The following is a 45496-nucleotide window of genomic DNA, read 5'->3' on the forward strand; positions in this document are numbered from 1 at the left end:
TGATTGATGGGACCATGCCGGTATCAGCGGTGCGTGCGTTGATCCGGAACAGCTTTGACTGGGCTTTGAACCTTGATTGGGCCGCCGCCGAAAACTGCGCGCGGGCCTGGTACGTATCCGAAGAAAAGCTGGAACCCCGGCTGGGGGAGCGGTTCGAAGAGCCGATCTCGGATTATGAACAACCTCTTGCACCGGCGCGGGATGCAACCCTGGCTTTCGAAACATTGCAGAACTGGCCTGATGACACTCCGATAGCAGAGTTTCTGTTGCGCCATCCGGAACACCGCCACAGCGTGCGCCGCGCGCAAATCAGCCGTATCGCTCCGTACGGTGAAATTCGTGACAACACGATCAGCGCGCAGGTGATGCCCATTGATATGCTGCGCGCCAAACTGTCCTTCTTTGGGGCGACGCATTTCGACCCGCGTTCGGATCGGTGGGTGCGTATCTGCATGTATGCGGGCGCGCCCTACCCGGAAGAGCTGAACACCGCGAACGCCGATCTTTGGGTTTATCCAGAGGTTGCGCAATGACCTTCTCGTTGAACGAAGTGGAAGCCACCGCCAAACGCGCAACCCGTGGGGCTGGATATGCCTGGGGTGTGGCGGAAGAAGCCGCGAAAGCAACCCGATGGCTTTGCGTTCAGGGGTTTGACGGACCAGCGATCCTGGCCCAGTTGCTTGAGCAGGAATTTGCGCCGCACCTGGAACATCACGTCCCAGAGGCCCGGGACGGCATGTGGACCGGCGCCCGGGATCTGTGTCCTCTTATGACCGGATCGGCATTATCAGATTTCCCGGACGCCCTGTCGCAAGGCAAAGTTCTGATTTCCAATGTTGCCGCACCTCTTCTGTTGCTGCCCTTTGTCGCCACCATGGCGAAAAAGCGGAAATCGACTTTGGAAATCACATTGGACGGGGTTTCCGCGACCACTGATGGTGTTCATCTCAGCAGTGAAGATTTCGGAATGGAGAGGGCAAACCGCGTCGGGATAACCGAAACCGGCCGCATCAGACCCACACGTTCCTTGCACAGCCGCGCTGACCCGGATCCGGGGGCGTGGCAATTCCTCAACACTGTGGCGCATCGCACCTATGCCCCCGCAACTGAAGAATCCCGACTGCTTGGCGCTGGTTCAGGCTTGTCAGACAACGATTGAAGGACCACCCGATGACCGAAACCAGAACCCTCTCGCTTGCCGAAATCGAAGAGCTGTCATTCAATGCGCTGATTGCCGCCGGCACAAGCGAAGAAAACGCGCGCCCTTTGGCTGTTGCCACAGCCGCGACCGAAGCGGACGGCGTGGCCAGCCATGGGCTGGCGTATATCCCGATCTATTGCGAGCATGTTCAATGCGGCAAGGTGGACGGTCAGGCAAAACCGGCCCTTGAAACCCCGCGTCCGGGTCTCATCCGCGTCGATGCCAAAACCGGGTTTGCACATTCGGCCATTGATCTGGGTTTCGAGGCGCTGATCCCAGCGGCACGGGAACAGGGCATCGCCGCATTGGCGATTACAAACAGCTACAATTGCGGTGTGCTGGGCTATCACACGTATCGGCTGGCCCAGGCAGGGCTGGTCGGATTGGGGTTCACCAATGCGCCAGCATCCATCGCACCCTCGGGCGGATCGAAACCTGTTGTTGGGACCAATCCGTTCTCGATCGCTGCACCGGGAACGGATGGTCAACCCGCACTGCTGATAGATCAAAGCGCCAGCACCATCGCCAAAAGCGAAGTGATGAAGCACGCACGGGAAGGCAAGGCCATTCCCGTCGGATGGGCGCTGGACGCTGACGGCAACCCGACAACGGATCCTGACGTTGGACTGAAAGGCAGCATGGCGCCCTCGGGCGGCTACAAAGGCGTGGGTGTTGCTTTGCTGACCGAAGTCATGGCCGCTGCCCTTACCGGATCGACACTTGGGTTGAACGCATCGCCTTTTTCCGGAACAGCCGGTGGCCCCCCCAAGACGGGGCAGTTTTTCATTGCGATTGATCCCGTGGCGTCGTCCGCAGGTTTGTTTTCAAACGCCATGGCAACTCTGGTTGAGTCGATCAGAGCTCAGGACGGCGCGCATCTGCCCGGTGATGGCCGTCGCAAGAGCCGGCTTTCGTCAAGCAAAGCGGGTGTCGAAGTGAACTCCGCAACCCTGTCAAAGATTGAAGCGATTTTGGGCTCTGGCTAGACAATGATCTCACCTCCCAATTTTTGCTTGCAGTGACCAAGTGGCGGCAATCCCCAAAACTGCGCTGGACAATTCGGCCAATGGATTTGCCTGTCTCTGGTTTACAGGCACGTTGACAGGCAACGGGATATGCGCCTGTATCCCGGGGCGCAAACAGCGCAAGTCGCGTGTGAAATCCGATATGCGGCGATCCGTGCCGCGCGAAAAAGTTCGGCAGACCAAAAGACTGGCAGCGCGTTGAAACCCGACAAGACCGATGTCCCACGGTCTTTCCATCGGCTGTCGTGATGTGCTGGCGTTGAAACGCAACTGTGCCAGACCCAAACCCGCCATGTTTCACCGCACCGCATGGCCGCTCGGGGTTCCTGCCCCTCCTAAGGGTCCGCTCGTATATGGTGTGGATTCGTGGTGTAACTCCACCGTATTGCCACTCCACAGATTATTAGTCCTCAAAATGGGTATCTGGGAAAACTGGCGACCCCGGCAGGATTCGAACCTGCAACCTGCCCCTTAGGAGGGGGCTGCTCTATCCAGTTGAGCCACGGGGCCGCGCCCTGCCTTCTGTAACCGGGATTTTCCGGGTTGTCATCGCCTTTGCACAATTGTTGTACACACCGACCTGTTCGCGCTAGCATCGGACAAAACAACAACGCAGGTGCTTCCCGTGAACAGTGAAACCAAACGCCCGCTTACCCTTCGTGATGTGTCCGAGGCTTCCGGTGTCTCAGAGATGACGGTAAGCCGGGTTCTGCGTAACCGGGGGGATGTGTCTGACGCCACCCGCACCCGCGTTCTGGCCGCCGCCAAGGAACTGGGATACGTCCCCAACAAGATCGCGGGCGCGCTGGCATCCAGCCGGGTCAACCTGATCGCGGTGATCATCCCCTCACTTTCGAACATGGTATTTCCCGAGGTGATGACCGGCATCAATCAGGTGCTCGAAGATACCGAACTGCAACCCGTGGTTGGCGTGACGGATTATCTGCCCGAGAAAGAGGAAAAAGTGCTGTACGAGATGCTCTCGTGGCGACCCTCGGGCGTAATCATTGCAGGGCTGGAACACACCGACGCGGCTCGCGCCATGCTAGATTCGGCGGGCATTCCGGTGGTCGAGATCATGGATACCGACGGCAAACCTGTCGACGCGATGGTCGGCATCTCGCATCGCCGCGCCGGGCGCGAGATGGCGCAGGCAATTCTGAAGGCCGGGTATCAGCATATCGGCTTCATGGGCACCAAGATGCCCTTGGATCACCGCGCCCGAAAACGCTTTGAAGGGTTTACCGAAGTTCTGGGCAAACACGGGATCGAGATCGAAGATCGCGAGTTCTATTCCGGTGGTTCTGCCCTGGCCAAGGGGCGCGAGATGACACAGGCCATGCTTGACCGGTCGCCTGATCTGGATTTCCTGTATTATTCCAACGACATGATCGGCGCAGGCGGTCTGTTGTATCTGCTCGAGCAAGGCGTGGATATTCCGGGGCAGATCGGTCTGGCCGGGTTCAACAACGTGGAACTTTTGCAGGGTCTTCCGCGCAAATTGGCGACGATGGATGCCTGTCGTCTGGACATAGGACGTCAGGCCGCGCAGATCATCGCTGAACGCCTGAAGGACCCGGAGGCCGAGATCGAAACACGGGTCACGCTGACCCCCAAGATCAGCTATGGCGATACCTTGAAACGACGATGAACGCCTCCCTGAAGCGGCTCGACAATCGGACGGCCCGCGCCGTTTTCCTGGATCGCCATGCTTTGGCCGAACAGCCTGCGGGCGCGGCCAAGGGCGCCGGGCTTCTGGACCTTGTCCAGCGGTTGGGGTTCGTGCAGCTCGACAGCATCAACACGGTTGCCCGCGCTCATGACATGATTCTGTTTTCCCGACGGCCTGCGTATCGCAGCGCCAACCTGAAAAGGCTCTATGAAAGGGAAAAAGCGCTGTTCGAACACTGGACACATGATGCGGCCGTGATCCCGATGTCGTTCTATCCGCACTGGCATCTGCGCTTTCAGCGTGATGCGGATCTTTTGAAGGCGCGTTGGAAGAACTGGCGAAGGGATGGGTTCGAGCAACAGTTCGAGACTGTCTTGCAACACATCCGCGACCACGGGCCTGTGTGTTCGTCAGACGTTGGCAAGGACGAAAAGAAAGGCTCGGGCGGTTGGTGGGACTGGCACCCGTCAAAAACCGCATTGGAGTTTCTGTGGCGTTCCGGGGCCCTGACCGTTGTGGGCCGCGACGGGTTTCAGAAACGTTATGATCTGACTGAACGTGTGATCGAAACCCACCTGTGCCCCGGGAACATGGCCTGTGATGCGACGGCGACCGTGGATTGGTTGTGCAACGCGGCGCTGGACCGGTTGGGGTTTGCCACGTCCGGCGAGCTGACCGCGTTCTGGGGCACGGTCAGCGCCGCCGAAGCCAAAGACTGGTGTGCCACGGCGTTGGCTCAAGGAAATATCGAAGAGATCGAGATCACTTGCGCCGATGGGCGCCTGCGCAAAACCTTTGCCCGCCCTGATTTGATGGATCGGACAACCGACTTGCCGCAACCGCCCGGTCGGATCCGCGTGCTCAGCCCGTTTGATCCCATGCTTCGGGACAGAAACCGTGCCGAGCGGCTGTTTGGCTTTCACTATCGCATCGAAGTTTTCGTGCCCGAAGCCAAGCGCACATATGGGTATTACGTCTTCCCCTTGCTTGAAGGTGATCGATTGATCGGACGGATCGACATGAAGGCGCTTCGCGATCGCGACCTGCTGCATGTCAAGGCGCTCTGGCCCGAACGCGGGGTGCGCTGGTCTGACGCCCGCAGCCGACGCCTGAACGCCGAGCTGGACCGGGTGCGCCGGCTGGCAGGCGTTGCCCAAGTGGAATTTTCAAAGGGCTGGCTGAAAGACCCTAAATAGGGCCTATTCCGCGTCCGTCAGGACCAGTTTGATCGGTTCCAACCCGTCAATCTCTCCTGTTATGATGTCGCCGGCCACTACCGGGCCTACGCCGGCCGGTGTACCTGTCAGGATCAGATCGCCGGGGCGCAGATGGTAGAAACCAGACAGATGGCTGACGATTTCATCGATCTTCCAGATGAGCTCTTCCAGGGTAGCGTCCTGCCGCAGTTCGCCGTTCACGCTCAACCGGATGTGTTTGGCATCGTCCGGCGACCAGTCGGCGGCTGGGGTCAGCGGCGCGAAGACTGCTCCGTTTTCGACATCCTTACCCAGATCCCAAGGCCGCTGCTTGTTCCGCTCGCGGATTTGCAGATCGCGGCGCGTCATGTCGAGCGCACAGCCATAGGCAAAAACTGCATCCCAAGCCTGCGCGCCGGAGGCGCGAAACACCGGTTTTCCGATTGCCAGCGCCAGTTCCATTTCGTGATGGTAATTCTTCGTCCCCGCCGGGTACGGAACCGTCGCGCCAGACAGGATCGCGTTTGGCGCGGATTTGGTGAAATAGAAGGGCGCATCGCGATCCACCTCATTGCCCATCTCTGCTGCGTGCGCGGCATAGTTTCGCCCGACGCAGAAAATACGTCCGACAGGATACCCGGCCGTCTCGCCGACGACAGGGATGGTTATGGGATCGGGAAGGGAAAACAGGCTGCTTGACATCGTGGTTCCTGAATTTTTCATCACTGCCACCTTACGCCTGCCAGTGCTGCCAGCAAGCCGGGAATGCACGCTGGATTTCGCCAATATCCAAGAGTTGTTTCAGCGCGAACCTGCTCAATTCTGACCTGAACGCCCAGTGCCGTTCCAATGCTGTTTCACATCCGTCTTTATTGATTCACCGGAACTTGGGCAGATCGGAATTTTTCTTGGCTCAGGCGCAAGTCGGGCTAGGTCTTGAATTGGAAATGCGGGGCGCACCCATCTTGAGCGGTGCGATGACAGGAAAACACCGCGCATGCGGGAACACTCGGCCAGAATGACGCCAAGTCATCACTTGCGGGCCCGGTTTTCCTTCGGCAATTGCCCAAGACTGTTTCGGAGAGCATAGGTGCACGGCCTTTCCCCCAAAGGCCAAAAGGCCCTAATCAGAGCCACATTTCCGGCTCGCCATATACTCCGATGCGCAGGCCGGACCGTCAGGCAAGGCGTGACGCAACCGGCCTCAGGCCAGGCCTAACCCAAATCCAAGTCTGGCCACCCCGTCGGAGATCGCCCCTAAAATCTCCGGCGGGGTCCTTGCAGATGACGCCAATGTTCTGCGACCGGCATCAGGTATCCAGGTCGTTCAACTCGTTCAGAAGATCCAGCAACAATTCGTGTTTTTCTGGCCCCAGCAGGGAACGAATGCGTTCCGCCTGCGCCTTGCTGGCGGGCTGATTGGCGTGAATGATCTGAACGCCACGCTCGCCGATCTCGACAATCTGGCGACGCCGGTCCGCCGGATGGCATCGTCGGGAGATCAGGCCGCGATGCTCCAGTTTCTGCAATATCCGTGTCAGGCTTGGCAACAACAGACAGGCGCGTTCGGCAATATGCGTCGGTTCCTGCGGGCCTTCTTCGTTCAACACGCGCAACACGCGCCACTGCTGTTCGGTGACACCGGCGTCGGCCAGCATTGCTCGGATGGGTCCCATAACCTTTTCCCGCGCCCGCAAAAGCGCAATGGGCAAAGATCGCGACGTCAGTGGGAGGTCGTCGGTCATGCCAAAATTATCGCCGAAATCCGTGATTTACGCAAGGGAACCCTTGGTTTCGGATTGAAGTACAAGAACCGCCGGAACGCCGCCACCCGTGCGTGGCGCACCTTTGCCGCCGTCAATCCGGTGACGCCAAATTGCAATAAAACTGGACAATTTCGCGCCACGGAAGAAGATGTGGAAACGGCCACCTTCGCGACCACGTCGCGCCGAAGGTTTTTCAACAAAAGGAAACAGTATGGCTGCGCAGCAGAACGCGTTCAAACAGGCTCTGAAAAAGGGAGAAACGCAAATCGGGTGCTGGATGAGCTTTGCCGAGCCCGCAGCGGCCGAGATGATGGGAACCGCGGGTTTTGATTGGCTGGTAATCGATGGCGAGCATGCCCCCAACGATATCCGGTCGATCCGGGACCAGCTTGTGGCGCTTGCGGCAAGCCACTCTCATGCGGTTGTGCGGGTTCCCGTGGGTGAGACCTGGCTGATCAAGATGGTTCTGGATGCGGGTGCTCAGACCATTCTGGTGCCGATCGTGGAAAGTGCCGAGCAGGCGCAAGAGCTGGTTCGGGCCTGCCGTTATCCCCCTGCCGGTGTCCGTGGCGTGGGCGCGATGGCATCGCGGGCGACGATGTACGGATCGGTCGGAGATTATATTCAGACCGCTGATCATGAGATTTGCCTGTTGTTGCAGGTGGAAACCCGCGCTGGAATGGCTGCTCTGGACGAGATTCTGGAGGTTGAGGGCGTGGATGGCGTATTCATTGGGCCAGCCGATCTGTCGACCGATATGGGCCATCAGGGCAACAGCGCCGCACCCGAGGTGCGCGCGGTCATCCGCGATGCACTGGCCCGGATCAAGGCCGCAGGCAAAGCGCCGGGCATTCTGGCCACAAATGACGAGGCCCGTCAGGCATATCTGGATATGGGCGCACAGTTTTTGGCGGTTGGGATTGATGTGATGCTGTTGACGCAAACGGCACGTGATCTCGCCGCACGATGGAAAGCCGACTAACCGTTCACCGGTGCATGGCCGCTGCGGCTTGGGCGTATCCGCCCGAGGCACCGTCGACGAAATGCACATGATCGTCCCGTGTGGCTGACGGGACGAAACAGGTCATCATCGCCTCGTCCTGCACGTGCAGACCGTATCGGATTTTGCCGCGCCCGCGTGCTTCTTCCAGCAAGTGTTCGATCTGTCGCAAAGTGGCCGGGTCACAATCCAACGTCATCTTCAGGCCGTCATCGAACTTGCGGAAATCGGCATTGCTGCTGACCATCATCCTGTAATGTTCGGGTTCGAACTGTCCCAGCTTCTTGCTTGTTTTGAACAGTATCGCGATCAGCAGGTTCTGAACCAGAAGAACGAGCTTGTGCAGAAACAAATTCCGTCCGTTGCGTGAAACATGCGCGTCAATGTCGAGGCCGGGAGGCGGCCACGTCATGGGCGGACCATTCATCGGCACCGGATGACCTGCGCGCTCCAGCTCTTCTGACGCGGACAGAACCGATTGCGCAAGGTCGGCAAAGTCGCGTTCAGTTGCCGACGCAGTGGGTTCAACGACCAGTGACACGATCTGACCGTGCCGCGCCGGGCTGTTTGACCATCTGCATGACAGGCCTGTCAGGTCAGGCTGCGCACCCGGTTCGGCAGGCGCGATCATGTGATGGCCCGCTTTCATCTCTGCCTCGGCCCAGGCCAAGCCTCCGCCAGAGAACATGGCATAATCCACCCCGGAAGAGGGCGCAAAACGAGCGACGCGCAAGTCCCTGCCTGCTTTTCGGATATCCGCCACCGACACCAGCGCCGCACGCAACGGCATGGAAAACTCTTCTTCCGCCCAGCGTCGCATGGCTGACAGAGTATCCCGCGCTGCTTCAACTTCGCTGGGGGGGATCGCAAACGCCGCCCCGTCGCCGCCAAAGACATAGGGAAACAACTTGCCGTGCATCGCGTTTATCATCGCCGAGATAACAGCAGCCCCGACGGTGTTGACGGTTTTGTATCGTCCCCGCGCGATCTCGCCGGTTGAATCGACGATGTCGGCAACCCCCAGAAACCAGTCGTCGGGCACCGGCGAAAACTGCGCCGGGTCCGCCAGACGGGTGAAATCCCTCAACAGTGGCAGGTTTTCGTAAAATGCGGAATGGAGGTCTTTCATTTTCCCCCTCGAAATCAAACTTCTGGCAATGATAGCCGGAAAGCGGCCCGAGTCCTTGTTTTGAAACATAGTACACATGCTTGTGCGTTGCATCATTGCGTGCCAAGCATTCCTTTCGGATAAGCGGAAAAGAGGCGGGATATGCTGGCGGGTTTGGTGGTTTTGTGTCTGGGCTATGTGCTCAGCCAGTTTTTCCGTGCCTTTCTGGCTGTGCTCAGCCTGGATCTTGAACGCGATATCGGCGCTACACCCGAAGATCTGGCCTTTGCATCCGGCCTTTGGTTTCTGGTGTTCGCAGCAATGCAAATCCCGGTTGGATGGGCGCTGGACAAGGTTGGGCCCAGGCTGACCGCAGCCGCGCTTCTTCTGGTTGGCGGTGCGGGAGGATCCGCAATTTTTGCGGTCGCGACCTCACCGTTGCATATCAGCGTTGCCATGGGCCTGATCGGGGTTGGGTGTTCTCCGGTTCTGATGGCATCCTATTTCATCTTTGCCCGCGAATACCCGCCCGCGAAATTCGCGACACTAGCCGCCGTTATGCTGGGTGTTGGCTCGGTGGGCAATCTCGTGGCCTCCTATCCGACTGCGCTTGCGGTCGACTGGATGGGATGGCGCGCCACCATGGTTGGGCTGGCCGTGATATCTGCTGCGATTGCTTTGGGCATTTGGCTGAGCCTGCGTGACCCGGCGAAGGTTGATACGGAACACAAGGGTTCACTTCTGGACCTGTTGAAAGAGCCTGCACTGTGGCTGATCATGCCCTTGATGCTGGTGGCCTATGCGCCCTCTGCCGCGCTACGCGGGCTATGGGCTGGACCCTATCTGAACGATGTCTTCGGGCTCAGCACCACCCAGATCGGCACCGCGACACTGGTCATGGGGTCTGCGATGATCGTCGGTACCTTTGTCTACGGACCGCTGGATCGTGTCTTTGGCACCCGGAAATGGGTTATCTTCACGGGCAACGCGCTGGGTGTCGTGGCACTGACCCTGCTTTGCGTTTGGATCGACCATGCCACATGGCTGTCCGTTCTGCTGTTGGCCATCATTGGGTTCACCGGGGCCAGCTTTCCGGTCATCATGGCCCATGGTCGGGCATTCGTTCCCCCCCATCTGGTGGGCCGAGGCGTGACCCTGTTGAACCTTTTCGGAATCGGAGGGGTCGGCATCGCCCAATTTGTCACCGGGCGCATTCATGCCGCCACGGCCCAGGCCGGAACAACCGCGCCCTACACCGCGATTTTCGGGTTTTTTGCCGTAACTCTTGCCTTCGGTTGCGTGATATATCTATTCAGCCGGGATAATGTGGATTGAAGCAATTGCGGAGCAAGCCGTGCAGGATATCGAGGTTATAGCGCCGAACCTGAAACACAGCCTCTCCGGCGTCACCACAACCGTCATCCGCCTGCTGCCGATCCAGAAGCATATGATCGGGATCGTCGCCACGGGACCCGGCCTGCCGGATGATCTGCCCCATATCCGGTTGATCAAAATTCCGTTCCTTTCGAACAGGACATCGCGGGTGTGGCATGCCCGGCGCAACACCGAAATGCTGATGGGTTTGTTTCTGAAACATGTGCTGCGACGTAATCTGAAACTGCTGTTCACCTCGGCTGCGCAACGAAATCATTCGGGGTTCACCAAATGGCTGATTTCGAAGATGGATGCGCTGATCGCCACAACGCCGCAAGCGGCGTCGTTTCTGGAACATCCCGCAACCGTCATCATGCACGGTGTGAACACCGAACTGTTTCACCCGGCCGAGGACAAATCCGCCCTGCGGCAGAAGCTGGGGCTGCCAGAAGGGACCCTGATCGGGTGTTTCGGGCGTATTCGACCTCAGAAAGGTGTCGATCTGCTTGTGGATGCGGCGATCGAGGTTTTGCCGAACCATCCCGACGCCAGCATCGTGTTCACCGGGCGCGCCACCAAAGAATTTGAAGCCTTCCAACAGGAACAAGAGGCCAAACTCAAGGCTGCCGGACTGTCAAACCGAGTGCACTTTCTGGGCGAGCGTCCTTGGGAGGAAATCGTTGAAACCTACCGCGCCCTTGACTTGTTCGTGGCCCCGGCCCGACACGAAGGGTTCGGCCTCACACCACTTGAGGCGATGGCCTCGGGCGTGCCTGCAATCGCCTGCCACGGGGTTGGAGCGTTCAGCGCCCAGATCGAGGACGGGAAAACCGGCCGCTTGATCGAAAAGGACAACGCCGGGGCGCTGGCCGAAGCACTGGAACAGATGCTGTGCGATCCGGACAAGCTGGAGCAATCCGGCCAGGCCGCAAGACAGCGTGTAGAACAGCATTTTCGAATCGAAGGTGAGGCCGAGGCCATCGTGCGGGTCTATCGGTCTTTGCTGAACACGGGTGAAAAAGCGCATTCGGGATAAAATCGACGTCAATTCGGCCAAATCACCCGTGATAGCCCTTTTTTCTTTGCTGCAACGCGGCTATGAACGCGCGTCCTTAACTTTGGAGACATGAAATGGGCTATCGCGTCGTTGTCGCCGGCGCCACGGGTAACGTGGGCCGCGAAATGCTGAACATTCTGGCGGAACGCCAGTTCCCGGTCGATGAACTTGCCGTGCTGGCAAGCCGTCGTTCGCTGGGTACGGAAGTAAGCTTTGGCGACAAGACACTGACCACCCAGGACATCGACACCTTCGATTTCACCGGCTGGGACATGGCCCTGTTCGCCATCGGTTCGGACGCAACCAAAGTCTACGCCCCCAAGGCGGCGGCCGCTGGCTGCGTGGTGATCGATAACTCGTCGCTCTATCGTTATGACCCCGAGATTCCTCTGATTGTGCCGGAATGTAACCCGCAGGCGATCCACGACTACAAGAACAAGAACATCATCGCCAACCCCAACTGCTCGACCGCGCAGATGGTGGTTGCGCTGAAGCCGCTGCATGACCGCGCCAGGATCAAGCGCGTTGTCGTGTCGACCTATCAGTCGGTGTCGGGCGCGGGCAAGGAAGGCATGGATGAGCTTTGGGATCAGACCAAGGCCGTCTACAACCCTACAACCGAAGTCGCCCCGAAGAAGTTCCAGAAACAGATCGCCTTCAACGTCATTCCGCAGATCGACGTCTTCATGGAAGACGGCTCGACCAAGGAAGAGTGGAAGATGGTTGTCGAGACCAAGAAGATCGTCGACCCGTCGATCAAGGTCACCGCGACCTGCGTCCGCGTTCCCGTATTCGTCGGCCATTCCGAGGCCGTGAACATCGAATTCGAGGAATTCCTGGACGAAGACGAAGCCCGCGATATCCTGCGCGAAGCGCCGGGCATCATGGTGATCGACAAACGCGAAGCGGGTGGCTACGTCTCACCGATCGAATGCGCGGGCGATTTCGCCACGTTCATCAGCCGTATCCGCCAGGATTCGACCATTGAGAACGGTCTGAACCTGTGGTGCGTCAGCGACAACCTGCGCAAGGGCGCCGCCCTGAACGCGGTGCAGATCGCGGAACTTCTGGGCCGCGAGGTTCTGAAAAAGGGCTGACATCCCGATTTTCGTCAAAGCTTGAAAACCAGGAAACCCGCTGATTGTTCAGCGGGTTTTTTTGCGTTTCTCAATAGCTGGTTTACAGACGACGTGACGGTTCGGTCAGGTTGCTGATGCCAACGGAAATGCTGCATGGTAGGTGTCTAAAATGGGCCAATCAACATCAACCAAGCACGATCCAATACCCTATGCCCTTGCGGGGGCGGGAGTGTTCTTTGCATCCATCTGTTTTGGCTTTGTACCCTATTTCAGCCGTGGACTCACTGACCAGGGACTCGCGCCTTACGCAGTTGCGTTTTATCGGTACATCTTGACGGCGATCCTATTGTTGCCCGCCCTTTTGAAGCATCGCTCAAACCGGCGGGAAATAGCATGGGGTATGGCTGCGGGGGCGGTCATGGGGCTTGGGTGGGTCGGATATGTAACCGCACTTGAAACAGTGCCGGCATCAACGGTGGGTGTTCTTTACATGACCTACCCGGTGTTTACGATCATCATCGCCTGGGCGATATTCGCCGATCCGCCGACGCGGCGCAGCCTTGTCGCGGCCGGTTTGATTGTTCTTGCGGCAGTCATTGCAGGGTCTCCGGCATCCGTACCGATTGACCAAATTCCAACGCTGCTTGTCTCTTTGGCTGCACCTTTCGGATTTGGCTTCGGCATATGCGTGCTTGTACACCGTCTTTCGCGAATTGCTCCTTTGGCCAGGATAGCGTCGGTGTCGTTGGGGTCGGTCGTCGGGCTAACCCCTTTGATTATCTCGTCGGAAATTGGCGAAGTCCTGCCAGCAGGCGGCAGTGACTGGTTTCTGATCGTCGGGATCGGTCTTATGACGGCACTGGTTCCCCAGTTGATTTACACCGTCTGTTCCCCTGTCATCGGAGCATCGCGCACGGCCGTTATCGGCAGCATTGAACTGCCGACAATGTTTGCCGTGGGCGTTTTTGCCTTCGGTGAAACAATCACAGGTGCGCAAGCAGTGGCCTGTGCCTTGGTTTTGAGCGCCATTGCACTTGCACAAAGTCGCGCAACACGAACCGTTACGACCGTGATCAGCACTGAACGTCACAGGTGAGCCGCATCCGGAGCGGCCCTTTCGTGCGCTCAGCAGAACTGCCTCGGATCACCTCTTCCACCAAACCGGCACTTTCCGGTCCATCACCCACATCCGTCATGGCTGCGCTATGAACCTCGGTTGGGGTACAGTCTTGCGCACGGTGAAAGTCGCCGAACTGTTGACAAAACCGAACGCGCTTGCCACCTAAAACTGAACCTTGTTCGTGGCGGATGTCAGAAGTCCGAATAATAGTGTCTCGTGCAAGGTAGATGAGGCAGGGCATGCACATTTCGACCAGACGCAGGATTGCCAGAACCCTGACCATCGGATGCACATGCATTCTGATGATACTTGTCGTCATAGGCTTTACGGGGCAGGTCTTTGCCGTAGGAGATTCAATCGCTCTGCTCCGGCCTCAGGCTGGTGTTTTGCTTCTACCCTGCGCCATAATTCTTCTATTCATGCGCGCCAGATATCTTGCATTGACCACTTTGGTCTTTTCCGGGGTGGCCATCGGATCCATCGCGGCCAGCGTTGCCGCGCCCTCGGACGATTGCGACGATTCCTGCCTGACGCTGTACCAGAAAAACCTCATGAGCAAAGCCTGGCCCCGGTATTCGCTGGCCGATGATATCCTTGAATCAGGCGCTCAGATCGTGACCTTGCAGGAAGTCTCCAGCCACAATCGCAAGTACATGAGCAATCTGTTCGAACATTACCCCGAAAAGGCGATCTGTGAATTCCGTCCTGAACAAAACGTCGCCATCCTGACGACCTTGCCTATTGTCGAGAATTCAGAATTCTGTCTGCAAGGTTATGGGCTTGTGGGGTTACAGGTCCAAGCGCCCGGTGGTGATTTGGTTTGGGTCATATCGGTTCATCTGAACTGGCCATTTCCTTACGACCAGTCCAGGCAAAGCCAGGTGATTGCCGACCGCATCAGCCAGCTTGAAGGACCGGTTCTGATTGCCGGGGATTTCAATATGGTGCCCTGGGGCGGAAGCGTCAGACGGATCGGAGCGGCCGCAAACAACCAGAGCTTTGGTACCGTCCTGAACACCCACAACCTCGGCAGTTGGAAAATCCCATTGCCGATAGACAACCTTTTGTTCCCCAAAGGCACAACCGGAACGGTTGAGCTGCGCCCCTTCATGGGATCCGATCACCTGGGTAAGCTTGCCCGGTTTCGACTGGGCTAGAACTTCCGTCAAGCGCACTGCCGCATGCTTTCCCACAAACAAGCGGCCTAGCTTTGGGTTTCAACCAGTTCTTTCAGATTGGTCAGACCGCGTTCATAGTCCTCGCCCACCCACGTATCCATCATCAACCCCATCCAGCGGGACATGGGGTTCAGACCCAGATCCGAGTCAAACCCCCAGGTCACTCTGGTTCCCGCCCCGTCAGGCTCAAGGATGAAGGACGCCGTGGCAGTACCCATCGGGCCAAAATCCAGCGCCGTTTTGACCCGTTGGTTTTCCACGCTCTCGACGATTTCCTGTGACCCCTTGCCGACCTGCGGGTGATCCGACGCCCAGTTCAGAGTGTTCCCGACCCCGGTGGCAGGGCCGGAATAGATCAGTTTGGTTTCGGGGTCCCGGTGCAGCCACGGAGACCACTTTTCAGTTTCCTGCATCGAATTCACGTACGGAAAGATGGCGCTTGCCGGTGCGTCAATCGCGATGCTACGCGAAACTTCCGCCTTTCCCGGCAACAGATAGGAAGCCGCGACCAGAACCAGTAGGCAAACGACCAGACCTGCGAAGAAGCGCTTGATGACTTTCATGGAAGGCTCCGATCTTCAGGTGTAATGGGTGGAGTATACCAAAAACGGCCCTGAATCAGAGCCGCCATCGTTATTCTTTCGGATGCGCAGTTCTGTCGCTGTCAGACCGGGACGAACTTTTTTTGGTAGGGGTCATAGCTTTCAAGCCCGCCTGCGCCGATATCCGTCCACAAGCCGTGCAAGCTCAGCGCGCCTTGATCAACGGCTGACGAGACGAAGGGGAAGGTCATCAGGTTTTCCAGCGAAGCGACAACCGATTGACGTTCGAACTGCCGGGCCTGTTCGACACCGTCCTCGATATCCGCGACCAGTTCGAATTTCGGCTTCAGAATATCCATCCAGCGGCCAACAAAGCTGTCCTTGGCATCCAGCTGCGGCGCCTGCCCCTTGCACATGTCGATACAGCCCTGCACGCCGCCGCATTGCGAATGCCCCAGCACGATCAAATGAGCGACCTTGAGCGCCGTTACGGCGTATTCGATGGCGGCGCTGGTGCCGTGGTGATCCCCGTCCGGAGCATAGGGCGGCACCAGGTTGGCAATATTGCGGTGAATAAAGAAATCGCCCTGGTCAGCGCCGAACATGGACGTGACGTGAACCCGGCTGTCGCAGCAGGATATGACCATGGCACGGGGGCGCTGCCCTTCATCGGCGAGACGGCGATACCAGACCTGGTTTTCCGAATATGTTGTGGCCTTCCATCCGTGATACCGTTTTACAAGGTAGCTCGGCAGAGGTTTGGCAAAGTCCATTTCAATGTCCCCGTTCTTGTCGCTGACGGATGATCTAAACCGAATTCAAAGAAAATTCGAGCCATTATCCAGTTTCCCCGCAAGGTTTTGCAAAGGAATTTTCTGCCAGGATCAAGACAGCGCCGTGGGGGCGTTTGAACTAGGGTGAATGTGGTGGAAAAGATTATCACGCTTGAACACAAGGAATCCGTCCGCCTGGATTCGGATCAACTGAGCGGGCTGTACCGGCAGCTTGGCGACAAGAACGCGCTGGATGTTCTGTGTCGCACGGTCGAAGAGCTTGCCGTGCGCCTGTCAAACTGCGAACGCCACTGGCGTCAGCGCGAATGGGCGGACCTGCGCAAATGCGCCAGGTCACTGGTCGCAATATCCGAACAGATCGGGATGACGGCCCTGGCCCGCGTGGCGGGTGACGTGGCCCACACTGTCGATGCCGGTGACGCCGTTGCGGCGGGCGCGACGCTTGGGCGTTTGATCCGCGTGGGAGAACGATCGTTGACCGCCGTCTGGGACCAGCAGGACCTTTCCGTCTGACAGGGGTTGCGGGCAGATCATGCGCGGCTAGTCTGTACGCAGAAACCATCAGCCGAGACGCCCATGACCCTGTCCTTCGCCCCATCCTCTGACCCGTCCATACCGCTTCATGTGATTGCGCAGCCGGATCTGGACAGTTGGTTGCGGGATCAGCCGGATACCGTCCGGACCTGGGTTGCCGCAAACGGGTTTACAGGTGCGATGGGGCAGACCCTGCTGATGCCAGACGCGCATGGCGCGGTTGATATCGTGCTGGCCGGGTATGGAACAGAAGACAAGCGCGCGCGAAAAAGGTTCCCATTGGCCGCCGCAGCCATGGCTTTGCCCGAAGGAACCTATCATATCGCGTCCGGCGTTCCCGCTGATCGTCTGGAGACGGAATGTTTTGGCTGGTTGATGACAGGCTATGCCTTCGATCGCTACGCGTCTCAATCCGCTGGAACCGCGGCGCTGGTTGCGCCCGAAGGTGTCGACGCCACCCGTATCGAAGCCATGGCCAATGCCGAAGTTCTGACCCGCGATCTGGTGAATACGCCAGCCTCGGATATGGGGCCTGAGCAATTGCAGCAGGCGGTCGAGGCTCTGGCCGGCGAATTCGGTGCAGCGTGCAGCGTGATCAGCGGCGCGGCCTTGCTGGAACAGAATTTTCCCATGATCCACACCGTAGGACGCGCCGCCGGACAGCCCCCCCGGCTGATCAAGCTGAATTGGGGCAGCAGCGGCCCCAAGCTGACTCTGGTCGGCAAGGGGGTGTGTTTCGATACGGGCGGATTGAACCTGAAACCGGGCGCATCGATGGGCCTGATGAAAAAAGACATGGGTGGCGCGGCCAATGTGTTGGGGTTGGCGCGGATGATCATGCAGCTGGGTTTTCCCCTGCAATTGAGGGTCTTGATACCGGCGGTCGAAAACGCGCTTGCCGGAAATGCCTTCCGCCCAGGTGACATCCTGACCTCCCGCAAGGGGCTGACGGTCGAGATAAACAATACGGATGCCGAAGGGCGTCTGGTGCTTGCCGATGCGTTGGCGCTTGCTGAAGAAGGTGAACCCGATCTGGTGATCTCGATGGCGACGCTGACCGGGGCCGCCCGTGTTGCTGTGGGCCCCGATCTGGCTCCGTTCTACACTGATGATCAACGCTGCGCGTCTGCCCTGTCGCATGCCGCAGAGACTTCGGCTGATCCGGTCTGGCGCATGCCGTTCCACACGCCCTATGAAACGATGATTGAACCCGGTATCGCCGATCTGGACAATGCGCCGTCGGGCGGGTTTGCAGGGTCGATCACAGCCGCCCTGTTTCTGCGCAGGTTCGTGGGCGCATGCCGCTACATCCATTTCGACATCTATTCCTGGCAGCCCAGCAAAGAACCGGGGCGCACCAAGGGCGGTCTGGGTCAGGGGCCACGTGCCGTGCTGACGGCGTTGCCGGAGATATTGGGACTGTGACACGCCATCGAATTTCCGCACCCGTCGTCGATTTGCTGCGCAGCCCAGACGGACCACGCGACCGGCAATTGTTGTTCGGTGATACGGTTCGGATCGAGGAAACAAAGAGAGGGTGGAACAGGGTCATCGCAGACAAAGACGGGTATACCGGCTGGTTGCGAACAGATCAGCTGACAGCGGATGCGCCTGCGACGCATTGGATCACGGCGCCTGCAACGCATGCCTACCAGGAAGCGGATTTCAAAAGCCGCGATCTGGTGTCGCTGAGTTTCGGAAGCAGAATTCAAGCCAGGACCGAAACGGACCGGTTTGTTGAAACCGAATTGGGTTATATCCCAAAGATACACACGGCGCCGATGACCGCGAAGCCTGACGACCCGGTCGAAGTGGCCCAGCTGTTTCTGGGCACACCCTATTTGTGGGGCGGCAACAGCCGGTTCGGCATCGATTGTTCCGGGTTGGTGCAGGCGGCGCTTTTGGCTTGTGGCCTGCCGTGCCCTGGCGACAGCGGCGATCAGGAACGCGCTTTGGGCAATACCGTGATCGAAGGGACCCCTGCGCAACGGGGTGATCTGTTGTTCTGGAAAGGGCACGTAGCCTGGGTTTCGGGCCAAAACATGCTTTTGCATGCGAACGCCAGCCATATGGCGGTGGTATTCGAACCAATGGATCAGGCGATCCACCGCATAGTGGATCAGGGTGACGGGCCTGTCACTGCCCACAAAAGGCTCTAATCCGGGTTTACGGCCCGGATCAGCTTGCGTTCCAGTACCCGCAGGACTGCCCGCAGATCGTGGCCGCGTTTCAGGATGCGGCCATCCATACCTATGACGGAATACATTCCCTGCCGAGACCTCAAGCGCGGGTGTTTTTCGACGCGGTAGATCGGATGTTCCGCGGTGCGCCGAAAGATCGAGAACACCGCCATGTCGCGCAGGTTGGAAATACCGTAGTCGCGCCATTCTCCGGCGGCGACCATCCGACCATAGACGGATAGGATTTGAGACATCTCATGCCGGTCGAAAGCCACGGGCATCTGCGCTGCGCTTGCCGAGAACCGGCTGGGAGGCTGCATATTCATACCTCCAGCCTTGCCGGAAATCGTGTTTGAATCAAGCCTGATGCGCAGTTGCCCGACAATTACGACGCAAGTGTTACCGTCGACCGACCTGACGGCAGATCAGGATTACGGGCAACAGACCTACCGCAAGAATGACCAGCGAAGGCACGGCGGCGCCCTCCAGCCTCTCATCCGAGGCCAGCCGATACGCCTGCACCGCCAATGTGTCGAAATTGAACGGGCGCATGATCAGCGTGGCGGGAAGCTCTTTCATCACGTCCACGAACACGATCAGCAGGGCCGTCAGCAGCGAGGGGGTCAGAATCGGCAGGTGCACCCGTCGCAATGTTCCCAACGGCGTCTGACCCAGTGAACGGGCTGCGGCGTCCATATTTGCATGTACAGTGCTTTGGCCCCCCTCATACGCGCTGAGCGCGGCAGCCAGGAAGCGCACCATGTAGGCAGCGACCAGCAGCCAGATCGAACCTGTCACCAACAGCCCTGTGGACACGTCGAAGGTCTGTCGCATCCAGACGTCCAGCGCGTTGTCAAAACTCGCAAAGGGGACGATCAAACCAACCGCAATGACGCCACCGGGAACGGCATATCCCAGACGCGCCATATATGCAGTCGCAGACGAGGCGCGCCCGGGCCTCAGGCGTTGAAAGAACCCGACACTGATCGCCGCGATGACGGTGATGACCGCCGCCGTACCAGCAAGAATCAACGAATTCTGGATGAAACCGATATAACGCTGCGACAGCAGGTTCTGTTCGGATTCCAGGCCCATCTCGACCAGAATGATGACAGGCAGCAAAAACCCGAAAAGAACGGGTATTGCACACAGCAGAAATGCCCCGCAGGCGCGCAGACCCGTCAGATTTGCCGCCGGTTGCGCCACATGCTGTTTGCCGGCCTGATAGTATTTTGCCTTGCCACGCTGGGTGCGCTCGGCCACTGCCATGATCAGGGCAAAGACCAGCAGGCACAAGGCCAGTTGCGCCGCTGCCGCACGATCGGCCATGGAAAACCAGCTTGTGTAGATCCCGGTGGCAAAGGTCTGCACGCCGAAATACGACACGGTTCCGAAATCAGCGATGGTCTCCATGACGGCCAGCAGAACGCCGCCTGCAATGGCAGGTCGCGCCATCGGCAGCGAAACGCGCCGAAAAGCCAGCCAAGGATTGTTGCCCAGCGCCCGCGCCGCCAGAAACGCGGTTGCGCTTTGTTGCAGGAAAGCAGCCCGCGCAAGCAGATAGACATAAGGATAAAGCACTAGGATCAACATGACCGCCGCACCCTCGGTCGAGCGGATTTCCGGGAACCAGTAGTCGCGCGGGCCCCACCCCGTTACATCACGCAGCGTGCTTTGAACGATGCCCGGGTGATCCAGAATGAAGGTGTAGGCATAGGCCAGAACATAAGCCGGAAAGGCCAGTGGAAGGACCAGAGCGATCTCAAGAAACCGCACGCCGGGAAAACGGGTCATCGTTACCAGCCAGGCCGCCCCGGTGCCGATGCTGAACGTTCCGGCCGCAACCAGGACCACAAGGATCAGGGTCGTCGCGATATAGCCGGGCAGCACTGTCTCCATCAGGTGCGAGATCGTGTCCGTTCCCCCGGTTACAGCCGCCAGGACCACGGCGATCATCGGCAAAAGGCATGCGGCAGCCACGACATAGGCGATCCCCGCCAGCAGTCGGGTACCGCGTACACCGCGATTGCGCGATCCGTTCTGTGAAAACTCGATTTCGGCCATCATCCCGGCTTGTGATTGGCAAAGGCGAAGGGTCCGCCTTTAATCGACCAAAAAGCTCGGAAACACCAGTGCATCGGTCAACAAATCTGCGGCACAAACTGCCGCAGACCTGAAAAACACCGCTATTCGTAGACGCGCTGATCCTCGATCACCACCCCGTCCTTGGGAAGGGATCCGGGGGCCACGACCTCGATCGCACCTTTCAGTTTCAACACTTCGGCCACTGACTTGGCATATGCCGGGTCGTCACCGCGCGGGCTTTCGATCCGGACCGTCATCGTGTCCATCTCGCCCTGGCGGGCTGCGATGACGCGGGCTTTGACGATTTCCTCATGCTTGTCGACCAGGGCCGCAACCTGTTCCGGGCGTACAAACATACCCTTGATCTTGGTGGTCTGATCGGCGCGACCCATCCAGCCTTTGATCCGGGTGTTGGTCCGGCCACAGGGCGAGACACCCGGCATGACGGCAGAAAGATCCCCGGTCGCAAAGCGGATCAGCGGGTAATCCGGGTTGAGAGAGGTTACGACAACCTCGCCCACCTCGCCCGGCTCTACCGGTGTTCCGGTTCCGGGCGTCACGATTTCGACGATCACATGTTCGTCGATGATCATCCCTTCCATCGCGGCGCTTTCATAGGCGATGTTACCCAGATCCGCCGTCGCATAACATTGCAGGCACGATATACCGCGATCCGCATATTCCTGACGCAGAGACGGGAACAGCGCGCCACCACCAACGGCGGCCTTGGAGAAATTCAGCGAAACGCCCATCTCGTCGGCCTTGTCTAGGATGACTTTCAGATAATCAGGCGTGCCTGCATAGGCGGTGCAGCCAACGTCACGCGCGGCTGTCACCTGCAATTCGGTCTGCCCGGTTCCCGCCGGCAGAACGGCAGCACCAACAGCGCGGGCGCCGTTTTCAAAGATCATGCCAGCCGGTGTCAAGTGATAGCCAAAGCAGTTCTGAACAATATCGCCAGCTGCTACACCAGCGGCATGCAGGAACCGGCCCATACGCCACCAATCGCGGTCGGTGCTGCCCGGTTCATAGATCGGTCCGGGGGACTGGAACACGTGATGAAAGTGGCGCGCGGGCTTCACGGTGAACCCACCAAAAGGGGGGCGCTCCGCCTGCGCGCGGATCAGGTCCGATTTGCGCAACACCGGCAACATCGGCAAATCATCTACCGAAACCACCTTGTTAGTGTCTGATTCAGAAAAATGTGCAGCAAACCCGGGGGCCGATGCAGCACGTTTGATCTGCTCTACCAGCGCTGCGGCCTGATCCGAAGCGCGCTCGTCCGCCGAGCGTGTTTCGAGTGCGTCGAAATACATCATCGCCATACCCTCCATCCGCTCACAGCCACCTCTTGCGGCGACGATAGGACCGCACATCGCGAAAGCTTTTGCGGCCTTCATCCGACATGCCAAGGTAGAATTCCTTGACATCCGGGTTCTCGCGCAGTTCGGCGGCCGGGCCATCCATCACAACGCGCCCGGATTCCAGAATATACCCGTAATGCGCAAACCGAAGGGCGACATTTGTGTTCTGCTCGGCCAACAGGAACGATACGCCCTCTTTTTCGTTGAGATCCTTCACGATGCCGAAAATCTCTTCGACCAACTGCGGCGCCAGTCCCATCGAAGGTTCGTCCAGCAGGATCGTCTCAGGCCGCGACATCAAAGCCCGGCCCATGGCAACCATCTGCTGTTCACCACCCGAGGTATAGCCTGCCTGCGAGCGGCGGCGCTCTTTCAGGCGGGGGAAATAATTGTAGACCAGTTCCAGATCCTGCTGGATCGCTGCGCTGCCGTCCTTGCGGGTATACGCGCCCGTCAGCAGGTTTTCTTCAACCGTCAGGTGTTCGAAACAATGACGGCCTTCCATCACCTGAATCACGCCTTTTTCCACCAATACGGCGGGGTCGCTTTCATGTACGTTCTGGCCACGATATTTGATCGTGCCTTTCGTGACCTCGCCGCGTTCTGAATGCAGCAGGTTCGACACCGCCTTGAGCGTGGTCGTCTTGCCCGCGCCATTGCCCCCCAGCAAGGCCGTGATACCGCCCTTGGGCACAGTCAGGCTTACGCCCTTCAGCACGAGGATCACGTGGTTGTAGATCACCTCGATATTGTTGACTTCAAGCAGGGTTTCCGCCTGCACGTCAGTGGTTTGTGCCGCATCAAGCATCAGCGCGTGTCCTCATGCCTGTCCCCTTCGGGACTGTTCGTGAGGAGCGGCGGCAAACCGCCGCTCCGGTTGTCTGCACCGCCCCGGAATGTCCGGGGCGATCAGTTTATTATTCACAAAGCGGAGAGATGTTGTTTTCAGCCGCATATGCGCCCGAGTCTTCTTCGATCAGCGCATTGATCACCTCGACATCGGTCGGTTTGAAATCCTGAACCGGGTTCCAGGTTCCTGCTGCCGCATCCCACTGAACGACGCCCACAAGGCCGGGACCGCCATGGTTTTCACAGCTTACCGAGAATTCGGGTCCAAAACCTGCCATGCCCAGACCTTCCATCTTGGCATTGGTGATCTCCAGCGCTTCCATTCCGTCACGCATCATCGATGCGTCGATGTCGGCGGTCCCGTGCATCTCCTGCGCGGTCTTCACGGCTTCGGCCGCCAGCATCGCGGCATAGAGACCGCGGTTGTACTGAACCGTTCCCAGCTGATCACCTGCGCCGGCGGCTTTGCCCGCATCCACAACGTATTTCTTCAGATCATCATAGACCGGATAGTCCATACCCAGGCCGGTGAAGGTCAACGCTTTATAGCCATTGGCTTTTTCACCTGCCGGCTCAACGTCGAATTCCGCGCCCGACCACCAGACGCCGATGAAGTTTTCCATCGGGAAGCGGATGTTAGCGGCTTCCTGAACCGCAACCTGGTTCATGACGCCCCAGCCCCACATGATGACATAGTCAGGCTTTTCACGGCGGATCTGCAACCACTGCGACTTTTGCTCCTGACCGGGATGGTCAACGGGCAGCAGGGTCAGTTCATAGCCATGCTTTTCGGCCAGGGTTTCAAGCGTGCGGATCGGCTCTTTGCCGTAGGCAGAGTTGTGATAGACCAGCGCAATCTTCTTGCCGCTCAGATCTCCGCCATTTTCATCCAGCAAATAGTTGATCGCGCCGGATGCACCGTTCCAATAGTTGGCCGGATAGTTGAACACATGGCTGAACACCTTGCCGTTGGCAGCCGAGGTCCGCCCATAGCCCATCGTGTGAAGCGGGATACCGTCTGCCGTTACTTTCGGGATCAGCTGATAGGTGATGCCGGTCGACAGAGGTTGATAGACCAGTGCGCCTTCACCCTTGGTGGATTCATAGCATTCCACACCTTTTTCGGTGTTATACCCGGTTTCGCATTCGATAACATTGGCCGGAACGCCACCGATACCGCCATCGCGTTCGTTCAGCAGGGTGAAATAGTCCGCATAGCCATCCGCGAACGGAATGCCGCCCGCTGCGTATGGGCCAGTCCGGTAGCTAAGCGATGGGAACACCAGGTCGGCCATGACCGGACCTGCGGCCATCACGGCGCCCAGCGCCAGGGTTGCCAGTTTCTTGTTCATCGGGTGTGTCCTCCCTTGATTGATCCGATGTTGAGTTTCGGGCTTCGCACCCGTCTTTTCCTTGGGCCTGCCCCTTAGTGCGGGAACGGCCAGAGTCTGAGTTTCTCTTTCGCCACGCGCCACAGCTGTGCCAGCCCGTGTGGTTCGAGGATCAGGAACATGATGATCAGCGCACCCACGATCACCAGGTTAAGGTGCGCGACGATGTCAGTCGGCCAGCCCAGCAAATCAACGCCGACAAGTTTCAGGACCACCGGCAGCAACACCAGGAAAGCGGCCCCGGCAAAGGATCCGAAAATAGACCCTAATCCGCCGATAATGACCATGAACAGAACCAGGAACGACTTCTGGATGCCGAACACCTCGCCGACCTCGACCGCGCCCAGATAGACCGCGAAAAACAGCGCGCCCGCGATGCCCACGAAGAACGAGCTTACGGCAAAGGCGGTCAGTTTCGCCTTGAGCGGGTTCACCCCGATGATCTCGGCGGCGATGTCCATGTCGCGGATCGCCATCCATGTCCGCCCCGTCGTACCGCGTGTCAGGTTGCGCGCAACGAGGGCGCAAACGGTCAGGAATATCAGACAGAACAGATAGGTCGCCCAGGCCGATGCATTCGGACCGGTGATGATGATCCCGAACACATCCCGTTCCGGCGCGTTGATCTGCCCCGAAGCCGAGTAGTTGTAGAACCACGGCACCCGGTTGAACAGCCAGACCAGAAAGAATTGCGCCGCCAGCGTCGCCACCGCCAGATAGAACCCTTTGATCCGCAAGGACGGCAAGCCAAACAGCACGCCCACGACGGCCGTTATCCCACCGGCCAGGATCACGTGGATGAACATCGACACGTCTGGAAAGGCGGTCATCAGCTTGTAACAGGCATAGGCCCCAACGGCCATGAAACCCCCGGTACCCAGGCTGACCTGCCCGCAATACCCCACAAGAATGTTCAGCCCAATGGCCGCGATCGCGTAGATCAGAAAGGGCAGCAGCAGGGCGTTTGCCCAATAGTCGTTGATGATGAACGGAATGATCCCGAACGCCACCGCCAGCACCGCATAGTACCGATACCGATCGAACTTGATCGGGAAAGTCTGGCTGTCATCCACGTAGGAGGTTTTGAAATCTCCGGCCTCACGATAGAACATCTGTTACTTTCCCCATTCTTCCTGCGCCCGGTTCCGGGTCGCGGCGTCCAGCTGGCTGGACCCTTTGGCATATCCGCTCGCCTCAGAGGCGCGCACCAGTTTCAGGTAGGCCAGAACGCCCATGATCAGCCCGGCAAAGGCCAGGATCGCGGCAATCGTCAGCTGGCTGTCGGTCAGATCATTCGAGGTCAGCGCGATATATCCAAAGGCCCAGAACCCCGCCCATGCGATCACGTTGATGATGGCGATCAGCTTGGTCATGCGTTACACCCTCTCGATGATCTTCTCGCCGAACAGACCCTGCGGTCTAAACACCAGAAAGATCAGCGCCAGCACATAGGCGAACCAGTTCTCGGTCGCGCCGCCGACCATCGGGCCAATCGAGAATTCGAACAGCTTCTCGCCCACTCCGATGATCAGACCGCCGACAATGGCACCGGGGATCGAGGTGAACCCGCCCAGCATCAACACCGGCAGCGCCTTGAGTGCGATCAGCGACAGCGAGAACTGCACGCCCGATTTGGTACCCCACATGATCCCCGCGACCAGCGCCACGAACCCGGCCACCGACCAGACCATGACCCAGATGAAGTTCAGCGAAATCCCAACCGACAGCGCCGCCTGATGGTCATCGGCCACCGCGCGCATCGCCCGGCCCTGCTTGGTGTACTGGCTGAACGCCACCAAAGCCGCCACCAACAGCGCCGCAATGATCGTCGCCACGATGTCCAGATTGTCGATGAAGAACCCGTAGTCGAAGATGTTGAAGGTGGTTTCGTCAATCCACAGATTGATGCCCTGCGGCAGGCCCACATCCAGCGTCTTGATCTCGGACCCCCACATCAGGTCGGCCACGCCTTCAAGGAAGTACGCCAGACCAATGGTCGCCATAAACAGAATGATCGGTTCCTGCCCCACCAGATGGCGCATGACGAACCGCTGCACACACCAGGCCAGCAACACCATCACACCCATCGTCAGAATGATCGCCAGCAATGCCGGAACATTCCACCCGAAATAGTGGATATGGGTGCCGAACGTCGCATTGATCAGATGGGCGAACGGCACCTGCCCGTTCATGATACCCACCAGCGTCATGGCCGCAAACAGGGCCATAACCCCTTGCGCATAGTTGAAAATACCGGACGCCTTGTAGATCAGCACAAAGCCCAGCGCGACCAGCGCATAAAGCACCCCGGCCATCAGACCGTTGAGGATGACCTCCATCGCGAAGATAAGTTGTTCAGGCATGCCAGCCCCTCCCCAATTCTGCCCAGAGCCTAGTCATGGCTAACCCCCAGATAGGCGTCGATGACTTCCTGATTGTTGCGCACCTCATCGGGTGTGCCGTCGCCGATCTTCTTGCCGTAATCCATCACGACCACCCGGTCGCTCAGATCCATCACAACGCCCATATCGTGCTCGATCAGAGCGATAGTCGTGCCGAATTCGTCATTCACGTCGAGGATAAAGCGGCTCATGTCCTCTTTCTCTTCGACGTTCATGCCCGCCATGGGTTCGTCCAGAAGCAATAGTTTGGGTTCCGCCGCCAGAGCCCGAGCCAGTTCGACGCGCTTCTTCAACCCGTAGGGCAAGCGCGACACAGGCGTTTTGCGGATGTGCTGGATTTCAAGGAAGTCGATGATCTTCTCGACCGCCTCGCGGTTTTGCACCTCTTCCGCTTCGGCCTTGCCGCGCCAGATCGCCTGCTGGAGGATGTTGGTCTTCATGAAGTTCAGACGACCCGTCATCACGTTGTCCAGAACGCTCATACCCTCGAACAGGGCAATGTTCTGGAACGTCCGCGCGATTCCCTGCTGGGCGACTTCAAATGGCCGCATCGGCGGTCGCCTGGACCCATGGAACCAGACCTCGCCTTCCTGCGGAACATAGAAGCCCGAGATCACGTTCAGCATCGAGGATTTCCCGGCGCCGTTCGGCCCGATGATGGCGCGGATCTCGCCCTCGCGGATATCGAACGAGATATCCTTGATCGCCACCACACCGCCAAAGCGCAGGGTGATGTTCTTCATTTCCATCACCACACCGCCGATCTTGCGACCGTCTTCGGTGACATATCCTTCGGAATTATCCAGCATCGGTCACTCCCTGACTTGCGCGAAAACGGGACGGCGGGCGGGGCGATGACCGCAGGTCGCGCGGTGCTATGGCGGCCCTCATTCCGCTGCCACCTTGTGCTGCGCAACCGGTACAACCGGCGCGTCCACGATTTTCAGTGTCGCGCTGATCGCTCCCTTGCGCCCATCTTCATAGGTCACTTCGGTCTTGGTCGACACGCTTTCGGACCCGTCATAAAGCGCCGCAATGATGTCGTGGAACTTCTCTTCGACAAACCCGCGCCGCACCTTGCGGGTCCGGGTCATCTCGCCATCATCGGCATCCAGTTCCTTGTGCAAAACCACAAAGCGGTGCACCTGACAGCCCGACAGCATTTCATCCGCCGCAACCGACTTGTTCACCTCTTCCACATGGGTCTTGATCGTCTCTAACACACGTGGATGGCCCGCAAGTTCCTGATAAGACGCATAGGCGACGTTGTTACGTTCCGCCCAGTTCCCGACCGCCGTCAGATCGATATTGATGAAGGCCACGCAGCGATCCTTGCCGTTTCCAAACAGAACGACCTCGAGAATATCGGGGTAGAATTTCAGCTTGTTCTCGACATATTTCGGCGCGAACATGGACCCGTCGGCCATTTTGCCCACGTCCTTGGCGCGGTCGATGATCCGCAGATGGCCGCTGCTTTCCTCGATAAATCCGGCATCACCCGTTGCCACCCAGCCTTCGGCATCTTTGGTCGATGCCGTGGAAGCCGGGTTGTTGTAATATTCGACAAACACGCCAGGCGAGCGGTAGTGGATCTCGCCCTTGTCGTCGATCCTGAGCTCAACATCCGGCGCGGGCACGCCAACCGTATCGGCCCGAACCTCGCCATCCGGCTGTACGGTGATGAACACGGTTGCTTCGGTCTGGCCGTAAAGCTGTTTCAGGTTGATGCCTAAAGATCGATAGAAATCAAATATTTCCGGCCCGATCGCTTCACCCGCCGTATAGCCCACGCGAAACCGGCCATAGCCGAGTGTATCTTTCAGCGGTCCGTACACCAGCATATTGCCCAGCGCGTATTTCATCCGGTCGCCGAAACCGACAGGCTTACCATCCAAAAGGAGGCCGCCTACCTTTTTGGCGTGCGCCATGAAGTGGTGGAACATGCGCTGCTTCAGCTTGCTCGCATCCTCCATTCGGATCATCACATTGGTCAGCTGGCTTTCAAACACGCGCGGCGGGGCGAAGAAATAGGTCGGCCCGATCTCGCGCAGGTCGGTCATCATCGTGTCGGCGCTTTCGGGGCAGTTCACACAGAAACCACACCAGTACGCCTGACCGATGGAGAAGATGAAATCGCCCACCCACGCCATCGGCAGATAGGACAGGATGTCTTCGTTGCGGGTCAGGTGGTCGAACTCCGCGGAGTTCTTCGCGCTTTCGATCACGTTGCGGTTCGACAGCACCACGCCCTTGGGCTTGCCCGTGGTGCCCGAGGTGTAAAGCATGACGCAGGTGTCGTTATAGGTGATCTCGCCGATGCGCTTGTCCAATTCGGCGTCGAACCGCGCATGACCGGCGCTGCCCTCGGCCTTGATGTCGTCAAGCGCATTCATCTGGCTGTGGTCGTATTTCCGCATGCCGCGCTTGTCGGTATAGAGGATGTGTTTGACCTGATGCAGGTTTTCCTGAATCTCAATGACCTTGTCGACCTGCTCCTGATCGCCGCAGACGACATATTTCGCCCCGCAATGCTCCAGCACATAGGCCATCTCTTCGGCAACCGCGTCTTGATAGAGAGGGACCGGAATGGCACCGACCATCTGCGCCGCAACCATTGACCAGTAATGTGCCGGGCGGTTGCGCCCGATTACGGCGATGTGGTCACCCTTTTCAACGCCAAGTTCCAGAAATCCCAGCGCCAGCGCGCGGATCTCGGCGGCCGTTTCCGCCCAGGTCCAGCACTGCCAGATCCCGAATTCCTTTTCGCGGTAAGCCGGGGCATCCCCGAACTGCGTCGCATTGCGATGTAGCAGCGCCGGAAGGGAGTGCATCCCCTCGGCGCCCGACTGCGTCTGAGCCAATTCTATCTCTCCTCCCCATCCGGCCCCGGGTTGGGCCGGAACGGCGTCGCCGGGTCAGACCGGAACGCTGCTGCCCCGATTAAGGACAAGGAGAACGATCAGCGTCAACTTTTTCGTGATGTTTTCTCAATTCTTACGAATTGTTACAACCAATCCCGCAAAATCGGAATCAGCGGCACATCCGCCGCTGGCATCGGATAGTTCCGCAGGTCATTCGCGCGCACCCATTTCAGCGCTTGACCTTCCTTGGACTGCGGTATCCCCTCCCACTTCCGACAAGCAAACAGAGGCATCAGAAGGTGGAAATCATCATAGCTGTGGCTGGCAAAGGTCAGCGGGGCAAGGCACGAGGCCCAGGTGTCGATGCCCAGTTCCTCGTGCAATTCGCGGATCAGGGCGGCCTCGGGGGTTTCGCCGGGCTCGATCTTGCCGCCGGGGAATTCCCACAGACCGGCCATGGATTTGCCTTCGGGGCGCTGGGCCAGCAGCACGCGGCCCTCGATGTCGATCAGGGCGACAGCAGAGACCAACACGGTTTTCACGAGCGATAATCCGCGTTGATCTCGATATAACCGTGGGTCAGATCGCAGGTCCAGACGGTGGATTTCCCCTCACCCAGCCCCAGATCGACCGCAATCACGAGGTCCTGACCTTTCATATAGGCGGCGGCTGCGTCTTCGCTGTAGCCGGGGCTGACCCAGCCTTTTTCGGCCACAAGGATATCTCCGAAGGAAATGCTGAGCTTGTCGCGATCGGCGGCCGCGCCCGACTTGCCGATGGCCATGACGATGCGGCCCCAGTTCGGATCCTCACCGGCAATGGCGGTTTTCACCAGCGGAGAGTTGGCGATGGCCAGACCATGGGTCTTGGCGTCAGCGTCTGTTGCGGCCCCTGTCACGCGGATTTCGACGAATTTCGTGGCACCTTCGCCATCGCGCACCACTTGTTGGGCCAGATCCAGCATCACAGCCTCCAGCGCCTCGGCGAAGGCCGCGTTGCCGGTGGCGTCCACACCCGAAGCGCCGGTGGCGCACAGCAGCAGGCTGTCCGAGGTGGATGTATCGCTGTCCACAGTGATGCAGTTGAACGTCCGGTCTGTCTGCGCGCCCAGCATCGCCTGCAACGCCGATTGTTCGACCTGCGCGTCGGTGAAGATATAGACCAGCATGGTCGCCATATCTGGCGCAATCATGCCGGACCCCTTGGCAATCCCCGCAATAGAGACTGTTTTGCCATCAATTTTGACCTGCGCCGCTGCCCCTTTCGGGAAGGTGTCCGTGGTCATGATCGCGCGTGCGGCGTCTTCGATGGCATGACGGCTGAGATCCGCCTTCAGCGTTTCAAGCTTGGCAATGATGCGGTCATGCGCCAGCGGCTCACCGATGACACCGGTTGAGGATGTAAAGACCCGCTCGACCGGAACACCTGTCGCCTTCGAGATGGCCTGCGTCACCTCGGCCACCGACGTCTGACCATAATGCCCGGTAAAGGCATTGGCATTGCCCGAGTTCACCAGGATCGCCGCCGGGCCATCGCTGGGCCCGCCGATCTTGTCCTGACAATCCAGAACCGGGGCGGCGCGCGTGGCTGAACGGGTAAAGACCCCGGCCACAGATGTGCCCGGGTCCAGCACGGCCAGCATGACATCGGTGCGGCCCTGATATCGAACGCCCGCCGCGACGGTGGCGAACCGCACACCGTCAATTGCAGGCAAATCAGGGAAGGACGCTGGCGCCAGCGGCGAAACCTTGGTGATCTTGGCCACGGGGATTACTCCTGAATCAGGTCCAGCTGGCGCAGGACTTCGGGTCCGGCACCTTCCAGAGCGGGGCGGTCGATCTGCGCCTGCTGTGTCAGTTCATCGATGCGCGCCTGAATGGCGTTCTGCTGAACGGTCTGTGCAAGCTCTTCGCGCACGGCGTCCAGCGCGGGTGCTTCGGTTTTGCGCTTGTCGTTCAGCTTGACCAGATGCCAGCCAAACTGCGTCTGAACCGGATCGGACACCTGCCCTTTTTCAAGCGCGACCACGGCTGTTTCGAATTCCGGTACCATCTGGCCCTTGCCGAACCAGCCCAGAGCACCGCCATTGGGGCCGGACGGGCCGGTGGAATGCTCGCGCGCGAGCTCGGCGAAATCGGCGCCGTCATCAAGCTGCGCCTTGAGGTCGTTGGCCTGTTCTTCGGTCTCGACCAGAATGTGGCTGGCATCGAATTCGTCTTCACCCGCGAAATCGTTGTACTGCGCGTCGTAGGCTGCCTGAATGGCCTCGTCCGTGACAACGGTATCGGTCAGGGCTGTGACGGTCTGAACCGCCAGAAGAGAGCGTTCTTCATTTTTCAGCCGCAGCGTGTTCAGTTTGTTCAGCCCGTCCTGCTGTTGCCCCAGCAGTTGCTGCTGGATCAGCTGTTCCAGTACGAAGTCGAACAATACGTCATCTTCGGCCTGCTGGTATTGCGGCGGCAGGGCGGCAACGGTTGCGATCACGTGACCCAATGTGATCTCATCCCCGTTTACCCGAGCGACCACGGTGGATGCATCCGGCTGGGTTTCGGCGGCCAGAGGCAGGGCCATCATGGCGGTCAGAGCCAGCGATGGCAGAAAAGTGAGGCCTTTGGGCATTGAATCATCCTATTTTCTTGCCGCGACAGGGCGCGGCGTTGACACTCTGGAACCTGCCGCTTACATCGCTTTGAAGCCTTGGACAGGGCCGCCTTTCACCCCCCGTATCTATGGGTTGCGCGCAAGGTGGGCAAGCCTGTCGCAACCACGAAAAGAACAGATCCGCTGGAGTGAACATGCTGGGACTCGGAACGCTCGCCAAAAAGGTGTTCGGAACACCGAACGACCGCAAGATCAAGGCGACCCGCCCTCTGGTCGAGAAGATCAATGCGCTGGAACCCGAGTTCGAGAAGCTGTCCGATCAAGGTCTGATCAACAAGACCGAAGACCTGCGCAAACGCGCGCTGGATGGTGAAAGCCTTGACGATCTGCTGCCCGAAGCCTTTGCCAACGTGCGCGAAGGCGCCCGCCGCGCGCTGGGGCTGCGGGCCTTTGACGTGCAGCTGATGGGCGGCATTTTCCTGCATCAGGGCAACATCTCGGAAATGAAGACGGGCGAAGGCAAGACTCTGGTCGCCACCTTCCCGGCGTATCTGAACGCGCTGACCGGCAAGGGCGTGCATGTGGTCACGGTGAACGAATACCTGGCCAAGCGCGACGCGGAATGGATGGGCAAGGTGTTTGCCGCCGTGGGGATGACAACCGGCGTGATCTGGTCGGGTCAGCCTGACGCGGAAAAACTGGCCGCCTATTCCTGCGACATCACCTATGCCACCAACAACGAGCTGGGATTTGACTATCTGCGCGACAACATGAAGGCGGATCTGGAGCAGGTTTACCAGAAGCACCACAATTTCGCGATTGTGGACGAGGTCGATTCGATCCTGATCGATGAAGCGCGGACGCCGCTGATCATCTCGGGCCCGGCACAAGACCGCTCGGACCTGTATACCGCCATCGATGCGCTGATCCCGAGCCTGACCGACGAACACTACGCGCTGGACGAAAAGGCCCGCAACGTGACCTTCACGGATGAGGGCAACGAGTTTCTGGAGCAGCAACTGTTGGCCGCCGGCCTGATTCCCGAAGGCCATTCGCTGTACGACCCGGAAAGCACCACCGTGGTGCATCACGTGAATCAGGGTCTGCGCGCGCACAAGCTGTTCCAGCGCGACAAGGATTACATCGTGCGCGACGGCAATGTTGTTCTGATCGACGAATTCACGGGCCGCATGATGCTGGGCCGCCGCCTGTCCGAGGGCCTGCATCAGGCCATCGAAGCCAAGGAAAACGTGCAGATTCAGCCTGAGAACGTGACGCTGGCCAGTGTGACCTTCCAGAACTATTTCCGCCTTTACGACAAGCTGGGCGGCATGACCGGGACCGCCCTGACCGAAGCCGAGGAATTTGCCGAGATTTACGGCCTGGGCGTCGTCGAGGTTCCGACCAACAAGCCGATTGCCCGTGTGGACGAGGATGATCAGGTCTATCGCACCGCCATGGAAAAATATGGCGCGATGATCGAAGAGACCAAGAAAGCCCAGGAAAAGGGCCAGCCGGTTCTGCTGGGGACCACGTCGATCGAGAAATCGGAACTGCTGAGCCAGATGCTGACCAAGGAAGGCATCAAGCACAACGTTCTGAACGCCCGCCAGCATGAACAAGAGGCACAGATCGTTGCCGATGCCGGCCGTCTGGGCGCGGTAACCATCGCCACCAACATGGCCGGTCGCGGCACCGACATTCAGCTTGGCGGCAATGTCGAGATGAAGGTGCTGCAAGCGATTGCCGAAAATCCAGACGCGGATCCGTCCGAGCTGCGGGCCGCCGAAGAAGCACGCCACGCCGAAGAAAAAGAAAAGGTTCTGGCTGCTGGTGGCCTTTACGTCATGGCGTCCGAACGCCACGAAAGCCGCCGCATCGACAACCAGCTGCGCGGCCGTTCGGGCCGTCAGGGCGACCCGGGTCGTACCGTGTTCTACCTGAGTCTTGAAGACGACCTGATGCGTATCTTTGGCTCGGAACGGCTGGACAAGGTGCTGACCACGCTGGGCATGAAAGAAGGCGAGGCGATCATTCACCCCTGGGTGAACAAGTCGCTGGAACGCGCGCAGTCCAAGGTCGAGGGCCGCAACTTTGACATGCGCAAGAACGTTCTGAAATTCGACGACGTGATGAACGACCAGCGCAAGGTGATCTTTAGCCAGCGCCGCGAAATCATGTCGGCCAATGACCTGTCCGAGATCGTCTCGGATATGCGCGAGCAGGTGATCGACGATCTGATTGACGAATACATGCCACCGAAATCCTATGCGGAACAGTGGGATACCGACGGCCTGCATGAGGCGATCAAGGACAAGCTGACCATCGATGCCCCGGTTCAGGACTGGGCTGCCGAAGAAGGCGTGGATGACGAGCAGGTGCGCGAACGTCTGATCAAGGCCGCGGATGAGATGATGGCCCAGAAGGCGGTTGCCTTTGGTCCCGAAAACATGCGCAACATCGAAAAACAGGTTCTGCTTCAGACCATCGACAGCAAATGGCGCGAGCATCTGCTGACGCTGGAACATCTGCGCTCGGTCGTGGGGTTCCGCGGCTATGCCCAGCGCGATCCACTGAACGAATACAAGAACGAAAGCTTCCAGCTGTTCGAAAGTATGCTGGATTCCCTGCGCGAGACCGTGACACAGCAATTGTCACGCGTACGTCCGCTGACCGAAGAAGAACAGAAGGAAATGCTGGCGCAGATGGCAGGGCAGCAGGCTCAGGCACAGCAGGCCGTGGACAAGGCCGCGAGCCAGGCCGAGGCCAAGGCCGAGGCTGCGGCGTCAGGTGATGCGCTGCCGGGGTTTGACGAGAGTGATCCGTCGACCTGGGGCAACCCGTCGCGAAATGATCCGTGCCCGTGTGGCTCGGGCAAGAAGTTCAAACACTGCCATGGTCGACTGACCTAACGTCACCCGTCGAATCCACAATGTGTTCGTCTCGCGGCCACAAATTGGCCGCGATTCGTGGCGAATGTGCGATTTGCTCCTTCAACTGGGGAGGGTGTTTTGTTTGTAGTTCGAAACTACGTGACCACGTGCGGCACGGTCGCTTGTGCTTTGGGCATAGGCTACCTGATGCAGAACGGACCAATTGCGCAGCCTGCGAACGCGGGGGATAGTGTTGATGTTGCCTCGGCATCTCAGCAATCCTCGGTTCTGTCGGGGTTGGATGCTATCGTACTGACTTCAGCTCCGGCGCCTGACGCAGAATCCGGGGCGGCAGCGCCCGAACCCCGCGCAGTGCCGTCAGCCCCGAAAACGACGGATTGCAACATTAGCGCGCGCGCCGTCGCCGTCCCCGGCGCCATGGCACAGCTGTCGCTCAGGGCACCCTGCCACCGAAACGAACGTGTTGAAATTCATCACAGCGGCCTGACGGTCAGCCAGAACACCGACGATTCCGGTGCCTTGGGCATGACCATCCCGGCACTGTCGGAATACGCGATTTTCCTGATTTCATTCGAAGATGAAACGGGTACGGTCGCCACCACTCACGTGACCGACATTGCCGACTATGACCGCGTCGTCCTGCAATGGCAGGGTGATACCGAGTTGCAGATTCACGCGCTGGAATTCGGGGCAAGCTATGGCAGCAGCGGCCATGTGTGGGATGATTCCTCGGCAAATGGCGCAGGAGAGGTTCTGCGCCTGGGCCAGACGGGTCTGGGTCGTGCCAGGAATATCGAAGTATATTCCTTTCCGACAGGCGCGTCGGATCGGTCCGGCACCATCGACCTGACGGTCGAAGCCGAAGTGACCGAATCCAACTGTGGGCAAACACTGAATGTGCAGGCCCTGGAACTTCTGTCAGATAGCCGCCTGCGGTCGCGCGACATGTCCCTGACCCTGCCGGATTGTTCACAGGCCGGTGAGTTTCTGGTGTTGAATAATCTGCTCTCAGACCTGACAATTGCGGCAAAGTAATCCGCAGGCAGGCTCGACTCTCTTATGACTTTCTTTCGTGCGGCTGTGACCGCGCTGTTTTCCGTTGCAGGTGCGACCTGTGCAATGGCGCAGGACATCACGCTGACGTCTCATGACGGCAAGGTCGAAGTAACAGGCAATCTGCTGGGCTTTGACGGCGAGTTCTACCGCGTTGATACGCAGTTCGGAGAGTTGACCGTTGATGGCTCGGGCGTCACCTGCGACGGACCTGCGTGCCCCAGCCTGACGGATTTCGTAGCCGAGTTGCGGTTTTCCGGATCGTCCGTCATGGCCGAAACGGTCCTGCCCGCCCTGATCATCGGGTTTGCGCGGCAGGAAGGCCTGACCGCAACACCTGCCCGCGTGGATTCGGACACCTTCGTCTACGAGCTTTTTCAGTCAGGTCGTGACGCGCCGTTGGCGCGGTTCTACTTTGACGTCGGGACCACGGATCGTGGATTCGCCAAGCTGATCCAGGATCAGACAGATATCGTGATGGCCCTGCGCGAAGTACGCGAGGCAGAGCGGGATACAGCCGAAACCGCAGGGCTGGGTGATTTGACACGGCCCCGACGATCCAGGGTTGTTGCATTGGACGCCATGGTTCCGGTGGTGGCGCCCGATAGTGTGATGCGTCAGATCTCGCTGGCCGATTTGGCGCGCATTCTGTCAGGTGAAATGAAGAACTGGGTGGACCTGGGCGGGCCGGATGCTCCGATCGCCTTGCATGTGCCGGATCCGGGTTCGGGGCTGGCACAGGCTGTCGAGGATCAGGTATTGAAGACCGCTGGTGTGGAACTGACCGATACCGCAATCCGTCATATTCGAACGAGCGATCTGGTCAAGGCCGTGACCAAGGACCCGTTTTCCATCGGAATCGCGAGCAAGGCGACAGCCGACAATGCCCGAGCCCTGCCGTTGACCGGAGGGTGTGGGCATCCGCTGGCCGCCACCCGTCAATCGATCAAGACCGAAGATTATCCGCTGAACCTGCCGATGTTTCTGTATCTGCCCGAACGCCGCCTGCCACGGATCGCACGGCAATTTCTGGCCTTTAGTCTAAGCGCCGAGGCCCAGATGACCATTCGTGACGCAGGTTATGTGGATCAATCGCCCGAAACCTTGCCGGTTGGCGTACAGGGCGACCGGCTTGCCAATGCCATCGCCACCGGCGGGCCCGAAGTTGGGCTGGACGAGCTGCGGCGCATGATCGAAACCCTGCGCCCGCTGTCGCGCCTGTCCCTGTCGGTTCGGTTCGAGCCCGGATCATCCCGTCCGGATGCGCAGTCACGTTCCAATATTCAGCAACTGGCACATATGCTTGACGCCGGCACATTGAAGGCGCGCAAGCTGGTGTTTGCCGGTTTCAGCGACGGGGATGGTGGGGCCGCCGCCAACGCCCGCATTGCCCTGCGACGTGCACAGACGGTACGAAACGCGGTTCTGGCCGCGGCCGAAACACCGATATCAGACAGTATCGAGGTGGTCGCGGAAGGGTTTGGCGAAGCAATGCCGATGGCCTGTGACGACACCGAATGGGGCCGCAAGGTCAACCGCCGGGTTGAAATCTGGGTGCAGTGAAGGTCACAGATACCCTTCGGACCGAAAGCTCAACTCGGTCGATTTTCCAATGATCAGGTGGTCGTGCAGGGTCAGGCCCAAGGCCGAACAGGCATCCTGAATACGGTTCGTCATGTCGATATCCGACTGCGAGGGCGTCGGATCACCCGACGGGTGGTTGTGCACCAGAATCAGGGCCGAGGCATTCAGTTCCAGCGCTCGTTTGGCAACCTCGCGCGGGTAAACCGGTACGTGATCCACGGTGCCTTTGGCCTGTTCCTCATCCGCGATCATTACGTTCTTGCGATCCAGATAGAACACGCGAAACTGTTCGATCTCACGATGGGCCATGGTGGTGTGACAATAATCCAGCAGTGCATCCCAGCCTGAGATCACATGCCGCTGCATTACCCGGGCGCGGGCCATCCGATGGGCGCAGGCCTCAAGAATTTTGAGGTCGGTAACCACGGTATCGCCAACGCCCTTGATCTGGCGCAGCCGTTCCTCGGGCGCGGTCAGGACACGATTGAAATCACCAAAAGTGTCCATCAGCGCCCGCGCCAGTGGCTTTACATCCTGCCGGGGAATGGATCGGAACAGGACCAGTTCAAGCAGTTCGTAATCCGGCATCGCCGCCGACCCGCCGGTCATGAACCGTTCGCGCAGCCGCTTGCGGTGGTCTTTTATGTAGGAGGGTAGCCGACCAGAGGGCAGCGGCTGCGCCGGCGCTTCGTCCGTATCAAACAACATCGGGGCTTCGGCAAAGGCGTCCTGTGTCATGAGCGCACCCTGACCCAGAATCGGTTTCTGATTGGTTAACGCATCTCACCCGCCATGCGTGCCGTGGCCCGGCGGACAATCATGTGCAGAAGGATCGAGAACACGCCCAGGGTCAGCATCGCGGCAAACATGAGATCGGTCTTGGCACGGCCATTGGCCAGCAGCATCAGGTATCCCAGCCCCTGCGACGAGCCGACCCATTCACCGATCACCGCTCCGATCGGGGCATAGACCGCAGCCAACCGCATCCCCGACGCCAGCGACGGCAGAGCGGCCGGAATACGGATATGCCACAATACGGCGCGCTTGCTGGCCTGCATCGTTCGGGCCAGATCCAGATACCCCGAAGGGGTGCGCATAAGCCCGTCAAAAAAGGATGAGGTGATCGGGAAATAGATGATCAACACCGCCATGGCGACCTTGGACCAGAGCCCATAGCCCAGCCACAGCGTCAGCAACGGCGCCAATGCGAAAACCGGCAGAGCCTGCGTGAACACCAGCATCGGCTGCACCAGCACCCGCGCCGCCCGCGAATTCGCCAGTTGCAACGCAGTAACAACACCCAGCAGCGTTCCGCATGCCAGACCGATCACCACTTCGATCGCGGTGATCCAGGTGTGCTCGGCGATCACCCAGCGGTTCTGCCACCAGGTCTCGGCCACGACGGCGGGTCCGGGCAGGATGAACTTCGGCAACCCGGTCAGGGTCACGATGCCCTGCCAGATCAGCAAGGCAAACAAAGTTGCGGCCAATGCAGAAAAATACTTCATGCCGCGCCCTCGCAGAGAAGACGCAGCAAGGCACCCTGGGTTTCCAATGTCTCCAAATCATCCACGCGGCGCGGGGCCGGGGCTCGGGGCGGTTCGCACTGCGTCAATCCGTGTTCCGTCATCACCACGATGGATTGCGCCAGACGCGCGGCCTCTGCGGGATCATGGGTCACAAGAAGGACGGTGCGGCCATGCAATGCTTCGGCGGCCAGATCCTGCATGTCAGCGCGGGTGCGGGCATCAAGGGCCGAAAAGGGCTCGTCCAGCAAAACAATGGGGCGATCTTCCATCAGTGTCCGGGCCAGAGCGACACGCTGACGTTGCCCGCCGGACAACGCGTTGGGCTTCTTGTTCATGTGATCCTGCAACCGCATACGCTTGATCAGGCGGTCCCGTCGATCAAGATCAACGGTTTCCCCGCGCAGACGCGCACCCAGCGAGACATTCTGCGCGACGGTTGCCCAAGGCAAAAGAAGATCATCCTGCGCCATGTATGCGACACGCTCAGCCACAGGCAGGCCATCACTGGCCGTGATCCGCCCGGCGAAGGCGGCCCCGGTCTCGAGCCCTGCAATCAACCTCAGAACCGTGGTTTTTCCCACGCCCGAACCGCCCAGCAGGCAAGTCCACGCCCCGGCCCCAAGGGTCAGGGACAGCGGCGCAAACAGGGTCGCGCCGTCGATCGTGGCAGTGCCGTTGATGGTCAGATCGGGCGCAGGGTTCATGGCGTCAACCCCATCTGCCAGAAGTCGACTTCAAGCTCTGTCGCCTTGCGGAAAGTCTGGCACAGTCGATCCCAGCGTGGCGAACCCTGGAAATCAGCGCCAATACGTCTTGTTAGAGCCTGATCCAGCAACTCTCCAACCGCCACACATGCGCCTTGGTAATCTTCACCGGCATAAGTGTCGATCCAGCCGCGATATGTCTCGGACGTTGCCTCGGCGGACAGGCGCGTACCGATCTCACCATACCCCATGACGCAAGGAACAAGCGCCGCCAGCAGGTCCAGAAAATCTCCGCTGTAGCCTGCTTCCAGGACAAACCGGGTATAGGCCAGATTCTCGTGACGCTCCGGCGTGGCAAACAACTCTGCCTGCGAGATACCTTCTGCCGCGCAGATACCGATATGCAGTTTCATCTCTTCGCTGACCAAACCGTTCACGGTTCGCGATGCGGCAAGCATTTCTTCATGCGTTTCTGATTTCACCACGGCCAGCGCCCAGGCACGTGAGAAATGGATTAGAAACACATAATCCTGCCGCAGATAGTGCAGAAACGCCTCGCGTGGCAGCGTGCCGTCTTTCATGCCCTCTACGAAGGCGTGGCGGGTATAATCCCGCCACGGCCCAGTCGCAGCATCGCGCATCAGCGCAAAGGCTTTGCCGTAGTTGCTCATTGCGCGGTCACGTCGGTGGTGATGTCACTGACCGGAAGGACGCTGTCGATCATCCCGCTTTCGTTCAGGAAGGTTTCGAACCGGGCATAACGACCGGCATCAAATCCTGCCGGACGCAGCGCAAAGCGCGGCAGTGTATCGACCCAGGCGCGGGCATTCAGCTCGTCCTGTAGCTCGGGCGAGGTCGCCGCGAAGATTTCCCAGCTTTTTTCCGGGTTGTTGACGATATATTGGGTCGCTTTTTCAGTCGCGGCGAGGAAACGGGCGATCTTGTCTTTGTCCATCCTATCGGGGTTGGCGACATAGATCAGCTCATCATAAGACGGAACGCCCTCTTCCTCGATATAGAAGCAGGTGCCGGGACGGCCTTCGATATCCATTTGGTTCAGTTCGAAGTTGCGATATGCGCCAATCACCGCGTCCACCTGACCCGTCATCAGCGACGGCGAGAGGGAAAAGTTGACATTGATCAGCTCGACATCACCCAGCGCAACATCGTATTTGCCCAGAACGGTGCCAAGGATGGCTTCTTCGACCCCTGCGACCGAGAAGCCGATTTTTTTACCCTTGAGGTCAGCAGGCGATTTGATTGGCCCGTCTTCCAGCACCAGAAGACAGTTCAGTGGCGTCGCAACCAATGTGCCGACACGCTTCAGTGGCAGGCCCTCGTGAATTTGCAAGTGCAATTGCGGCTGGTAAGACACCGCCAGATCGGCTTGGCCGGCAGCCACCAAACGGGGCGGGGCAGACGGGTCGGCGGGCGGGACGATCTCGACCTCGAGCCCTTGTTCGGCAAAATAGCCGTTTTCCTGCGCCACAATGATGGGACCATGGTCAGGGTTTATGAACCAGTCCAGCAGGACGGTCATTTTGTCTTCGGCCCATGCTGGTGCGGCGGCCAGAAGGGCGATGGCTGTCATCAGCTTTTTCATGTCTCGCGTTTCCCTTTTCTTCACGAGGTTGAGGCCGCAACGAGGACAATCTCGCCCGGCCAATCTGTTTGAATCTGCTCGGCGGCGCGCCATGCCCGCAAACCGGTGGCACAGCAAAGAGCCAGCCTTTTTCCCTTGTTAGGGTCTATTTCGCGCAATTTATCCGGTGAAATGCGCATCGCGTTCGAATGGATGGGAACAGGGGCTTCCTGCGAACTGCGCAGCTCGATAATCTGATCCGTGTCCTTCAGCTGGCTTGTGGACAGAAAGCGAAGGCAGTTGTCGGGTTCGGGTGCGTCATCAAAGCGAAACCCGGTGCTACGCAGGGTTCTTGCGTCATACTGAACCAACTGCCCAAGGGGCGAGGGATCAAGTCCAAGGATCAAGCTGAGCGCCATCTGCGCCTGCATCGCCCCGATCACGCCAACCACGGGGCCCAGAACCCCCGCAGTGGCACAAGTGGCACCACTGTCGGGTGCATCGGGGAAGACAGCGCGCAGCGATGGGCCCCCACCGCAGAACCCGCCCACATAACCCGAAAGCCCCAGCACCGAGGCGCTGATCAAAGGCTTGCCTTGCGCCAGACACGTGTCCGACAGGATGTAGCTGGCCGCGTAGCTGTCGGCGCAATCCAGAATGATATCGGCTTGCGACACCGAACCGGGCGCATTTTCACTGGTCAGAGCCTGATTCAGACCGATGAATTCAATTTCACCATTCAGCGCGCGGCAACGGGCGGCGGCGGTTTCCGCCTTGGAGTGCCCGCAATCGGCCTCGAAGAAAAACGTTTGACGGTGCAGGTTCGACAGATCGACCGTATCACCGTCCATGACCATGATCCGCCCCACCCCGGCCCCTGTCAATAGCGGCAGAACCGGTGCAGCCAGACCGCCCGCACCGACGACCAGAACACGGGCTGCTGACAGGCGTGCCTGCCCCTGTGCCCCAACGTCGGGCAAAAGCGTCTGGCGGGCATATCGGCTCATCGTGTGACCTCGATCCACGCGCGCACCCGTGCTTCGGGGTCGGGGTTCAGGGTGATATCCGTGACTGCCGAGACAATGTCCGCCCCGGCCTTCAGCACACCGGCCGCGCGCTCGACACTCATGCCGCCAATACCAACCAAGGGAATATCACCGACCCGCGCCTTCCATTCCGTTACGCGGGGCAGGCCCTGCTGATGCCATTTCATCTTTTTCAGAATGGTGGGGTAGACCGGGCCCAATGCCACGTAATCGGGATCCATGGCCAGCACACGCTCTAGCTCATCATCGTCATGGGTGGAAACGCCCAGTTTCAGACCCGCTTTTCGGATGGCTTTCAGGTCGGCGTCGTCCAGATCTTCCTGCCCCAGATGAATCCAGTCGCAGCCCAGATCAATCGCGTGTTGCCAATAATCGTTGATCACCAGAACCGCCCCATGGTCACGGCACAATTCGCGTGAGGTCGCTATCTGGTCGCGCACCGCATCGTCTGGCTGATCCTTTATGCGCAACTGCACCAGCTTGACACCCAGCGGCAACATCCGCCGCAGCCAGTCCGAGTGATCAAAGATCGGATAGAAACGGTCCAGCGTCATGACAGGAAGGCCTTTCCAACAACAGGGGTAGAGGGTTCAGCCATATCGCGCGGCTCGATCGGGTCGGCCTGATGGGCCAATTGCCCGGCAAGGGTTGCCTGCGCCATCGCCTTGGCCATCAGAACCGGATCTCCGGCGCGGGCCACGGCGGTGTTGAGCAGAACCGCGTCAAAGCCCAGCTCCATCGCGCGGGCCGCGTGGCTGGGCAAGCCGATACCGGCATCCACCACCAGGGGAATGTCAGGAAATTCGGCCCGCATCGCACGCAGGGCGTATTCGTTGTTCAGCCCGCGTCCTGACCCGATTGGTGCGCCCCAGGGCATCAGAACCTCGCATCCCGCTTCCAACAGGCGTTCGCCCACGATCAGGTCATCGGTGGTGTAGGGAAACACCTGAAACCCGTCCTCGGTCAGAATGCGGGCGGCTTCGACCAGTTGGAAAACATCCGGTTGCAGACTGTCCGTGTGTCCGATGAGTTCCAGCTTGATCCATCGGGTCTCGAACACTTCGCGTGCCATATGGGCGGTCGTCACGGCCTCTTTCACCGTATGGCAACCGGCCGTATTGGGCAGGATCAGAACTCCCAGGTCGCGGATCATGTTCCAAAAGGTCTGGCCCGCACCCGCTTCGCGCCGCAAGGATACAGTGGCAACGCCTGCACCGCTTTCGCGAAACGCCTGTTCCAGAATGGCCGGGCTTGGATATTGCGCCGTTCCCAGCATCAGCGGGTTGGGCAGTTCAGTGCCGTAAAACGTCTTCATCTTCAGCCCCCCTGCATCGGTGCGACGACCTCGACCCGGTCACCTTCGGCCAGCTTGTGAGCAACGCGCAGGCTTGAGGGTACGAAGTCTTCGTTCACGGCGGTGGCCACACGGCCCGAGAAACCGCATTCGTCCAACAATTCCGACAGGGTTTCGGCGCGCACCTCGCGCGTCTCGCCATTAAGCACGATCTTCATCAACCATCTCCGAATGTGTGTTGTTCAGCGCCAGATCAGCAACACCCCGCGCCAGCGCCGGTGCCAGCAGATATCCGTGGCGATAAAGCCCATTGGCATAGATCGTCCGGCCCAAACGCCGGATACGCGGCAAGTTGTCGGGGAAAGCGGGGCGCAGGTCGACGCCGATCTCCAACACTTCGGCCTCGCCAAAGGCCGGATTCACGGCATAGGCCGCGCTGAGCAATTCCAGCATCGAACGGGCGGTAATGCGGCTGCTGTCCTCGGATTCGATCATGGTCGCACCCAACATATAGACGCCGCCGCCGCGCGGAACGATATAAAGCGGCATCCGCGGGTGCAGCAAACGAACCGGGCGCGTCAGTTCCACGTCGGGGCATCGTATGACCAGCATCTCACCCTTCACGCCGCGCAGATCATGCAGGAATTCGCGGGCGTGAAGACCACGGCAGTCAATCGCATTCTCCAACTGAGCGGGTGCCAGTTTCCGGTGGAACTCGACGCCCTGGCTTTGCAGTTGACGATACAGATCTTGCAGCGCCTGACGCGGATCGACATGGGCTTCGCGTTCGAAGAACAGGCCTTGGCCAAACCCCGCCAGATCAGGCTCTAATTCGGATATTTCTGCCCGTTCGACCTTGGTGAACTCTTTTGTTCGGCGCGCAAATCGGCGCAGGTCGGGCACATCACGGGCGCTTGCGACAACAAGCGTTCCCCGCCGGGTCACCTTGGTGCGTCGGGCCCACCATTCAATCGCTGACTGCCCCAGGCGCAGCACCGGTTCTTCCGCGTTTTCATATTCGCACCACGGTGCCAGCATTCCCCCGGCCCACCACGAACACCCATGCGGGCCCGGTGGCCCGCCGGGGTCGAATATCTGCACTTTCGCACCGCGCGACACCAGTTCGCTGGCAACGGCAAGACCGGCAACCCCTGCCCCTATGACAGACCAAAGCGTCACGAGGGCCAAACCCGATGGAAATGATGCACCGGCCCGTGTCCAGCGCCGACATTCAACTCGTCCGCGCGCGCGATGGCCCCTTGCAGATAGTCATGCGCCTGCGCAACCGCGTCCCTCAGGGCCAGTCCCTTGGCCAAACCGGCAGTGATGGATGACGACAGTGTGCATCCTGTTCCATGGGTGTTTTTCGTATCCTGACGCGGGGCCTGAAACTCGGCCACGACACCCGACGGATCGATCAGCAAATCGTGA

At 59.3% G+C, this 45496-nt stretch carries 45 protein-coding genes, 1 tRNA gene and 1 pseudogene; 17 read left to right on the forward strand and 30 right to left on the reverse strand.

The annotated features are described in order from the left end of the window. The 3 genes and pseudogenes from AC2FNN_RS11165 to AC2FNN_RS11175 all read left to right on the forward strand — a co-directional run. Nucleotides 1–533: pseudogene (locus tag AC2FNN_RS11165) on the forward strand (hypothetical protein); the annotation flags it as partial. Then, the gene (locus AC2FNN_RS11170; RefSeq protein WP_496758603.1) at nt 530–1159 is read left to right on the forward strand and encodes a DUF3726 domain-containing protein; all 630 of its coding nucleotides are present in this window, start codon (nt 530–532) and stop codon (nt 1157–1159) included. The pseudogene AC2FNN_RS11165 and the gene AC2FNN_RS11170, both read left to right, overlap by 4 nt. Nucleotides 1160–1170: 11 nt before the next feature. Then, nucleotides 1171–2187: an Ldh family oxidoreductase gene (locus tag AC2FNN_RS11175; RefSeq protein ID WP_496758605.1), complete on the forward strand. Its 1017-nt coding sequence runs from the start codon at nt 1171–1173 to the stop codon at nt 2185–2187. Between the two features lie 472 nt (nt 2188–2659). On the opposite strand, the gene AC2FNN_RS11180 is transcribed toward AC2FNN_RS11175, so the two are convergent. Further along, nucleotides 2660–2736, reverse strand: a tRNA-Arg gene (locus AC2FNN_RS11180). Nucleotides 2737–2851: 115 nt separating this feature from the next. On the opposite strand from AC2FNN_RS11180, the gene AC2FNN_RS11185 reads away from it, so the two are divergent. Next, nucleotides 2852–3877, forward strand: coding sequence for a LacI family DNA-binding transcriptional regulator (locus AC2FNN_RS11185; protein ID WP_496758606.1), 1026 nt, complete (start codon nt 2852–2854; stop codon nt 3875–3877). Next, nucleotides 3874–5094, forward strand: coding sequence for a winged helix-turn-helix domain-containing protein (locus AC2FNN_RS11190; RefSeq protein WP_496758608.1), 1221 nt, complete (start codon nt 3874–3876; stop codon nt 5092–5094). The genes AC2FNN_RS11185 and AC2FNN_RS11190 overlap by 4 nt, the downstream gene beginning before the upstream one ends. Before the next feature lie 3 nt (nt 5095–5097). On the opposite strand, the gene AC2FNN_RS11195 is transcribed toward AC2FNN_RS11190, so the two are convergent. Then, nucleotides 5098–5796 carry a fumarylacetoacetate hydrolase family protein gene (locus AC2FNN_RS11195; protein ID WP_496758658.1) on the reverse strand — a complete coding sequence of 233 codons (699 nt, stop codon included), beginning with the start codon at nt 5794–5796 and terminating at the stop codon, nt 5098–5100. A 608-nt stretch (nt 5797–6404) separates the two neighbouring features. Then, nucleotides 6405–6839, reverse strand: coding sequence for a homoprotocatechuate degradation operon regulator HpaR (gene hpaR / locus AC2FNN_RS11200; RefSeq protein ID WP_496758610.1), 435 nt, complete (start codon nt 6837–6839; stop codon nt 6405–6407). Nucleotides 6840–7071: 232 nt separating this feature from the next. On the opposite strand from hpaR, the gene AC2FNN_RS11205 reads away from it, so the two are divergent. After that, nucleotides 7072–7842, forward strand: a complete 771-nt coding sequence (locus AC2FNN_RS11205; RefSeq protein WP_496758612.1) for an aldolase/citrate lyase family protein — start codon at nt 7072–7074, stop codon at nt 7840–7842. Between the two features lie 4 nt (nt 7843–7846). Here the strand turns inward: AC2FNN_RS11205 and AC2FNN_RS11210 are convergent, their stop codons facing one another. Further along, the gene (locus AC2FNN_RS11210) at nt 7847–8989 is read right to left on the reverse strand and encodes a DUF3095 domain-containing protein (RefSeq protein WP_496758614.1); all 1143 of its coding nucleotides are present in this window, start codon (nt 8987–8989) and stop codon (nt 7847–7849) included. 141 nt (nt 8990–9130) lie between these two features. Between AC2FNN_RS11210 and AC2FNN_RS11215 the strand changes: the two genes are divergently transcribed. The 5 genes from AC2FNN_RS11215 (at nt 9131) to AC2FNN_RS11235 (ending at nt 14755) form a co-directional block, all read left to right on the forward strand. Continuing rightward, a complete protein-coding gene (locus AC2FNN_RS11215; protein ID WP_496758615.1) occupies nt 9131–10303 on the forward strand; it encodes an MFS transporter in 1173 nt (390 codons plus the stop codon). A 19-nt stretch (nt 10304–10322) separates the two neighbouring features. Then, nucleotides 10323–11378 carry a glycosyltransferase family 4 protein gene (locus AC2FNN_RS11220; RefSeq protein ID WP_496758617.1) on the forward strand — a complete coding sequence of 352 codons (1056 nt, stop codon included), beginning with the start codon at nt 10323–10325 and terminating at the stop codon, nt 11376–11378. A gap of 95 nt (nt 11379–11473) precedes the next feature. Further along, nucleotides 11474–12496, forward strand: a complete 1023-nt coding sequence (locus tag AC2FNN_RS11225) for an aspartate-semialdehyde dehydrogenase (RefSeq protein ID WP_496758619.1) — start codon at nt 11474–11476, stop codon at nt 12494–12496. 151 nt (nt 12497–12647) lie between these two features. Then, on the forward strand, nt 12648–13574 hold the full coding sequence (locus tag AC2FNN_RS11230) for a DMT family transporter (RefSeq protein WP_496758621.1): 927 nt from the start codon (nt 12648–12650) through the stop codon (nt 13572–13574). 263 nt (nt 13575–13837) lie between these two features. Further along, nucleotides 13838–14755, forward strand: a complete 918-nt coding sequence (locus tag AC2FNN_RS11235) for an endonuclease/exonuclease/phosphatase family protein (protein WP_496758622.1) — start codon at nt 13838–13840, stop codon at nt 14753–14755. A 47-nt stretch (nt 14756–14802) separates the two neighbouring features. On the opposite strand, the gene AC2FNN_RS11240 is transcribed toward AC2FNN_RS11235, so the two are convergent. Together AC2FNN_RS11240 and AC2FNN_RS11245 are read right to left on the reverse strand one after the other, a co-directional pair. Beyond that, complete coding sequence (locus tag AC2FNN_RS11240; RefSeq protein WP_496758623.1) at nt 14803–15339, reverse strand: SRPBCC family protein; 537 nt, start codon at nt 15337–15339, stop codon at nt 14803–14805. A gap of 101 nt (nt 15340–15440) precedes the next feature. Continuing rightward, the gene (locus AC2FNN_RS11245; protein WP_496758625.1) at nt 15441–16091 is read right to left on the reverse strand and encodes a carbonic anhydrase; all 651 of its coding nucleotides are present in this window, start codon (nt 16089–16091) and stop codon (nt 15441–15443) included. 144 nt (nt 16092–16235) lie between these two features. Between AC2FNN_RS11245 and AC2FNN_RS11250 the strand changes: the two genes are divergently transcribed. From AC2FNN_RS11250 to AC2FNN_RS11260, 3 genes are all read left to right on the forward strand, one after another. Beyond that, complete coding sequence (locus AC2FNN_RS11250; protein WP_496758626.1) at nt 16236–16625, forward strand: hypothetical protein; 390 nt, start codon at nt 16236–16238, stop codon at nt 16623–16625. Nucleotides 16626–16688: 63 nt separating this feature from the next. Further along, on the forward strand, nt 16689–18071 hold the full coding sequence (locus AC2FNN_RS11255) for a leucyl aminopeptidase family protein (RefSeq protein ID WP_496758627.1): 1383 nt from the start codon (nt 16689–16691) through the stop codon (nt 18069–18071). Then, nucleotides 18068–18805, forward strand: a complete 738-nt coding sequence (locus AC2FNN_RS11260) for a C40 family peptidase (protein WP_496758628.1) — start codon at nt 18068–18070, stop codon at nt 18803–18805. The genes AC2FNN_RS11255 and AC2FNN_RS11260 overlap by 4 nt, the downstream gene beginning before the upstream one ends. Here the strand turns inward: AC2FNN_RS11260 and AC2FNN_RS11265 are convergent. The 13 genes from AC2FNN_RS11265 to AC2FNN_RS11325 all read right to left on the reverse strand — a co-directional run bounded on the left by AC2FNN_RS11265 (nt 18802) and on the right by AC2FNN_RS11325 (nt 32397). After that, entirely contained in the window at nt 18802–19152 is a 351-nt protein-coding gene (locus AC2FNN_RS11265; protein ID WP_117871396.1) for a DUF2794 domain-containing protein, read from the reverse strand. The two genes, AC2FNN_RS11260 and AC2FNN_RS11265, sit on opposite strands and share 4 nt — an antisense overlap. A 73-nt stretch (nt 19153–19225) precedes the next feature. Then, nucleotides 19226–20890: an ABC transporter permease gene (locus AC2FNN_RS11270; protein ID WP_496758630.1), complete on the reverse strand. Its 1665-nt coding sequence runs from the start codon at nt 20888–20890 to the stop codon at nt 19226–19228. Between the two features lie 122 nt (nt 20891–21012). Next, entirely contained in the window at nt 21013–22230 is a 1218-nt protein-coding gene (locus tag AC2FNN_RS11275; protein WP_496758659.1) for a phenylacetate--CoA ligase family protein, read from the reverse strand. A gap of 19 nt (nt 22231–22249) precedes the next feature. Next, the gene (locus AC2FNN_RS11280) at nt 22250–23083 is read right to left on the reverse strand and encodes an ABC transporter ATP-binding protein (protein WP_152459549.1); all 834 of its coding nucleotides are present in this window, start codon (nt 23081–23083) and stop codon (nt 22250–22252) included. 109 nt (nt 23084–23192) lie between these two features. Beyond that, nucleotides 23193–24476 (reverse strand): ABC transporter substrate-binding protein, encoded by a 1284-nt coding sequence (locus AC2FNN_RS11285; protein ID WP_496758632.1) that lies wholly within the window; start codon nt 24474–24476, stop codon nt 23193–23195. Nucleotides 24477–24550: 74 nt separating this feature from the next. After that, nucleotides 24551–25627: a branched-chain amino acid ABC transporter permease gene (locus tag AC2FNN_RS11290; protein ID WP_496758634.1), complete on the reverse strand. Its 1077-nt coding sequence runs from the start codon at nt 25625–25627 to the stop codon at nt 24551–24553. Between the two features lie 3 nt (nt 25628–25630). Continuing rightward, nucleotides 25631–25888 (reverse strand): hypothetical protein, encoded by a 258-nt coding sequence (locus AC2FNN_RS11295; RefSeq protein ID WP_209506939.1) that lies wholly within the window; start codon nt 25886–25888, stop codon nt 25631–25633. 3 nt (nt 25889–25891) lie between these two features. Next, nucleotides 25892–26878 carry a branched-chain amino acid ABC transporter permease gene (locus AC2FNN_RS11300; protein WP_496758635.1) on the reverse strand — a complete coding sequence of 329 codons (987 nt, stop codon included), beginning with the start codon at nt 26876–26878 and terminating at the stop codon, nt 25892–25894. Between the two features lie 29 nt (nt 26879–26907). Then, nucleotides 26908–27726 (reverse strand): ABC transporter ATP-binding protein, encoded by an 819-nt coding sequence (locus AC2FNN_RS11305; RefSeq protein WP_171116793.1) that lies wholly within the window; start codon nt 27724–27726, stop codon nt 26908–26910. A gap of 78 nt (nt 27727–27804) precedes the next feature. Beyond that, nucleotides 27805–29748, reverse strand: coding sequence for an AMP-binding protein (locus AC2FNN_RS11310; RefSeq protein ID WP_496758661.1), 1944 nt, complete (start codon nt 29746–29748; stop codon nt 27805–27807). A 173-nt stretch (nt 29749–29921) separates the two neighbouring features. Then, nucleotides 29922–30320, reverse strand: coding sequence for an 8-oxo-dGTP diphosphatase MutT (gene mutT, locus AC2FNN_RS11315; protein ID WP_170334201.1), 399 nt, complete (start codon nt 30318–30320; stop codon nt 29922–29924). Beyond that, nucleotides 30317–31543 (reverse strand): bifunctional glutamate N-acetyltransferase/amino-acid acetyltransferase ArgJ, encoded by a 1227-nt coding sequence (argJ, locus tag AC2FNN_RS11320; RefSeq protein ID WP_496758637.1) that lies wholly within the window; start codon nt 31541–31543, stop codon nt 30317–30319. The genes mutT and argJ overlap by 4 nt, the downstream gene beginning before the upstream one ends. A gap of 5 nt (nt 31544–31548) precedes the next feature. Continuing rightward, on the reverse strand, nt 31549–32397 hold the full coding sequence (locus AC2FNN_RS11325) for a peptidylprolyl isomerase (RefSeq protein ID WP_496758638.1): 849 nt from the start codon (nt 32395–32397) through the stop codon (nt 31549–31551). 176 nt (nt 32398–32573) lie between these two features. Between AC2FNN_RS11325 and secA the strand changes: the two genes are divergently transcribed. From secA to AC2FNN_RS11340, 3 genes are all read left to right on the forward strand, one after another. Then, entirely contained in the window at nt 32574–35291 is a 2718-nt protein-coding gene (gene secA, locus AC2FNN_RS11330) for a preprotein translocase subunit SecA (RefSeq protein ID WP_496758640.1), read from the forward strand. A gap of 99 nt (nt 35292–35390) precedes the next feature. Then, on the forward strand, nt 35391–36308 hold the full coding sequence (locus AC2FNN_RS11335; RefSeq protein ID WP_496758641.1) for a hypothetical protein: 918 nt from the start codon (nt 35391–35393) through the stop codon (nt 36306–36308). A gap of 24 nt (nt 36309–36332) precedes the next feature. Further along, a complete protein-coding gene (locus tag AC2FNN_RS11340; protein ID WP_496758642.1) occupies nt 36333–37889 on the forward strand; it encodes a phosphate ABC transporter substrate-binding/OmpA family protein in 1557 nt (518 codons plus the stop codon). 3 nt (nt 37890–37892) lie between these two features. Here the strand turns inward: AC2FNN_RS11340 and radC are convergent, their stop codons facing one another. From radC to AC2FNN_RS11395, 11 genes are all read right to left on the reverse strand, one after another. Continuing rightward, a complete protein-coding gene (gene radC / locus AC2FNN_RS11345; protein WP_152459563.1) occupies nt 37893–38648 on the reverse strand; it encodes a RadC family protein in 756 nt (251 codons plus the stop codon). Nucleotides 38649–38683: 35 nt separating this feature from the next. Continuing rightward, a complete protein-coding gene (locus tag AC2FNN_RS11350; RefSeq protein WP_496758644.1) occupies nt 38684–39418 on the reverse strand; it encodes an ABC transporter permease in 735 nt (244 codons plus the stop codon). Further along, nucleotides 39415–40143: an ABC transporter ATP-binding protein gene (locus tag AC2FNN_RS11355; RefSeq protein WP_496758645.1), complete on the reverse strand. Its 729-nt coding sequence runs from the start codon at nt 40141–40143 to the stop codon at nt 39415–39417. Before AC2FNN_RS11355 ends, AC2FNN_RS11350 begins: the two co-directional genes overlap by 4 nt. Beyond that, complete coding sequence (gene tenA / locus AC2FNN_RS11360; protein ID WP_496758647.1) at nt 40140–40814, reverse strand: thiaminase II; 675 nt, start codon at nt 40812–40814, stop codon at nt 40140–40142. The genes AC2FNN_RS11355 and tenA overlap by 4 nt, the downstream gene beginning before the upstream one ends. Further along, entirely contained in the window at nt 40811–41746 is a 936-nt protein-coding gene (locus AC2FNN_RS11365) for an ABC transporter substrate-binding protein (RefSeq protein WP_496758648.1), read from the reverse strand. Before AC2FNN_RS11365 ends, tenA begins: the two co-directional genes overlap by 4 nt. Nucleotides 41747–41766: 20 nt before the next feature. Beyond that, the gene (locus AC2FNN_RS11370; RefSeq protein WP_496758649.1) at nt 41767–42732 is read right to left on the reverse strand and encodes a HesA/MoeB/ThiF family protein; all 966 of its coding nucleotides are present in this window, start codon (nt 42730–42732) and stop codon (nt 41767–41769) included. Then, entirely contained in the window at nt 42729–43325 is a 597-nt protein-coding gene (locus tag AC2FNN_RS11375) for a thiamine phosphate synthase (RefSeq protein WP_496758651.1), read from the reverse strand. Before AC2FNN_RS11375 ends, AC2FNN_RS11370 begins: the two co-directional genes overlap by 4 nt. Then, complete coding sequence (locus AC2FNN_RS11380) at nt 43322–44086, reverse strand: thiazole synthase (protein ID WP_496758652.1); 765 nt, start codon at nt 44084–44086, stop codon at nt 43322–43324. Before AC2FNN_RS11380 ends, AC2FNN_RS11375 begins: the two co-directional genes overlap by 4 nt. Before the next feature lie 2 nt (nt 44087–44088). Then, nucleotides 44089–44283, reverse strand: coding sequence for a sulfur carrier protein ThiS (gene thiS, locus AC2FNN_RS11385; protein WP_152459571.1), 195 nt, complete (start codon nt 44281–44283; stop codon nt 44089–44091). Beyond that, on the reverse strand, nt 44267–45244 hold the full coding sequence (gene thiO, locus AC2FNN_RS11390; protein WP_496758655.1) for a glycine oxidase ThiO: 978 nt from the start codon (nt 45242–45244) through the stop codon (nt 44267–44269). Before thiO ends, thiS begins: the two co-directional genes overlap by 17 nt. Continuing rightward, nucleotides 45241–45496, reverse strand: a 256-nt coding sequence (locus AC2FNN_RS11395) for a bifunctional hydroxymethylpyrimidine kinase/phosphomethylpyrimidine kinase (RefSeq protein ID WP_496758657.1), incomplete at its 5' end; no start/stop codon positions are given. The genes thiO and AC2FNN_RS11395, both read right to left, overlap by 4 nt.

The sequence above is a fragment of the Ruegeria sp. BHSA118 genome (assembly GCF_059613405.1).

Excerpts from the sequence above, each read along its gene's own strand:
- AC2FNN_RS11295 (WP_209506939.1), bottom strand. The coding sequence starts at position 25,888 with ATGACCAAGCTGATCGCCATCATCAACGTGATCGCATGGGCGGGGTTC.
- AC2FNN_RS11375 (WP_496758651.1), bottom strand. The coding sequence starts at position 43,325 with ATGACGCTGGACCGTTTCTATCCGATCTTTGATCACTCGGACTGGCTG.
- AC2FNN_RS11190 (WP_496758608.1), top strand. The coding sequence starts at position 3,874 with ATGAACGCCTCCCTGAAGCGGCTCGACAATCGGACGGCCCGCGCCGTT.
- AC2FNN_RS11270 (WP_496758630.1), bottom strand. The coding sequence starts at position 20,890 with ATGGCCGAAATCGAGTTTTCACAGAACGGATCGCGCAATCGCGGTGTA.
- AC2FNN_RS11310 (WP_496758661.1), bottom strand. The coding sequence starts at position 29,748 with ATGCACTCCCTTCCGGCGCTGCTACATCGCAATGCGACGCAGTTCGGG.
- AC2FNN_RS11235 (WP_496758622.1), top strand. The coding sequence starts at position 13,838 with ATGCACATTTCGACCAGACGCAGGATTGCCAGAACCCTGACCATCGGA.
- AC2FNN_RS11300 (WP_496758635.1), bottom strand. The coding sequence starts at position 26,878 with ATGCCTGAACAACTTATCTTCGCGATGGAGGTCATCCTCAACGGTCTG.
- AC2FNN_RS11365 (WP_496758648.1), bottom strand. The coding sequence starts at position 41,746 with ATGAAAAAGCTGATGACAGCCATCGCCCTTCTGGCCGCCGCACCAGCA.
- AC2FNN_RS11350 (WP_496758644.1), bottom strand. The coding sequence starts at position 39,418 with ATGAAGTATTTTTCTGCATTGGCCGCAACTTTGTTTGCCTTGCTGATC.
- AC2FNN_RS11355 (WP_496758645.1), bottom strand. The coding sequence starts at position 40,143 with ATGAACCCTGCGCCCGATCTGACCATCAACGGCACTGCCACGATCGAC.
- AC2FNN_RS11380 (WP_496758652.1), bottom strand. The coding sequence starts at position 44,086 with ATGAAGACGTTTTACGGCACTGAACTGCCCAACCCGCTGATGCTGGGA.
- AC2FNN_RS11290 (WP_496758634.1), bottom strand. The coding sequence starts at position 25,627 with ATGTTCTATCGTGAGGCCGGAGATTTCAAAACCTCCTACGTGGATGAC.
- AC2FNN_RS11285 (WP_496758632.1), bottom strand. The coding sequence starts at position 24,476 with ATGAACAAGAAACTGGCAACCCTGGCGCTGGGCGCCGTGATGGCCGCA.
- tenA (WP_496758647.1), bottom strand. The coding sequence starts at position 40,814 with ATGAGCAACTACGGCAAAGCCTTTGCGCTGATGCGCGATGCTGCGACT.
- secA (WP_496758640.1), top strand. The coding sequence starts at position 32,574 with ATGCTGGGACTCGGAACGCTCGCCAAAAAGGTGTTCGGAACACCGAAC.
- AC2FNN_RS11230 (WP_496758621.1), top strand. The coding sequence starts at position 12,648 with ATGGGCCAATCAACATCAACCAAGCACGATCCAATACCCTATGCCCTT.
- AC2FNN_RS11240 (WP_496758623.1), bottom strand. The coding sequence starts at position 15,339 with ATGAAAGTCATCAAGCGCTTCTTCGCAGGTCTGGTCGTTTGCCTACTG.
- AC2FNN_RS11325 (WP_496758638.1), bottom strand. The coding sequence starts at position 32,397 with ATGCCCAAAGGCCTCACTTTTCTGCCATCGCTGGCTCTGACCGCCATG.
- AC2FNN_RS11275 (WP_496758659.1), bottom strand. The coding sequence starts at position 22,230 with ATGATGTATTTCGACGCACTCGAAACACGCTCGGCGGACGAGCGCGCT.
- thiS (WP_152459571.1), bottom strand. The coding sequence starts at position 44,283 with ATGAAGATCGTGCTTAATGGCGAGACGCGCGAGGTGCGCGCCGAAACC.
- hpaR (WP_496758610.1), bottom strand. The coding sequence starts at position 6,839 with ATGACCGACGACCTCCCACTGACGTCGCGATCTTTGCCCATTGCGCTT.
- AC2FNN_RS11225 (WP_496758619.1), top strand. The coding sequence starts at position 11,474 with ATGGGCTATCGCGTCGTTGTCGCCGGCGCCACGGGTAACGTGGGCCGC.
- AC2FNN_RS11305 (WP_171116793.1), bottom strand. The coding sequence starts at position 27,726 with ATGCTGGATAATTCCGAAGGATATGTCACCGAAGACGGTCGCAAGATC.
- AC2FNN_RS11265 (WP_117871396.1), bottom strand. The coding sequence starts at position 19,152 with ATGAATATGCAGCCTCCCAGCCGGTTCTCGGCAAGCGCAGCGCAGATG.
- AC2FNN_RS11370 (WP_496758649.1), bottom strand. The coding sequence starts at position 42,732 with ATGAGCCGATATGCCCGCCAGACGCTTTTGCCCGACGTTGGGGCACAG.
- AC2FNN_RS11175 (WP_496758605.1), top strand. The coding sequence starts at position 1,171 with ATGACCGAAACCAGAACCCTCTCGCTTGCCGAAATCGAAGAGCTGTCA.
- AC2FNN_RS11170 (WP_496758603.1), top strand. The coding sequence starts at position 530 with ATGACCTTCTCGTTGAACGAAGTGGAAGCCACCGCCAAACGCGCAACC.
- AC2FNN_RS11215 (WP_496758615.1), top strand. The coding sequence starts at position 9,131 with ATGCTGGCGGGTTTGGTGGTTTTGTGTCTGGGCTATGTGCTCAGCCAG.
- AC2FNN_RS11195 (WP_496758658.1), bottom strand. The coding sequence starts at position 5,796 with ATGTCAAGCAGCCTGTTTTCCCTTCCCGATCCCATAACCATCCCTGTC.
- AC2FNN_RS11210 (WP_496758614.1), bottom strand. The coding sequence starts at position 8,989 with ATGAAAGACCTCCATTCCGCATTTTACGAAAACCTGCCACTGTTGAGG.
- AC2FNN_RS11205 (WP_496758612.1), top strand. The coding sequence starts at position 7,072 with ATGGCTGCGCAGCAGAACGCGTTCAAACAGGCTCTGAAAAAGGGAGAA.
- AC2FNN_RS11245 (WP_496758625.1), bottom strand. The coding sequence starts at position 16,091 with ATGGACTTTGCCAAACCTCTGCCGAGCTACCTTGTAAAACGGTATCAC.
- AC2FNN_RS11280 (WP_152459549.1), bottom strand. The coding sequence starts at position 23,083 with ATGCTTGATGCGGCACAAACCACTGACGTGCAGGCGGAAACCCTGCTT.
- AC2FNN_RS11340 (WP_496758642.1), top strand. The coding sequence starts at position 36,333 with ATGACTTTCTTTCGTGCGGCTGTGACCGCGCTGTTTTCCGTTGCAGGT.
- AC2FNN_RS11255 (WP_496758627.1), top strand. The coding sequence starts at position 16,689 with ATGACCCTGTCCTTCGCCCCATCCTCTGACCCGTCCATACCGCTTCAT.
- radC (WP_152459563.1), bottom strand. The coding sequence starts at position 38,648 with ATGACACAGGACGCCTTTGCCGAAGCCCCGATGTTGTTTGATACGGAC.